Annotated in this window: 54 protein-coding genes (2 of these 54 running past the window's edge); 32 read left to right on the forward strand and 22 right to left on the reverse strand. The window is 34.5% G+C overall.

The features are described from left to right. Nucleotides 1-1,690: the 3' portion of a tetratricopeptide repeat-containing hybrid sensor histidine kinase/response regulator gene (locus B6A10_RS04690; protein WP_194431814.1), read on the forward strand. It extends 497 nt beyond the left edge of the window; only the last 1,690 of its 2,187 coding nucleotides appear in the window; its start codon lies off the left edge, out of view; its stop codon occupies nt 1,688-1,690. Here the strand turns inward: B6A10_RS04690 and B6A10_RS04695 are convergent. Together B6A10_RS04695 and lpxK are read right to left on the reverse strand one after the other, a co-directional pair. After that, a complete protein-coding gene (locus B6A10_RS04695) occupies nt 1,687-2,499 on the reverse strand; it encodes a purine-nucleoside phosphorylase (RefSeq protein WP_188219996.1) in 813 nt (270 codons plus the stop codon). The two genes, B6A10_RS04690 and B6A10_RS04695, sit on opposite strands and share 4 nt — an antisense overlap. Next, nucleotides 2,471-3,496 (reverse strand): tetraacyldisaccharide 4'-kinase, encoded by a 1,026-nt coding sequence (gene lpxK, locus B6A10_RS04700; RefSeq protein WP_188219905.1) that lies wholly within the window; start codon nt 3,494-3,496, stop codon nt 2,471-2,473. The genes B6A10_RS04695 and lpxK overlap by 29 nt, the downstream gene beginning before the upstream one ends. A 191-nt stretch (nt 3,497-3,687) precedes the next feature. Here lpxK and B6A10_RS04705 point away from each other — a divergent pair, with 191 nt between their 5' ends. The 4 genes from B6A10_RS04705 (at nt 3,688) to rluF (ending at nt 7,383) form a co-directional block, all read left to right on the forward strand. Beyond that, nucleotides 3,688-4,782 carry a Nif3-like dinuclear metal center hexameric protein gene (locus tag B6A10_RS04705; protein WP_188219906.1) on the forward strand — a complete coding sequence of 365 codons (1,095 nt, stop codon included), beginning with the start codon at nt 3,688-3,690 and terminating at the stop codon, nt 4,780-4,782. A 3-nt stretch (nt 4,783-4,785) separates the two neighbouring features. Then, nucleotides 4,786-5,565, forward strand: a complete 780-nt coding sequence (locus B6A10_RS04710; RefSeq protein ID WP_188219907.1) for a zinc ribbon domain-containing protein — start codon at nt 4,786-4,788, stop codon at nt 5,563-5,565. A 40-nt stretch (nt 5,566-5,605) separates the two neighbouring features. Further along, nucleotides 5,606-6,448, forward strand: coding sequence for an alpha/beta fold hydrolase (locus B6A10_RS04715; RefSeq protein WP_188219908.1), 843 nt, complete (start codon nt 5,606-5,608; stop codon nt 6,446-6,448). A 122-nt stretch (nt 6,449-6,570) separates the two neighbouring features. After that, nucleotides 6,571-7,383 (forward strand): 23S rRNA pseudouridine(2604) synthase RluF, encoded by an 813-nt coding sequence (rluF, locus tag B6A10_RS04720; protein ID WP_188219909.1) that lies wholly within the window; start codon nt 6,571-6,573, stop codon nt 7,381-7,383. Here the strand turns inward: rluF and B6A10_RS04725 are convergent. From B6A10_RS04725 to argS, 5 genes are all read right to left on the reverse strand, one after another. Next, the gene (locus B6A10_RS04725) at nt 7,380-8,726 is read right to left on the reverse strand and encodes a peroxiredoxin family protein (RefSeq protein WP_188219910.1); all 1,347 of its coding nucleotides are present in this window, start codon (nt 8,724-8,726) and stop codon (nt 7,380-7,382) included. The two genes, rluF and B6A10_RS04725, sit on opposite strands and share 4 nt — an antisense overlap. Nucleotides 8,727-8,786: 60 nt before the next feature. Beyond that, complete coding sequence (locus B6A10_RS04730; protein ID WP_188219911.1) at nt 8,787-11,330, reverse strand: TlpA family protein disulfide reductase; 2,544 nt, start codon at nt 11,328-11,330, stop codon at nt 8,787-8,789. Nucleotides 11,331-11,526: 196 nt separating this feature from the next. Further along, nucleotides 11,527-12,408, reverse strand: coding sequence for a bifunctional 5,10-methylenetetrahydrofolate dehydrogenase/5,10-methenyltetrahydrofolate cyclohydrolase (locus B6A10_RS04735; protein WP_055093388.1), 882 nt, complete (start codon nt 12,406-12,408; stop codon nt 11,527-11,529). Nucleotides 12,409-12,554: 146 nt separating this feature from the next. Then, nucleotides 12,555-13,910 carry a signal recognition particle protein gene (gene ffh / locus B6A10_RS04740; RefSeq protein WP_188219912.1) on the reverse strand — a complete coding sequence of 452 codons (1,356 nt, stop codon included), beginning with the start codon at nt 13,908-13,910 and terminating at the stop codon, nt 12,555-12,557. A gap of 138 nt (nt 13,911-14,048) precedes the next feature. After that, nucleotides 14,049-15,827, reverse strand: a complete 1,779-nt coding sequence (gene argS / locus B6A10_RS04745; protein WP_188219913.1) for an arginine--tRNA ligase — start codon at nt 15,825-15,827, stop codon at nt 14,049-14,051. A gap of 217 nt (nt 15,828-16,044) precedes the next feature. Between argS and B6A10_RS04750 the strand changes: the two genes are divergently transcribed. Beyond that, a complete protein-coding gene (locus tag B6A10_RS04750) occupies nt 16,045-18,411 on the forward strand; it encodes an outer membrane beta-barrel family protein (RefSeq protein ID WP_188219914.1) in 2,367 nt (788 codons plus the stop codon). Nucleotides 18,412-18,489: 78 nt separating this feature from the next. Here the strand turns inward: B6A10_RS04750 and B6A10_RS04755 are convergent, their stop codons facing one another. The 5 genes from B6A10_RS04755 to B6A10_RS04775 all read right to left on the reverse strand — a co-directional run bounded on the left by B6A10_RS04755 (nt 18,490) and on the right by B6A10_RS04775 (nt 22,405). After that, nucleotides 18,490-19,497, reverse strand: a complete 1,008-nt coding sequence (locus B6A10_RS04755; protein WP_188219915.1) for a 3-oxoacyl-ACP synthase III family protein — start codon at nt 19,495-19,497, stop codon at nt 18,490-18,492. An 85-nt stretch (nt 19,498-19,582) separates the two neighbouring features. After that, nucleotides 19,583-19,915: a YegP family protein gene (locus B6A10_RS04760; RefSeq protein WP_055093399.1), complete on the reverse strand. Its 333-nt coding sequence runs from the start codon at nt 19,913-19,915 to the stop codon at nt 19,583-19,585. A 100-nt stretch (nt 19,916-20,015) separates the two neighbouring features. Beyond that, entirely contained in the window at nt 20,016-20,963 is a 948-nt protein-coding gene (locus B6A10_RS04765) for an ABC transporter ATP-binding protein (RefSeq protein ID WP_188219916.1), read from the reverse strand. A gap of 233 nt (nt 20,964-21,196) precedes the next feature. After that, a complete protein-coding gene (locus B6A10_RS04770; protein WP_188219917.1) occupies nt 21,197-21,892 on the reverse strand; it encodes an OmpA family protein in 696 nt (231 codons plus the stop codon). Nucleotides 21,893-21,928: 36 nt separating this feature from the next. Beyond that, a complete protein-coding gene (locus B6A10_RS04775; RefSeq protein ID WP_188219918.1) occupies nt 21,929-22,405 on the reverse strand; it encodes a lipocalin family protein in 477 nt (158 codons plus the stop codon). Between the two features lie 180 nt (nt 22,406-22,585). Between B6A10_RS04775 and htpG the strand changes: the two genes are divergently transcribed. The 8 genes from htpG (at nt 22,586) to B6A10_RS04815 (ending at nt 30,012) form a co-directional block, all read left to right on the forward strand. Then, nucleotides 22,586-24,472, forward strand: a complete 1,887-nt coding sequence (gene htpG, locus B6A10_RS04780) for a molecular chaperone HtpG (protein WP_188219919.1) — start codon at nt 22,586-22,588, stop codon at nt 24,470-24,472. Between the two features lie 156 nt (nt 24,473-24,628). After that, nucleotides 24,629-25,492 (forward strand): hypothetical protein, encoded by an 864-nt coding sequence (locus B6A10_RS04785; protein ID WP_188219920.1) that lies wholly within the window; start codon nt 24,629-24,631, stop codon nt 25,490-25,492. 224 nt (nt 25,493-25,716) lie between these two features. Further along, complete coding sequence (locus B6A10_RS04790; RefSeq protein ID WP_188219921.1) at nt 25,717-26,007, forward strand: GIY-YIG nuclease family protein; 291 nt, start codon at nt 25,717-25,719, stop codon at nt 26,005-26,007. A 58-nt stretch (nt 26,008-26,065) separates the two neighbouring features. After that, nucleotides 26,066-26,590, forward strand: a complete 525-nt coding sequence (locus B6A10_RS04795) for a hypothetical protein (protein ID WP_194431815.1) — start codon at nt 26,066-26,068, stop codon at nt 26,588-26,590. Between the two features lie 119 nt (nt 26,591-26,709). After that, nucleotides 26,710-27,330, forward strand: a complete 621-nt coding sequence (locus B6A10_RS04800) for a hypothetical protein (protein WP_055093415.1) — start codon at nt 26,710-26,712, stop codon at nt 27,328-27,330. A 113-nt stretch (nt 27,331-27,443) separates the two neighbouring features. Continuing rightward, complete coding sequence (locus B6A10_RS04805) at nt 27,444-28,727, forward strand: MgtC/SapB family protein (RefSeq protein ID WP_188219922.1); 1,284 nt, start codon at nt 27,444-27,446, stop codon at nt 28,725-28,727. Between the two features lie 112 nt (nt 28,728-28,839). After that, a complete protein-coding gene (locus B6A10_RS04810; RefSeq protein WP_026713135.1) occupies nt 28,840-29,220 on the forward strand; it encodes a PH domain-containing protein in 381 nt (126 codons plus the stop codon). 513 nt (nt 29,221-29,733) lie between these two features. After that, entirely contained in the window at nt 29,734-30,012 is a 279-nt protein-coding gene (locus B6A10_RS04815; protein WP_238929363.1) for a DUF202 domain-containing protein, read from the forward strand. Between the two features lie 90 nt (nt 30,013-30,102). Here the strand turns inward: B6A10_RS04815 and guaB are convergent, their stop codons facing one another. The 5 genes from guaB to B6A10_RS04840 all read right to left on the reverse strand — a co-directional run bounded on the left by guaB (nt 30,103) and on the right by B6A10_RS04840 (nt 35,698). Further along, nucleotides 30,103-31,575 carry an IMP dehydrogenase gene (guaB, locus tag B6A10_RS04820; RefSeq protein WP_026713133.1) on the reverse strand — a complete coding sequence of 491 codons (1,473 nt, stop codon included), beginning with the start codon at nt 31,573-31,575 and terminating at the stop codon, nt 30,103-30,105. A 129-nt stretch (nt 31,576-31,704) separates the two neighbouring features. Continuing rightward, on the reverse strand, nt 31,705-33,105 hold the full coding sequence (locus B6A10_RS04825) for a DUF5723 family protein (RefSeq protein ID WP_188219923.1): 1,401 nt from the start codon (nt 33,103-33,105) through the stop codon (nt 31,705-31,707). Further along, nucleotides 33,102-33,656 carry a hypothetical protein gene (locus tag B6A10_RS04830; RefSeq protein WP_188219924.1) on the reverse strand — a complete coding sequence of 185 codons (555 nt, stop codon included), beginning with the start codon at nt 33,654-33,656 and terminating at the stop codon, nt 33,102-33,104. Before B6A10_RS04830 ends, B6A10_RS04825 begins: the two co-directional genes overlap by 4 nt. Before the next feature lie 49 nt (nt 33,657-33,705). Continuing rightward, nucleotides 33,706-34,569 carry a hydroxymethylglutaryl-CoA lyase gene (locus tag B6A10_RS04835; protein WP_188219925.1) on the reverse strand — a complete coding sequence of 288 codons (864 nt, stop codon included), beginning with the start codon at nt 34,567-34,569 and terminating at the stop codon, nt 33,706-33,708. A 109-nt stretch (nt 34,570-34,678) separates the two neighbouring features. Then, a complete protein-coding gene (locus tag B6A10_RS04840) occupies nt 34,679-35,698 on the reverse strand; it encodes a quinone-dependent dihydroorotate dehydrogenase (RefSeq protein WP_188219926.1) in 1,020 nt (339 codons plus the stop codon). 156 nt (nt 35,699-35,854) lie between these two features. Here B6A10_RS04840 and B6A10_RS04845 point away from each other — a divergent pair, with 156 nt between their 5' ends. Beyond that, nucleotides 35,855-36,268: a DUF1003 domain-containing protein gene (locus tag B6A10_RS04845; RefSeq protein WP_194431816.1), complete on the forward strand. Its 414-nt coding sequence runs from the start codon at nt 35,855-35,857 to the stop codon at nt 36,266-36,268. Between the two features lie 63 nt (nt 36,269-36,331). Next, nucleotides 36,332-37,615, forward strand: a complete 1,284-nt coding sequence (pepT, locus tag B6A10_RS04850) for a peptidase T (protein ID WP_188219927.1) — start codon at nt 36,332-36,334, stop codon at nt 37,613-37,615. Between the two features lie 75 nt (nt 37,616-37,690). Here pepT and yajC read toward each other — a convergent pair whose 3' ends face one another. Together yajC and nusB are read right to left on the reverse strand one after the other, a co-directional pair. After that, complete coding sequence (yajC, locus tag B6A10_RS04855; protein ID WP_188219928.1) at nt 37,691-37,969, reverse strand: preprotein translocase subunit YajC; 279 nt, start codon at nt 37,967-37,969, stop codon at nt 37,691-37,693. A 30-nt stretch (nt 37,970-37,999) separates the two neighbouring features. Next, nucleotides 38,000-38,911: a transcription antitermination factor NusB gene (gene nusB / locus B6A10_RS04860; protein ID WP_055093449.1), complete on the reverse strand. Its 912-nt coding sequence runs from the start codon at nt 38,909-38,911 to the stop codon at nt 38,000-38,002. 238 nt (nt 38,912-39,149) lie between these two features. Between nusB and B6A10_RS04865 the strand changes: the two genes are divergently transcribed. The 4 genes from B6A10_RS04865 to B6A10_RS04880 all read left to right on the forward strand — a co-directional run bounded on the left by B6A10_RS04865 (nt 39,150) and on the right by B6A10_RS04880 (nt 43,206). Beyond that, complete coding sequence (locus tag B6A10_RS04865) at nt 39,150-40,910, forward strand: ABC transporter ATP-binding protein (protein ID WP_188219929.1); 1,761 nt, start codon at nt 39,150-39,152, stop codon at nt 40,908-40,910. Nucleotides 40,911-40,982: 72 nt separating this feature from the next. After that, a complete protein-coding gene (locus tag B6A10_RS04870) occupies nt 40,983-41,366 on the forward strand; it encodes a PUR family DNA/RNA-binding protein (protein WP_026713123.1) in 384 nt (127 codons plus the stop codon). 89 nt (nt 41,367-41,455) lie between these two features. Next, nucleotides 41,456-42,361 (forward strand): mechanosensitive ion channel family protein, encoded by a 906-nt coding sequence (locus B6A10_RS04875; RefSeq protein WP_055093452.1) that lies wholly within the window; start codon nt 41,456-41,458, stop codon nt 42,359-42,361. A 44-nt stretch (nt 42,362-42,405) separates the two neighbouring features. Continuing rightward, nucleotides 42,406-43,206 (forward strand): sulfurtransferase, encoded by an 801-nt coding sequence (locus B6A10_RS04880; RefSeq protein ID WP_188219930.1) that lies wholly within the window; start codon nt 42,406-42,408, stop codon nt 43,204-43,206. A gap of 116 nt (nt 43,207-43,322) precedes the next feature. Here B6A10_RS04880 and B6A10_RS04885 read toward each other — a convergent pair whose 3' ends face one another. After that, the gene (locus B6A10_RS04885; protein WP_188219931.1) at nt 43,323-43,664 is read right to left on the reverse strand and encodes a tRNA-binding protein; all 342 of its coding nucleotides are present in this window, start codon (nt 43,662-43,664) and stop codon (nt 43,323-43,325) included. A 99-nt stretch (nt 43,665-43,763) separates the two neighbouring features. On the opposite strand from B6A10_RS04885, the gene B6A10_RS04890 reads away from it, so the two are divergent. Then, the gene (locus B6A10_RS04890) at nt 43,764-44,318 is read left to right on the forward strand and encodes a thioredoxin family protein (protein WP_055093459.1); all 555 of its coding nucleotides are present in this window, start codon (nt 43,764-43,766) and stop codon (nt 44,316-44,318) included. 155 nt (nt 44,319-44,473) lie between these two features. Here the strand turns inward: B6A10_RS04890 and B6A10_RS04895 are convergent, their stop codons facing one another. Together B6A10_RS04895 and B6A10_RS04900 are read right to left on the reverse strand one after the other, a co-directional pair. Beyond that, entirely contained in the window at nt 44,474-45,406 is a 933-nt protein-coding gene (locus tag B6A10_RS04895; protein WP_188219932.1) for a peptidylprolyl isomerase, read from the reverse strand. Between the two features lie 107 nt (nt 45,407-45,513). Then, nucleotides 45,514-46,128 carry a murein L,D-transpeptidase catalytic domain-containing protein gene (locus tag B6A10_RS04900; RefSeq protein WP_188219933.1) on the reverse strand — a complete coding sequence of 205 codons (615 nt, stop codon included), beginning with the start codon at nt 46,126-46,128 and terminating at the stop codon, nt 45,514-45,516. Between the two features lie 244 nt (nt 46,129-46,372). Here B6A10_RS04900 and trmD point away from each other — a divergent pair, with 244 nt between their 5' ends. From trmD to B6A10_RS04955, 11 genes are all read left to right on the forward strand, one after another. Further along, nucleotides 46,373-47,053 carry a tRNA (guanosine(37)-N1)-methyltransferase TrmD gene (trmD, locus tag B6A10_RS04905; protein ID WP_188219934.1) on the forward strand — a complete coding sequence of 227 codons (681 nt, stop codon included), beginning with the start codon at nt 46,373-46,375 and terminating at the stop codon, nt 47,051-47,053. A gap of 148 nt (nt 47,054-47,201) precedes the next feature. After that, nucleotides 47,202-47,552, forward strand: a complete 351-nt coding sequence (rplS, locus tag B6A10_RS04910) for a 50S ribosomal protein L19 (RefSeq protein ID WP_026713113.1) — start codon at nt 47,202-47,204, stop codon at nt 47,550-47,552. A gap of 283 nt (nt 47,553-47,835) precedes the next feature. Continuing rightward, complete coding sequence (locus tag B6A10_RS04915) at nt 47,836-50,073, forward strand: NADP-dependent isocitrate dehydrogenase (RefSeq protein WP_188219935.1); 2,238 nt, start codon at nt 47,836-47,838, stop codon at nt 50,071-50,073. A 137-nt stretch (nt 50,074-50,210) separates the two neighbouring features. After that, nucleotides 50,211-50,804 (forward strand): TetR/AcrR family transcriptional regulator, encoded by a 594-nt coding sequence (locus tag B6A10_RS04920; protein WP_188219936.1) that lies wholly within the window; start codon nt 50,211-50,213, stop codon nt 50,802-50,804. Nucleotides 50,805-50,814: 10 nt separating this feature from the next. Next, on the forward strand, nt 50,815-51,045 hold the full coding sequence (locus tag B6A10_RS04925) for a hypothetical protein (protein ID WP_055093467.1): 231 nt from the start codon (nt 50,815-50,817) through the stop codon (nt 51,043-51,045). Between the two features lie 2 nt (nt 51,046-51,047). Further along, entirely contained in the window at nt 51,048-52,316 is a 1,269-nt protein-coding gene (locus B6A10_RS04930; protein ID WP_188219937.1) for an MFS transporter, read from the forward strand. Between the two features lie 79 nt (nt 52,317-52,395). Next, complete coding sequence (locus B6A10_RS04935; RefSeq protein ID WP_188219938.1) at nt 52,396-54,777, forward strand: TonB-dependent receptor; 2,382 nt, start codon at nt 52,396-52,398, stop codon at nt 54,775-54,777. Between the two features lie 4 nt (nt 54,778-54,781). Then, the gene (locus tag B6A10_RS04940) at nt 54,782-55,603 is read left to right on the forward strand and encodes a DUF4249 domain-containing protein (RefSeq protein ID WP_188219939.1); all 822 of its coding nucleotides are present in this window, start codon (nt 54,782-54,784) and stop codon (nt 55,601-55,603) included. A 127-nt stretch (nt 55,604-55,730) separates the two neighbouring features. Next, nucleotides 55,731-56,393 (forward strand): thiamine diphosphokinase, encoded by a 663-nt coding sequence (locus B6A10_RS04945; RefSeq protein ID WP_188219940.1) that lies wholly within the window; start codon nt 55,731-55,733, stop codon nt 56,391-56,393. A gap of 10 nt (nt 56,394-56,403) precedes the next feature. After that, a complete protein-coding gene (locus B6A10_RS04950) occupies nt 56,404-56,799 on the forward strand; it encodes a helix-turn-helix domain-containing protein (RefSeq protein ID WP_188219941.1) in 396 nt (131 codons plus the stop codon). 111 nt (nt 56,800-56,910) lie between these two features. Further along, nucleotides 56,911-57,671, forward strand: partial view of an SDR family NAD(P)-dependent oxidoreductase gene (locus tag B6A10_RS04955; RefSeq protein WP_188219942.1) — the 5' portion only. 1 nt of this gene lie beyond the right edge of the window; 761 of the gene's 762 nt are visible here — the first part of the coding sequence; the start codon lies at nt 56,911-56,913; the stop codon is cut by the window's right edge — 2 of its three bases fall inside, at nt 57,670-57,671.

The raw sequence follows: 57,671 nt of genomic DNA on the forward strand, positions 1-57,671 counted from the left end.
ACTGGCTTCTGCACAGCTGAACACCATTATTTCTAAATCCGATACTCCTAATTTAATGGATACTAAAGCGGAAGCTTTATACCAAATGGGACTTATTGAACAACAAAACAATCGCTATAATTTAGCTTTAAGTTATTTTAACAAGGCGCTGAATTTAAACGCTAAAAATCAAAATTCAGAACAAAAATCCCATATTTTACTAGCCATCAGCCTTGTTTACGACAAAATGCTGGACAAAAGCAGCGCCTATTCCTATTTAAAATTGCATCTCAATTTAAAAGAAAGTCTTGCCATTGCCAACAATGAAAAGTTAGGTATCAACGATTACGAAGCATTTAAAGAAAGTCAGCGAAAAATCAATCAGGCTCGTATCAATAAAAAGAAAAAAGATCAGGAACGAACCGAAAAATTCTCCCGATTAATCAATTATCTGTCTGTTGCACTTATTGCGATTCTTTCGCTATTGAGTTTTTCACTTTACAAAATCAATATTATTCGAAAAAAATCCAATTTATTATTACAGGAAAAAAATAACGAATTGATAATTGCCAAAGAAAAAGCCGAAAAAGCTTCCAATGCCCGCGCCGATTTTCTTTCAACTGTAAGTCACGAATTGCGTACTCCGCTGAATGCCATTAATGGAATTACTCATCTTTTACTAGAAGAAAATCCTAAAAAATCGCAGTTACATTACCTTAGTTCTTTACAATATTCCGGAAATTACTTGACCGCCTTTATCAATGACATTTTAGAAATCAATAAAATTGATTCAAATAAAATTGAAATAGAACGTATCAATTTTGATTTAAAAAAATTATTAATTGACATTAAAAATTCATTAAACGAAGTTGCTACAAAAAACAAAAACGAATTTATTCTTGAGATTGACAATGCTATTCCAACACATTTAATTGGTGATCCAATCAAATTGTCACAAGTTTTCATGAATTTAATCAACAATGCACTTAAATTCACTAAAAACGGAAAAGTAAGTATTATAGCCAAATTAAAATCTCTTCAAAACCAAAAAGCAATCATCGCTTTTGAAATTATCGATACCGGAATAGGAATTCCGGAAGAAAAACTGGAAAGCGTTTTTGACAGTTTTTCTCAAGGTTCTACCGAAATTAATCGAAAATACGGCGGAACCGGTTTAGGTTTAACTATTGTAAAAAAAATACTAAACTTACTGGAGAGTGAAATACATCTTAAAAGTAATGTAGGCGAAGGCTCAACTTTTTCATTTGAATTAGCCTTAGCTTTTAACGAACAACAGCCTGATGAACAAGTACCTGTACAAGAGAACTCTTTTGATCTTTCTAAAATAAAAGGAAAAAATATTTTAGTGGTTGAGGATAACAAAATCAATCAGATGATTACCAAAAGAATGCTCGAAAACAGAGAAATTCTTTGCGAAGTAATCGACAACGGTGAAGAAGCCATTGAAGTAATGAAAAACAACAAATACGATTTGGTTTTAATGGATGTACATTTGCCAGGTATCAATGGAACAATTGCAACAAAAGAAATCCGAAAATTTGACACCACAACACCTATTATTGCGATGACGGCCATTTCGCTAAACGAAAACCGGGAAATGTTACTTTCTTACGGCATGAATGATGTGATTACCAAGCCATTTATTCCAAACGATTTTTACGTTATTTTATCCAAATATCTGGTAAACTAAGCGTTCAAAATCAATTCTCTGATTAACTTTCTGACCTTAGGTTCAGCATTTTTGGCGGCTTGTAACACTTCATCATGAGAAATCGTTTCAATACTTTCCTCGTCTCCCATATCTGTAATAACTGAAACCCCAAAAGTTTCTAAATCCATATGACGCGCCACAATTACTTCAGGAACAGTGGACATACCTACACAATCAGCACCCAAAATTTTGACCATTTTGTATTCGGCAAGGGTTTCAAAAGTAGGTCCTTGTAAACCTAAATAAATACCGTCTTTTACTTCGATAGATTCATTTTGAGCCAATTCCTTTGCAAGAGCAATCATTTTTTTCGAATACGGTTCGCTCATATTAACGAATCTCGGTCCAAAACGCTCTTCATTTTTTCCGCGTAACGGATGTTCCGGAACCAAATTAATATGATCGTTGATTAGAATAATATCTCCAACTTTATAATTAGAATTTACGCCACCGGAAGCATTGGAAACAACCAGTTTATCAATGCCTAAATATTTCATCACGCGTACCGGAAAAGTAACTTCCTGCATCGAATAACCTTCGTAATAATGAAAACGTCCCTGCATGGCCACTACTTTTTTAGTTCCAATAGTCCCAAAAACTAAAGCACCTTTATGTCCTTCGACAGTAGAAACCGGAAAATTAGGAATCTCAGCATAAGGCAATGAAAATTCAATTTGAATATCATCGGTAAAATTGCCTAAACCCGAACCTAAAATCACTCCAAATTCCGGTGTAAAATTGGTTTTATCCTTAATATAACTAACGGTTTCCTGAACTAAATCCCACATAATTTTTAATTTTTTCATCAAACTGATTGGCTGCTGAAAGTAACTTACTTTGTATTGGTAAATAAAAAAGTTGTTCTTCAGGCAATTTTCCTTTCAATCGCACATAATCTTTTTCGGTAGTAATAATGATATTGTCCTGAGCCTGAACTACAATATCCTGAATATCATTTTCCGAAAAATGATGATGGTCCGGATAAGTCAAGCAAATATCTTTTTCATTTTTCAAATAAGCATAAAAAGGTTCCGGCTTCGCTATTCCTGCCAAAAGCAATTTCGGCTCCTTTTTAGTTTCGCTGACATTTATTTTATTATCTGCCGAATAAACAAAATCGTCATAAGCAATACAACTAAAAAACAACTCCTGATTTTCGGCCAATTTTAATTTATTTTTTATCGAAAGTTGTTCCGTCTCTGAAAGATTTGGCGGACATTTAGTAACAACAACTAAATCGGCTCTTTGCGAACCACTACGGCTTTCACGCAAATTACCTGTAGGCAACATAAAATCATCGGCATAAATATCACCATAAGCGGTCAATAAAATATAAAATCCGGCTTTTACTTTTCGGTGCTGATAGGCATCATCCAGCAAAATTACTTCTGGCTTTTCTTTTTGCGAAAGCAATTGCTCTATACCATTTTTTCGGTTAGCATCAACAGCCACCAGAATTTCAGGGAATTTTTGAAAAAACTGAAAAGGTTCATCACCTAAGATTTCGGCATTCGCATTGGCATCAGCCAAAACAAAACCTTCTGATTTTCGTTTATAACCGCGACTTAAAGTAGCTACTTTATATTTTGCAGAAAGTAAACGAATTAAATATTCGATCTGAGGCGTTTTTCCGGTTCCTCCAACACTTAGGTTTCCCACAGCAATTATTGGTAAATCAAAACTGTAGGATTTTAAAATCTCTTTATCAAAAAGAAAATTTCGAATACTGGTTATCAAACCATATAAAATAGCAAACGGAAAAAGTATTTTTCGAAGTAAATTCATAAAACAAATATAAAAGATAAGCCACCAATACACGAATTAAATTCTTTGATTTTTTTTTAAAAACCTACTTTATCCCTATATTTGGTTGTATAAATCTTAAAGATAGCTATTGAATGTAATTCGTTTTTTAATAATTACACCCTACTTATTCTACTTAACATTCGTGCATTAGTGGCTAAAAAATAAAAATCATGAAAATAAAAGAAATTCTTTCTGTTCTCGAAGAAATGGCACCACAGGCCTATGCCGAAGATTTTGACAATGTGGGTTTACTGGTTGGGAATCAAAACACTGAAGCAAGCGGAGTTTTAGTTTGTCATGATGCATTGGAAAATGTAATTGACGAAGCTATTGCTAAAAATTGCAATCTGGTGGTTTGCTTTCACCCTATTTTATTTTCCGGAATCAAAAAAATAACCGGTAAAAATTATGTGGAACGCGCCATTTTGAAAGCCATAAAAAACGATATTGCTATTTATGCCGTTCACACCGCTTTGGATAATCATCAACAGGGAGTCAATAAAATTTTCTGCGAGGCTCTTGGTTTGAAAAAAACGAAAATATTAATTCCGAAGCAAAATTTCATTCGAAAATTAATCACCTATACGATTCCTGAAAATGCTGAAAAATTACGCAATGCTTTGTTTGATGCCGGAGCCGGAAAAATAGGAAATTACGAAGATTGCAGTTTTAATTCCAAGGGAATCGGGACTTATATGGGTAACGAAAACAGCAATCCTGAAATTGGAGAGCGTTTTGAATTTGTAGAAAGTGACGAAATCAAAATCGAAGTTACTTTTGAAAAATATTTAGAATCTAAAATTTTAAAAGCTCTGTTTAAAAACCATGTGTATGAAGAAGTGGCTTATGAAATTTATGATTTGCAAAATCAGCACCAAAATATCGGTTTGGGAATGATTGGCGAACTGGAAAATCCAATGGACGAAAAATCCTTTTTAGCATTGGTTAAAGATAAAATGCAGGCCGAGGGGATTCGCCATTCTCAATTTTTAGGAAAAAAAATCCAAAAAGTTGCGGTGCTTGGAGGTTCGGGAAGTTTTGCTATCAAAAATGCTATTCAGGCCGGAGCTGATGCATTTTTGACCGCCGATTTGAAGTATCACCAATTTTATGAAGCCGAAAATCAGCTGATTTTAGCTGATATTGGACATTTTGAAAGCGAACGCTATACAAAAAATTATATTGTTGATTTTCTTCGAAAAAAAATTCTTAATTTTGCCATCATTTTATCAGAAGAAAATACAAATCCAGTTAAGTACTTATAAAATATGACTAATACTAAAGAATTAAGTGTTGAGGACAAGTTGAGAGCCATCTACGATTTACAATTGATTGACTCGAGAATTGACGAAATTAGAAATGTAAGAGGCGAACTTCCTCTTGAAGTGGAAGATTTAGAAGATGAAGTTGCTGGTTTAAGCACTCGTTCTGAAAAATTGAAAGGGGAACTTGAAGTAATTGAAGAGCAAATTAAAGCTAAAAAAAATAGCATCGACGAGCACAAAGAAGCTATTAAAAAATATACAAAACAACAGGAAAGTGTACGTAACAACAGAGAATTCAACTCTTTAACTAAAGAGGTAGAATTTCAGGAGCTTGAAATCCAATTAGCTGAAAAGCAAATGAGAGAAATGAAAGCTTCTATTGAACACAAAAAAGAAGTTATTGCACAATCTAAAGAAAAATTAGAGTTAAAATCAAATCATTTAAAACACAAAAAATTAGAATTAAATGATATCATGGCAGAAACTGCCAAAGAAGAAGAATTCTTAACTCAAAAATCATTAGAATTCCAAGAGCAAATCGAAGAAAGATTGTTAGCTGCTTACAAAAGAATTCGTTCCAGCGTACGTAACGGATTAGCAGTAGTTTCGATTGAAAGAGGTGCTTCTGCTGGTTCATTCTTCACTATTCCGCCGCAAACTCAGGTGGAAATTGCTTCCAGAAAAAAAATCATCATCGATGAGCACTCCGGAAGAATTTTGGTTGACAGCAGCTTAGCCGAAGAAGAAAAACAAAAAATGGAAAACTTATTCGCTAGTATTTAATTATATTTAAGTCCCGATTTAACATCGGGACTTTTTTATTATGAAAAAAGCTGTTTATTTTCTTTTTACAAAATCCATTGGTTTATACCTTAATGCCCTAAGTTTTGTCTTTCCTGAAAAGGCAACCCAACTAGCCTATGCCCTTTTTAGCGAGCCCCGCGACGGCAAACTGGAAAAAGATAAACTTCCCGAAATCCTGAAAGAAACCGAAAAAGAAAGTTATCAATATCAGGGAAATCATTTCCAAACCTATACCTGGAAAGGCAATGAAAATATCGTTTTATTAGTTCACGGCTGGGAAAGCAATGCTTCCAGATGGGAAAAACTAATTGCTCATCTTAAAAAATCCGGCAGCACTATTATTGCTTTAGACGCTCCGGGACACGGATTATCCGGCGGAAAAGAATTTAACATCCCGCAATATGCCTCTTTTATTGATGTTTTGGTTCAAAAATTCCATCCTCAATATCTTATTGGTCATTCTTTAGGCGGAAAAACCTGTTTGTATTATCAGGCTACTTATCAAAACAACAGCATTGAAAAAATGGTCGTTTTAGGTTCGCCAAGTGATTTTAAAATCATTTTGGACAACTACATTCATTTATTAAGTTTGAATGCTAAAATTTCCAAAGGAATGGAAAATTATTACCTGCACCATTTTAATCTTAAAATCGAACAATTCACCGGAAAATTATTTGCTTCCAAAATAAAAGCCAAAGGGCTTATTGCCCATGATATTGAAGATGATATCGTCTTATTTGAAGAGGCTAAAAAAATTGCCGGCGCCTGGCAGGATTCTGTTTTTATTGAAACAAAAGGATTAGGACATAGTTTACACGACGACGAATTGTATCAAAAAGTATATCAATTTCTTTTTGAATAAAAAGTAAATTTCAATTTCAATCTCAATTTCAAAAATAGTACATCAAAATTCGCATTGAATATTATTATTGCTATTGTTATTGCCATTATCATTGATATTGTATTATTGCTTACTTTTGCAGCATGGAAGAAAATCTAAAACGTCTTAATAAATTCATAGCCGAAACCGGTTTTTGCTCGCGTCGTGAAGCCGACAAATTCATCGAAGAAGGTCGCGTAACCATCAATGGCACTGTGCCGGAATTAGGCACTAAAGTTGCCCCTGATGACGAAGTTCGTGTAGACGGCAAACTCATTCACGAAAAAAACGAAAAACCAATTTATTTAGCTTTCAACAAACCTGTGGGAATTGAATGTACTACGAATCTGGAAGTACGTAACAACATCGTGGATTACATCAATTATCCGAAACGAATTTTCCCTATCGGACGTTTAGACAAAGCTTCAGAAGGGTTGATTTTCATGACCAATGACGGAGATATTGTTAACAAAATTCTCCGCGCCAGAAATAATCACGAAAAAGAATATACCGTTACAGTTAACAAACCCATCACTGACCGATTTATCCAACGCATGGGAAATGGCGTTCCCATTCTGGACACCGTAACCCGAAAATGTAAGGTGGAGCAAATTAGCAAAAACACCTTTAAAATTATTCTGACTCAAGGTTTGAATCGCCAAATTCGTAGAATGTGCGAATATTTAGGCTATGATGTTACAGCCTTGAAACGCATCCGAATTATCAATATTTCACTGGACATTCCTGTAGGGCGCTACCGCGAATTAACCGATGCCGAAATTAAAGAACTCAATGAGCTAATTGCACCATCCAGTAAAACCGAAGAAGCCAGTTTACCTAAAACGGAAGCTCCCAAACGTAAAACCGAATTCATCAAAAAGAACGATCCGAGGTTTAGAAATAGAAAGAGGGATTAATTTAATAATCCCTCTAATAATTTATCTAATTCTTGAGCGCTTGGGTTTACGGCCACTATCACTCCTTTAGAATTAACAAGGAAGGTAGAGCCTCCTGAATTAGAAATATTGTATTTGTCCCAGATTCGGTTCTTATTATCCATTTCAATCAAATTCAACCAAGGATATCTGTCTTTTTCAATTGCCTTTTCAAAAGCGTTTGTATTTTTAAATTCATTAGCAACGCCTAAAATCACAAATCCTTTGTCCTTGTATTTTTCATAAATGGGAATATAACTTTTACTAGTAACCCTGCAAGGTCCACACCATGATGCCCACAAATCAATCAATGCGACTTTTCCGGCTACAATATCCGAAGCTGTAACAATAGTCCCTTCAATTGTTGGTGCCGAAAAATCTACAAACATCCCCCCTACTTTAACCGTTGTAATACCTTCCATAATATCGGATATTTGTTTCGTGTAAGGATGTAAAGGATACATTTTAGCATAAATGGATGTCAAATTACGCACTTCATTAAAATCCATATTCTTCTTAAATTGCTTATACCATCGTACTTCATCCAATAAAAGAGAATAAGAAACAATGTTCTTCTTTTTAGCTATATATTTTGCTTCCCAATCGTATTTTATTTTCTGAATGGAATCCATTTTATTATTTAAAAACAAAGCTCTGGATGTATAGGCTTTTCCGTTTTCCATTAATTCATCACGAGACTTATACCATTTATTCAGCTCCTCATCTTTGTCATTGCCTTTGGTTTTAATCTTTTCCGTAATTCTATTATATTCTTCACTAAAATAATTTCCAGAATCCCATAAAGAGTCTATTTCCTCACTGAAAATTTTCTCTATGGGTTTAAAAACTTTGTCTTTCTCTTTTTTAAAAGCAAGCATTTTATCGGTTAATAAGCCGCCAACAATACTATTTTTATCAAAATCTTTTGTTTCGTGCAACTTAAAATCGACCTCTCCATTCTCTACAAAAAAAGAAATGGGACGGAATGCTCCTTTCTCTAATTCTTCTCCAAGTATCAAAGTATATTTTTCAGCAAATGGAGTATGTAAATCATATTCAAAATATCCATTCACAATCGGAATTTTAATTCCACTCATAAAAGGATTATCTCTGTCTGTTACCAACTTTAGATAGGTCGACTTTCCACTGTTTAATTTCCCTTTTATTTTACAATTGATATCATCAATTAAATTTAAATACGAGGTTTTAGCAGGCAGCACTTTATTGACGAATTTGCTATTTGAATCAGTAGTTACTTTTGCATTTTGTGAATAAGCAAAAAAACAAACCAGTAAAACCGTAAAGGTTAAAAATGTATTTTTCATAATGGTAAATCAATAAACCTCCAACAAAAAAACATATTCTATCGGTGACTTTATTTATTATTACATCTGTTTCTCTAAAATTTTCTTCAAATCTTCGTTGGAATGTTGCCCTAACTTTGGATTGATAACTTCCCCATTTTTACCTACTAACACATAATGTGGAATCCCGGAAACATTAAATTTTTCGGCTAAGTAATTCCAATCGTCAGTTGATAATCGATAATATTCTCCTTTTATATCCGGAATCATTGCCGAATACGTTTTTTCCGGAGAACTTTGATTGGTTAGATACACAAAAACAATATCTTTCTCTTTCATTTCTTCTTTCAAAGGTTTGATTCTTTCAATTCCGGAACGACAAGGTCCACACCAGGTTGCCCAAAAATCAACATAAACTACTTTTCCTTTATATTTATTCATTATTTCGGCAAATAATTTATTTGCTTCCGTTTTTGGCGTTTCATTGAGTACATAACCCGTTTTTGATTTATTTGCTTCAATTTTAGCCTGTGTTTCATTATTACATTTTTTAATATAATCTGCAATAAAAGGGGTTTTTATGGATTGTTGTTCTCGGACCAATTCTTCTTCTGATAAAGGAGTAACCTGATCCACTACTTTATTACAAATCTCCTGAGACTTCATAATATCAGTTGCAAAACCAGCTTTTACATTAAACAATTCAGCTAGTTTTTTATTTCTGAAAGCAGCTCTTTTATCATTATAAATTTGACTCAAAAGAATTTGATGTTTTTTATAAAAAGAATTAAGTTCTTCATAAACAGAAACATTTTTCTTTATTTGTTCAGGAGATGTCCCTTTTGCAAGTCTTTTTTCTGCCTTTAAAAACTCTTTTTCCTCTTTTGAAATTGGTATATTATTTTTGATTAAATACGCTTCTAAATCTGAAGTATTATAAATACCATCTTTTCTTATTTCTTTGATTATTTTTTGGTGTTTGGCAAAAAAAGAAACACTTATTTTCCCATATTTTTTATCAAAATCTTTTTGAGCAGGTCGATTTTGAAAAGTTTCAACATCTTTAAAATCAATCAATAATTGTTGTTCTTCTTTTGTTAAAGAATAACCACTTTTTACGATTTCATCAGCGGTTTCTAAAAACGAATTTGAAATATTTCCTATACTTAATAAATCTAAAAACTGCAATCTATTAATAACATTTTGATAACTATGCGTAGAAATTACTGCTAATGGATTATTGATAATGCCATCTGTCAAAAATTGATAATAATCTGCCGTAAGAGTATCTTTTTTAAGGCTAATTTCCCTTTGATTATTAGGTATTTTATTTTTTAATCGAAAAGCAGTTTCTTTATCGCGTTGATAATTCATCATTTGAGCAATAACATTGTATTCTATTTCTAATTTCCCAATTTGATAAGCTTTAGCCTCAATTGCATTTGATTTTCTTAAAGACTCTAATGCTTCCTGCTTTTTATTTGCTACATTCTGACAATAAACTTTATAAGCTTCCGGATTCTTATCTAAAATAGTACGCATCATGCATTCATAATCCGTTCGTCTTATTTTCTGTGTTTTCAATAAATCAGCATTTAGCCTACCCGATTCTCCCATATAAATTGTTCGTTTATCTCCAAACAATTGAAAAACATCTTTTCCTGGTTCTAAATAAACGGAACCATTAAAAATAGGGGAACGCACCCAAACTTCATGCGGATAGTACAATGGAAGTTTTATAGAGAAAAAACCATTATCCTTAATTTTGGCAACAAAAGTATTTTGCGCTCCAGTGATAATATCGTCAACGTGAATGGCTATTGTTTTTACAGCAGTCTTAGGGCTATAATTCTTAATATATCCGCTATATGTTGCTGAATCACTTTTGAAAATAGGTAGTCCATAAGCAATATCAGCGCTGTTTAATTTTGCTATTTCATTTTGAGATTTGTTAGCAAAAGCAATTAGTGATTTTGGGTTTTCACCAATAAAATAATTTCCTTCTTTCCCTTTTTTAACAAACAAAGTCACTTTTTGATTTTCATGGGTCAGGTTTACAGAACCATTTCCTTTTTTCAAAGCTACTTTTTCATAATTCCAAACTTGGTTTTTAAAAACCAAATTGTTATCATAAAATCCAATTTCCCAATTACCGTTTTCTGCATTAAACCAGTTTCCTTCTAATTCTTTATTAATACCCGATGGGTTAGGTATATCCTGCAATGCAATATCATAAATAAACCAATTCCCTCCATCATTTGCCTCACCATATTCAATTTTAGAAACCTTTTTATCCAATTTTCCAAAAATCAATTTATAATTTAAAACACCTGATTCCGGAACAACATTTCCACTTTTCAACGAAATGCCTTCGGCGCTTTTTATAAATATTTTTTCTTCATTCGCTACATCTTTAATATAAGTTTGTTTAGGAATGGTAAATTTAAATCCTGAATACTGAGTAATTTCAAATGAAATGACTGTTGTAGAATCAGTTATTTCAATTTTTTTTATAGATAAATAAGGTGCGGCAGAAAACCCGGTTTTAGGATTTTCGATTGTTTTTTGTGCGAATATCGTACTGACAGATAAAAGCATTGCAAAGAGTAAAAAGATTTTTTTCATAATTTTTTGGTTGTTAATTGACAGACAATTTATAAAAAATTATCCTACACAGTATCCTGTACTGTAGGGTAATTTTTTATTTTATCCACAATCCAACCCTTAAAATAGAAATGAAGATATTTCATCTTTAAAAAAATCATAAAAAAAGCCTTAAACTTAGCGTTTAAGGCTTTCTATAGAACAATAATTCTTATTACTATTTTCTACTTCTGATTTTTCTTGCCAATAACGTATTTTTCAACAACATGGCAATGGTCATAGGCCCTACACCTCCCGGAACCGGAGTGATGAAAGATGATTTTTGGCTTACTCCGTCAAAATCAACGTCACCTTTAATTACATATCCTTTCGGATTTGAAGCATCTTCTACTCTGGTAATTCCTACGTCAATAATAACCACTCCGTCTTTTACCATATCTGCTTTTAAGAATTCTGGCACTCCTAAAGCGGTAATAATAATATCGGCATTTTTAGTATATTCTTCTAAATTTTTAGTTCTACTATGTGTTAAAGTCACAGTTGAATCACCAGGATTTCCTTTACGGCTCATCAAAATACTCATTGGACGTCCCACAATATGACTACGACCAATAACTACGGTATGTTTTCCTGAAGTTTCTACTTTGTAACGCTCTAACAATTCCATAATTCCAAATGGTGTCGCTGGCAAGAAAGTTTCCATTTCCAGAGCCATACGTCCAAAGTTTGTTGGATGAAAACCATCAACATCTTTTTCAGGATTAATTGCTAAAAGGATTTTTTCCTCGTCGATATGTTTTGGCAAAGGTAATTGAACGATGTAACCATCTAAATTATCATCTTCATTCAGGTCTTTTATTTTATTCAATAAAGCCTCTTCTGTAATGTCTTCTGGCAAAGCAACTAAAGTAGAATCGAAACCAATTTGCTCACAAGAGCGCACTTTGCTTCCTACATAAGTCAAACTTGCTCCATTATTCCCCACGATAACTGCAGCTAAGTGTGGTACTTTTTCGCCGTTAGCTTTCATTTGTTGCACTTCAGCGGCGATTTCTCTTTTAATATCTTCCGAAGTTTTTTTTCCGTCTAGTATTTGCATCTTTATTTTGAGTTATGAATTATGGGTTATGAGTTAAAAGTAAAATCCTCTTAAAACTAAAACCGAATAATTCTTTATTGTTATAATTGTGTTTTTAAAACTGGAAGTCTTTTGTAAACTGCTTTCTGCAAACTGAAATCTAAACCCTATTTCATTCCCGGCATACCAGGCATTCCTTTCATACCACCCATCATTTTCATCAAATTCTTTCCTCCTGGTCCCTGCATCATCTTCATCATTTTGCTCATTTGGTCAAATTGCTTCATCAGCTGATTTACCTGCTCCACCTTGGTTCCTGAACCTTTGGCAATACGATTTTTTCTTTTCACATCAATCAAAGCCGGTTTTTTTCTTTCTGCCGGAGTCATCGAATAGATAATGGCTTCGATATGTTTGAAAGCATCATCTTCAATTTGTACATCTTTCATAGCCTTTGAAGCACCTGGTATCATTCCTACCAAATCTTTCATATTACCCATTTTTTTCACCTGCTGAATTTGAGCTAAGAAATCGTCAAAACCAAATTCGTTCTTAGCAATTTTCTTTTGCAATTTACGGGCTTCTTCTTCGTTGAATTGCTCCTGAGCTCTTTCTACCAGGGAAACAACATCTCCCATCCCCAAAATACGCTCAGCCATACGGTCCGGATAGAAAACATCAATAGCGTCCATTTTTTCTCCGGTACCCACAAATTTAATTGGCTTATTAACTACTGATTTAATAGATAACGCTGCTCCACCACGGGTATCACCATCTAATTTGGTCAAAATAACCCCGTCAAAGTTCAAAATATCATTGAAAGCTTTTGCTGTATTTACTGCATCCTGACCCGTCATCGAATCCACAACGAATAAGGTTTCCTGTGGTTTGATAGCATTGTGTACACGAGCAATTTCGTCCATCATTTCCTGATCTACTGCCAAACGACCTGCCGTATCGACAATTACCACGTTCATTCCGTTAGCTTTTGCAAAAGCAATTGCATTTTCGGCAATAACAACAGGATTTTTATTATCCGGCTCCGAATAGACATCAACACCTATTTGTTGCCCCACTACGTGCAACTGATTGATAGCCGCAGGACGATAAATATCACAGGCAACCAAAAGTGGTTTTTTATTTTTCTTTGTTTTCAAATAATTAGCCAATTTTCCGGAGAAAGTAGTCTTACCGGAACCTTGTAAACCTGACATCAAAATCACTGTTGGTGAACCCTGCAAATTGATTCCTGCAACATCACCTCCCATTAATTCCGTCAACTCATCCTTTACTAACTTCACTAACAACTGACCTGGTTGCAAAGTAGTTAACACATCCTGACCGATTGCTTTGTCTTTTACTCGGGCCGTAAAATCTTTAGCAATTTTAAAATTTACGTCGGCATCCAGTAAGGCACGACGTACTTCTTTTAAAGTATCAGCAACGTTAACTTCGGTAATTTTACCGTGACCTTTTAGTATATGAAAAGCTTTGTCTAGTTTATCGCTTAAATTATCGAACATGTTTATTTAATTTTATTGAAGTGCAAAGATAAACTAATTAGATAATTAGGCAATTACATAATTAGAATATTGAGCCGCTTTTAAACTTTATTTTAACTCAAAAAACGACTCCTTTTCAAAGTCGTTTCCCACCTGTTTTTACATTCTTTCCGGAACATTAATTCCTAACAAACTAAAGGCATCCGCAATGGTATTAGCCACTCTTTTAGATAACTGCACACGGAATTTTTTAATTTCTAAATCGGCTTCACCCAGGATAGGCACTGCCTGATAGAACGAATTGTATTCTTTTACCAAATCATAAGTAAAATTAGCAATCAAAGCCGGGCTATGATTTTGAGCCGCATTTTGAATTACTTCCGGAAACAATTCTAATTGTTTGATTAATTCTTTTTCTTTTTCGTGCAAAGATTCCACTTTAGCATTGTTAGAAAAATCAAAATCCGCTTTTCTAATAATTGACTGAATACGGGCATAAGTATATTGAATAAAAGGCCCTGTATTTCCGGCAAAATCAACCGATTCTTCCGGGTTGAACAAAATACGTTTTTTAGGATCTACCTTCAAAATATAATATTTCAAAGCACCCATCCCGATGGTTTTGTATAATTTGGCTTTTTCTTCTTCTGAATAACCTTCCAATTTCCCTAATTCTTCTGAAATTTGTTGAGCCGTATCACTCATATCTTTCATTAAATCATCGGCATCAACGACAGTTCCTTCACGGGATTTCATTTTTCCGGAAGGCAAATCAACCATTCCATAGGAAAGATGAAATAAGTTATCAGCCCAGTCAAATCCTAATTTTTTAAGGATTAAAAACAACACTTTAAAGTGGTAATCCTGCTCATTCCCTACCGTGTAAACCATTCCTCCTACATCCGGCATATCTTTTACCCGTTGAATAGCCGTTCCGATATCCTGCGTCATATAAACGGCTGTTCCGTCAGAACGTAACACAATTTTACGGTCTAAACCTTCGTCAGTTAAATCAATCCAAACCGAACCATCAGGATCTTTTTCGAAGATTCCTTTTTCTAATCCTATTTGAACCACATCTTTTCCTAACAAATACGTATTGCTTTCGTAGTAATAACTATCAAAATCAACGCCCATATTTTTATAAGTTGTAGCAAAACCATCATAAACCCATTGGTTCATGGTTTTCCAAAGAGCCACTACTTCTGCATCACCAGCTTCCCATTTGCGAAGCATTTCCTGAGCTTCCAAAATCATTGGAGCCTGCTTTTTAGCTTCTTCTTCCGTTTTCCCTTCAGCCATTAATTGGTTGATTTCCTCTTTGTAGGCTTTATCAAAAGCCACATAAAAATTCCCAACCAATTTATCGCCTTTCAATCCGGTTGATTCCGGTGTTTGCTCTTTTCCAAATTTTTGCCAGGCTAACATCGACTTACAAATATGAATCCCTCGGTCGTTGATGATTTGGGTTTTATACACTTTTTTTCCCGAAGCCTTGATAATTTCAGCAACCGAATAACCTAATAAGTTATTACGAACATGCCCTAAATGCAAAGGTTTGTTGGTATTTGGCGAAGAATATTCTACCATTACCGCCTTGTCATCCGGATTTGGAGTTACAAAACCATATTTTACATTATCCTTAATTCCGTTGAAAAAATTCAAATAATAAGCATCCGAAATCACGATGTTTAAAAACCCCGAAACCACATTAAACTTGGCCACCTCAGCCGCATTTTCTACTAAATAGCTTCCAATTTTATTTCCTAATTCTACCGGATTGCTTTTTATGATTTTCAACAAAGGAAAAATTACCATCGTAATATCTCCCTCAAATTCCTTACGTGTAGTCTGAAATTCAACTTTATCGATGGTTACATCAAATAAATCCTGAATCGCTTTTTTTATAGATGGCGTAAGCGCTTGTGATAATGTCATTTTGTCTTTGAATTTATAAAGTGCGCAAAGATAGTCATTATGTAGCGATTTGAAAATTGGAAAACAAGATAAATTTCCATTACTCCAAAGCATTTCCTATAAAATTTTGTAAGATTATATTTTTTTACAAAAAACAGTACTATGTATTGCAAAGTATTATCCAAAAGATATATATTTGCATTGTCAACTAAAAACAAAATCAAATAAAAATACAATCATGAAACTAAAACTTATCTTAATCTGTTTCTTTGGTAATATGATTACTATGGGAGCACAAAATTCGATTCAGCCAAATGAACTCGATCTTCTAGGCAGTATTTCAGGAAAGGTGATCGATAAAAAAACGAACGAACCGCTTCCTTTTGTGAACATTGTTATCCAGGAAAATGGCAAAATGATTACAGGCGGTGTTACTTCTGAAAAAGGATTATTTTTAATCAAAAATTTAGAATTAACGAAATACGATGTGGAAATTCAGTTCATGGGGTACAAAACCATCAGTAAATCCATCACGCTTTCTTCCAACAACAAGAACATCAATCTGAACACAATTGCTTTAGAAGAAAATGCCATCGAACTAAAAAGTGTTGAAATTGTAAGCGAAAAATCGATTATTGAACAAAAAATTGACCGAAAAGTAATTAACGTCGGGAAAGATTTGATTTCTGCCGGTGCCACCGCATCTGAAATCATGAACAACATTCCTTCGGTGAGCGTTGATCCGCAAACTAACGCTATCAGTTTAAGAGGAAATTCGAATGTAAAAATTCTTATTGACGGAAAACCTACTAATATTGATGTGGCCCAGTTATTACAACAAATTCCTTCTTCTTCTATCAAGCAAATAGAGCTGATTACCAATCCTTCGGCTAAATACAATCCGGAAGGCATGAGCGGAATGATTAATATTGTGCTGAACAAAAACAGTAAAATCGGTTTTAACGGAAGCATCAACAACGGACTCACATTTGCGATAACTCCAAAAGTGAATTCTTCTTTTGATGTAAATTATAAAAAAGGAAAAATAAACTGGTTTGCTAATTACGGATTCAATCATGGCAAATACACTAATTATGGTTATATAAACACAACCGAAGCCGAACTGGAGGATTTTCAAGACTACCGTTTTATCGACCAAAACAGCTCTCATTTAGCCAAATTAGGTTTTGATTTTTATAGGAACGAAAAAAACACCATTTCTTTCTACACCAATCAAAATTTCAATCTGGCTCATGGAAATTCGGACACCAAAATTGATTTTGTTGACCCTAATAAAGCTGATATCCATCAATTATTCAACAATAAAGTAAACAACCATTGGCAAACTTATAATCTTGATTATAAAACTAACTTTATAAAAGAAGGCCACACACTTGAATTAGAAATTAATCAACACAACGGAAACAACAAAGAAGACGCCTTTTACAGCGATCCCAGAACGAATTACATCAGTATCAAAGGCAATAATACTTTGATTAATTTGGATTATGTTAATCCGCTTTCAGAAAACAGCAAACTGGAATTAGGTGCAGAAAGCAGAATAGAAAACACTAAAAATAAATTTCTATTAAATGATGCTTATAATTCTGCCTTTAGTTACGACCGAAATATTTATTCCGTCTATGCTACTTTTTCAAAACAATGGGGAAAATGGAATGCGCAGGTCGGAACACGATTAGAACATTTTGAAGCTGATGCGTTATTTAAAAAAGTAAACGAAAGTGATGTTACTTTCAACAATACCCTTTTCAATTTTTATCCGTCGGCTTTTTTAAATTACAATCCTTCCGAAAAAAACAGCTTTAATTTGAGCTTTTCAAAACGTGTAGATCGCCCGAGTATCAACCAGTTAAATCCAATACGGGAATGGAGTACTCCGCAAATTGATTCGGAAGGGAATCCGTCTTTACAACCACAATTTACTTATTCTTATGAATTAAATTACACCCGAAAACTCAAAATTGGTTCTCTGACAACGGGAGTTTTCTTCCGAAGTATCAATTCAGAAATCACCAGAACCTTATATCAAAATCCGGATGATGTTTCTAAACAAATTTTGTCCTACGCTAATCTGAATGATAATAACGCCTACGGTTTTGAAATTTCTTCCAATTTAGATTTCACCAAATGGTATAGCGCCAATATTAGTATGGATGCTTACCACAAAAAAATAAGAGGAGTAGTTTCAGACGAATCGGTTTCTGCCAATGTAACTGCTTTCAATGCCCGAATAAACAATACCTTTAAAGCATCTAAAAATTTGCGTTTCCAATTGTTCAGCATGTACAGAGGTCGCGATTTAGGCTTGCAATTACTGGGAAAACCGATGTGGAAAACCGATTTGGGTTCCAGCCTTAACATATTAAAAGGAAACGGAACAGTTTCTCTAAAATTCAGTGATATTTTTAAAACCATGCATTATCGTTTTACAGCCGAAATTCCGAAAGAACAAAACGGACAATTTAACTGGGAAAGCCGTTCGGTTTATGTAGGTTTCAATTACCGTTTTGGCAGTGGAAAAAATAAAGCGGCACAAAGAAAAACCAGAGATCAAAACGAAGTTCAGGGTGGTGGTATGTTATAATTGTAGTTTTAAATAATTCCCTAAAAAAAAGTCCGAAGCCTGCCAACTTCGGACTTTTGATTTATAATCATTCCGGTTCTACCACTTAATGATAGCGCTCGCCCAGGTAAATCCACTACCAAAAGCCGCCAAAACCACCGTATCGCCTGATTTTATTTTTCCCTGTTCCCAAGCTTCGGTTAAAGCAATAGGCACAGAGGCCGCTGTAGTATTGCCGTATTTTTGAATATTATTAAAAACCTGTTCGTCTGACAATTGAAACTTATTTTGAATATATTGCGAAATTCTCAGATTAGCCTGATGCGGAATCAGCATATCGATATCGGAAACCCTTAAATTATTAGCTTCTAATCCCTCATTGATTACTTCTGCAAAACGAACCACTGCATTTTTAAATACAAATTGCCCGTTCATGTGCGGAAAATAACTTTCATCCTCTGGGTTATTATCTGCCAAAATATCGTTTACCCAGCGACCTCCCATTCCCGGAGCGGTTAAAACCAATTCTTCGGCGTGGATTCCTTCCGAATGCAAATGCGTGGAAAGAATTCCTTTGGTCAAATCTTCTTCACGGCTTAGTACCGCTGCTCCTGCTCCATCACCAAAAATTACCGAAACCCCGCGTCCGCGTGTGGTCATGTCCAAACCGGAAGATTGCACCTCTGAACCAATTACTAAAATATTTTTATACATTCCCGTTTTAATATATTGATCAGCAACTGAAAGCGCATATACAAATCCCGAACATTGATTGCGCACATCTAAAGCACCAACGGTTCGCAGTCCTAAGTCTCTTTGCACTAAAACTCCCGGTCCCGGAAAATAATAATCCGGACTTAAGGTTGCAAAAACGATAAAATCAATCTCATTTTTATCAATTCCGGCGCGTTCAATGGCAATCTTGGCCGCTTTTACGCCCATTGTTGTGGTTGTATCTTCTCCTTTTATAATATGCCGACGTTCCTGAATTCCGGTGCGTTCCTGAATCCAAGCGTCATTGGTATCAATAATTTTTGACAAATCGTCATTAGTTACCACAGTAGAAGGGACATAAAATCCCAGACCTGAAATTTTTGAATGATACATTTTCCAATTTTTTATATTAAAAACTAAATATAATAAAAAAACCAGTCTGTAAACTGGTTTTCTAATACTATATTCTCTGTTTTAACTAAGCTGTTTGATTATCCACAGCGGCATCCGGCGCATTTTTCTTAACCGATTCAATACCATTTTCCCGAGCTGCAACCGACTCATACATTTCGCTATTTCCTATAATCTGGCCATTTCCGGCTTTCAAATTGAAATAATGCTTCCCGTTTGTTGATTCTTTGCGATCAAAACGACCGTCTTCCTGAGAATTTTTTCTAACCGATTCAATTCCGTTGTCACAAGCCGCCAAAGTTGTATACCCCTCACTTGCTAAAATTGTCTGACCATTACCTGCTTTCAGATTAAACTGAAACTCGCCATTTGTTCTTTTTGTAATTACAAATTTTCCCATATTTTTTTTTATTTATAATTGGATTAAAATTAGAATTAAAACTTATGTCAGCTAAAAATAATAAAAAAAACACAGAAAACTCAGAAAACTCAGAAAAAAATCAACAAATCTTCAGATTCACTTCCTGATTAAATTCTAAAGGAGCTTCATGTTCGAAGAAAATAACTTTTCTATCAAAAACCGCTTTAATCAAATAATAACCGCCTTTGAAATACGATTGTTTAACCAAAACATTCATAATTCCTTTTTCATCCACTTTTAACTGATGCGGATAAAGCAAAAGCAATTCGTCGTCTTCTTCGCTTACATTAATGAGTTGCGACAATTTCAATTCGTTTACTTCTCCAAAAAGCGAAGCGACATATTTATTAATTGGATTGTTGTACAAATTATACGAATCGGCTTTATCAACCATTTTTCCATTTTGCAACACAATGGTTTCATCGGCAAAAGAAAGCGCATCGGTACTGTCGTGCGTAGCCACAATACAGGTAATTCCCTGCGCTTTTAAATAAGCAAATAAATTACGACGCAGCGCATTTTTCCTGAAATTATCAATATGACTAAAAGGTTCGTCAAGCAGTAAAACTTCCGGTTCCAAAGCCAAAACTCTCGCCAAAGCCACACGTTGTTGCTGCCCTCCGCTCAAGTATTTAGCCTTCACATCCGCATAATCAGTCATTTCTACAATTTCCAGTAGTTCCCGAACGCGGGCTTTTTTCTTTTCAGGATGGATATTCGACAAATATTTACCTACATTCTCTGCCACGGTTATATAAGGCATCAGGTCAAAATCCTGCGAAAGATATTTCATAAAAGGCATTCCCGGTACCAAATTAAAACTGGTTCCTAAAACCTCTGTTTCATTCCAAAAAATCTGTCCCTGATCCAAATCATACAAACCGTAAATCAATTTTAGCAAAGTGCTTTTTCCACAGCCACTTTCGCCAATTACAGCAATGTTTTGTCCTTTTTGAACAGAAAATTCGATATTTTGAACTACTGGTTTTTCGGTATAACCAAAGGAGATATTTTGAACTTGAAGCATTATAAAATGAATGTTTTTTTTGAAAGTACAAAGATAGATTTCTTTGATATAAAAAAATATTGAAGATCATAAATATCTTTAAAAAAATCTCTTTGGTAAAGGTCTTGAAAAGAAATAAAAAGTTACCGCAGATTCGCAGATTAATATAAAAAAATCTGCGAATCTGCGGTTAAAAACAAAAAAGTCGCTCCTAAACGGAACGACTTTTCTATGTATTGGTAAAAAACTAATAACTAGTTTCCTGCTTCTTTTTCAGCGTCGGCTTTCATTTTAGCATTTGCTACGATAGCAAATTCTACACGACGGTTTTGCGCTCTTCCATCTACAGTTCCATTATCTGCAATTGGGTCCGCAATACCCATTCCCTGAATATTAAATCTGCTTGAAACAAGACCTTTAGCAACTAAGTAACTTTTTACCGAGTTAGCACGCTCACCAGACAATTTTAAATTATAATCAGCTGAACCAGTACTGTCAGTATAACCATAAATCGTAATATCAGTATCCGGATATTCGTTAAAAACAGTCACTAATTTGTCTAAATTATTTTTTGCTGTTGCAGTCAAAGTCGATTTGTTAGTATCAAAACGCACTGCATTTTCGTTTAAAACTAATTTAATTCCTTCCCCAACGCGTTCTACGTCAGCTCCCGGAATAGCCTGGTCAATTTGCCTGGCTTGTTTGTCCATTTTGTTACCAATAACACCACCGGCAACTCCACCAACAACTCCACCAATTACAGCTCCCATAGCTCCTTTTCCTCCTTTTCCAAGGTTATTTCCCAAAATTCCTCCTAAAATAGCTCCACCGGCAGCTCCGATAGCAGCTCCTCTTTGGGTTTTATTTGTATTTTTTAACGATTCACAACTTGTAAAAAGAGAACCTAAAACCATTACTAAAGCTAATGCAACTACTGATATATTCTTCATAACTTTCTGTTTTTTTTTATTATTTTTTAAAAAGGCTTAGTTAACACGTTGAAATTGATAAACCACATCAGTTAATTTTCCTCCAACATCAATTCGGTCAACCAATTGGAAAGAACTTTCGGTTAAATTAGCCACACGTAACACATAACCATCTCTTACTTTTTTAGCTTTTTCGCCAGCATCTAAAATTTTCATTACAAATTCCCCGTTGCTATTTACAAACCAGGTAATTGGCGAACTAAAAACAGGACAATCGTACTTTGTTAAAGCCATATTTCCTTTGTTGTTATTGGAAACAAATTTCCAAGTACTTCCTTCAAAACATTTTGAATCAGCTAATTGAAAAGAATTGACTTTAATGTAGTCAGAACCCGGATAAGAAACCGAACTAATTACCCAGTTTCCTTTAACTCCTGTTTGAATGTTTCGATCCAATTTAGTCGCTGTTACCGAAGATGTTTTACAAGAAAATAACGCCAGCGCAATTGCTGTAACCAAAATTATTTTTTTCATCGTTTATCGTTTTTATATTAAACTTAGGCAAAGATACAATCTAACTTACAAATTTTATTTCAAAATCCCCTTATTTTATTATAAAATTTAAGGATAAGACATTTTGTCACACTCAAGCAAATTGGTATTTTATTTGAATAAAAGCCTAACAAATTGTAAAACACTTTAAAAATTTTAAATATGACAACTGGAAAAATTAATGTGTCAGTGGAAAATATTTTCCCACTTATTAAAAAGTTCTTATACAACGATCACGAGATCTTTTTACGTGAATTAATTTCGAATGGAACAGATGCAACTTTAAAATTAAAACACCTGACCAACATTGGTGAAGCCAAAGTAGAATATGGCAATCCAATTCTTGAGGTAAAAGTTGACAAAGAAGGCAAAAAATTACACATTATCGACCAAGGTATTGGGATGACAGCCGAAGAGGTAGAAAAATACATCAACCAACTGGCTTTTTCTGGTGCTGAAGAATTCCTTGAAAAATACAAAGACACCGCTAAAGATTCCGGAATTATTGGACATTTTGGTTTAGGTTTCTACTCGGCTTTTATGGTGGCTTCAAAGGTAGAAATCATAACTAAATCATACAAAGACGAACCAGCTGCTCACTGGACTTGCGACGGAAGTCCGGAATTCTCCCTTGAACCGGCTGACAAAACCGAGCGCGGAACTGAAATTATCCTTCATATTGCGGATGATTCTTTAGAATTCTTAGAAGATTCAAAAATCAGCGGATTATTGAACAAATACAATAAGTTCATGCCTATTCCAATTAAATTTGGAACCAGAACGGAAACACTTCCTAAACCGGAAGATGCTCCTGAGGATTATGTAAATGAAACGGTTGAAACAGATAACATCATCAACAACCCAAATCCGGCATGGACTAAACAACCTTCTGATTTAAATGACGAAGATTACAAAACGTTCTACCACGAATTGTATCCAATGCAATTTGAAGAGCCTTTATTCAACATTCACCTGAATGTAGATTATCCGTTCAACCTAACGGGAATTTTGTATTTCCCAAAATTAGGTTCGGATATGCAAATTCAAAAAGACAAAATCCAATTGTACCAAAATCAGGTTTTTGTAACGGATAATGTAGAAGGAATCGTTCCTGAATTCTTAACAATGTTAAAAGGAGTAATTGATTCTCCGGACATTCCGTTGAACGTTTCCCGTTCCGGTTTACAGGCTGACGCTGCGGTGAAAAAAATCTCCAACTACATCACCCGTAAAGTTGCTGATAAGTTGAAATCTTTATTCAACGAAAACAGAGCCGATTTTGAAGCCAAATGGAACGACATCAAAATTGTTCTGGAATACGGAATGCTTTCTGAAGATAAATTCTACGAAAAAGCAGGCGCTTTTGTTTTGTACCCAACGGTTAATGACAAATATTACACCCTTGACGAATTAAAAGAAAACCTTAAAGACAAGCAAACCGACAAAGACGGAAAATTGGTTGTTTTGTACGCAGGAAACAAAGAAGCACAACATTCTTACATCCAAATTGCTGAAGAAAAAGGTTACGAAGTTTTGCTTTTAGATTCGCCAATTATTTCGCATCTAATTCAAAAATTAGAAAATGATAATAAAGATTTGACTTTCGTTCGTGTCGATTCAGATCATATTGATAATTTAATCAAAAAAGACGAAACACCAATTTCAAAATTGTCTGAAGACGAGCAAAACAACCTAAAAACAGCTGTAGAAGCGGTTGTTAACAAGCAAACTTATACCGTACAACTGGAAGCTTTAGACAGTCAGGCAGCGCCGTTCATGATTACCCAACCGGAATTCATGCGCAGAATGAAAGAAATGAGTCAAACCGGCGGTGGCGGAATGTTCGGAATGGGTAATATGCCGGAAATGTACAATTTGGTAATCAACACCAACTCGCCTTTGGCATCTACCATTTTAAATACGGAAGACAAAGCAAATCAGGAACACTTGGTAAAACAAGCTTTGGATTTGGCCAAATTGTCTCAAAACCTGTTAAAAGGAGAAGCCTTAACTACTTTCGTAAAACGTAGTTTTGATTTAATAAAATAGTTTATTCGGTTATTTGTTAATTCGTTTAACGGATAAATCACAAAACCTGCTGGTGCAAACCGGCAGGTTTTTTTGTTTTAGGAATAAATTAGAATTACATTTTGTAAGAATATTTTAATATATTTGAAATTATATAATAATTTAAATTGACTTTAAATGAAATATACTTTCCTTATTTTAATACTTTTTATTCCATTAATAGGGTTTTCTCAAATGCGTGAACGTTTAAATTCCACAGATTTAAAGAGATATGAGTTTAAAGGAAAAGTTAGAGAGGTAATACATAAAGAGTATGAACCTATATTTTCAAACGATTCAACTTATACCCTTGAATTATATGATTTTCTTGGTTTCCATAATTACAGGTTTGAATTTAATGAAAAAGGATATTTAAATATGAAAACTGAATTGAGAAAGAAAAAAGATTCAATAATTTCTTCTGCAGTTTGGAAATATAAGTATGACTTAAATAATCGAATTCAACATGAAAACAGAATATCTTTCGAATATTCAAAAGACACAATGACTTGGAACTACAAATATTTTGGAGATTCAATTGTCAACATTCAACAACTTGATAAAACGTACAAAACACTTTATTATACCTACAAACAAAAAGGAGACTTAGAATACTTAAATCATGCAAATTCTGATAGTTCTTACGTTACAAAAAGACTATTTGCATATGACAAACAAAATAGAATTGTCCGCTTTGAAGATTATGAAAATAAGAACTATATCCAAAATTTAATATTAACCACTTACAAAGACAGTACATCTAGAAACAAGTTTAAGGAAATAACAATTCGTACTAAATATAATAATAGTTATTACAATGAATTTGAATATGATAAAAATACAATCACAATAAAAACTGCTAATTTTTCCGGTTATGAATCTTATGTAAATAAGCATGAATATACATATGACAAAGAAGGAAATTGGATTGAGAAAAAAATTTTTAATCCTTCAGGAAAACTTGTAACAGTATTTAAACGAGAAATTAAGTATTATAAATAAACACCAGATAGAGGAAAACATTTCTGTAACCACAATGATTTTTTTACAGATTTACTGCTTGAGATTGCTTCGTTCCTCGCAATGACACACTTGGCGCAAAGTCATTGCGAGGAACGAAGCAATCTCACTAGAAAAAGCAAATCTAATAGCATGTCGTGAGTAATCTCACTAAAAAGAGTAAATCTGATCACTCAATAAAAACTAAAAAAACATGAAACCAGGATTTGTATACAATTACCAATAAATATCAAACGGTAGTTTATGTTGGTGTTACATCAAATCTTCCACAAAGAATTTTAGAACATAAAAACAAGAAATACCCAACATCATTTTCAGCCAGATACGATGTAAACCTATTAGTTTACTACGAGCAATTTCAATGGATCGAAGATGCTATAGCTCGGGAAAAACAAATAAAAGCAGGTTCCAGAGCTGCCAAAAACAAATTGATACAATCTATCAATCCAACATGGAAAGATTTATTTGACGAAATCAAAGACATAATGACTGAATAATGATTAGTTAAAAATTTAAAATCCAAATCAACATAACAAACCTTCAAACAAAACAACCATGAAAAAAACTTTTTACATTATTACCCTTTTACTAATCAACATTTGTTCAATCTCCTGTTCGAATGACGATGATTTAAACTATCAAAATGATTTTGAGAAAAGCAAAAGCGCCTGGCTGGATTTTAAAGCATCCTCTAACAATTCTTATCAGTATGTAGTATCTGGAAGCTCTTTTGTATTACCTTCTCATTGGGAAATAACCATTACTGTTTCAAACGGAATTGTAATTCGAAGAGATTTTACATATATAAATGCTCCCGAAAGCATATCTGAAGAAGAAAAAAATTGGACTGAAAATGAAAACGAAATTAATACTCATTCCTCTTTTATAGCTGCAAGTCCTATAACATTAGATGAAATCTATACTAAGGCAGAAAAGGATTGGCTTATAAAAAGGAAAAACACGAGTACTTATTTTGAAACCGAAAACAACGGACTCATTTCAACTTGCGGTTATACTGAAAAAAACTGCATGGATGATTGTTTTATTGGTATAAAAATAAAAAGCATTACAAGCTTATAAAGTTCAATCAAAAAATCAAATAGTACGAAATCCTAATCCATAAGCTTTTCATTAGCAAATATTTTCAACAATAAAATTTTAAAAATCACTAAATTAGTACTGAACAAATTCCAGTAACGATGAAAATTTGCTGCTTTTTTATTCTTCTGCTAAGTTTTCAGTCCTGTGCCACAAAAAAATACACTCACATCAGGCAATGGACAGAGGGAATACATTGGGCAACGGAAAAAAAATACCGAATCAGTCAAAACTCAAAAAAACTTTTATACACTAAGGAATACCTTTTTACCCGAAACGGACGTATCAAATATTCTAAAACAACCGACTCGCTTGGTAATCTTATCCAAGAAACCCAAAAACGTTTATGGTTTGTGGTAGAATCCTATCCGGACAAAGAAAATTATTATTGTAAAACCCGATGGAAACCGGGACAAAGGGAACGAATTAGCTGTTATACCCGTAAACAATTCAAACAAAACGAAGCCATTTACCAGTACAATCCTGATGGAACTATTGCCAAAATAACAGACCGCTTCCCTCCTTTTTTTACCCATTTTTTTGATTACAAACATAACTATCTTTCCAAAATTAGCATCAAAGCTGTAAATGACAGTTTGATTGATGAAATTCAAATCCATTGCATCAACAAAGATGAAAAGGGAAATTGTCTCAAAGAAATCCGCCAATATTCTAAAAGCAGCCTACAGGAAGAAATTGACTTTTACCCAAAATACCAATAACAAAATAACGCTCACTAAAGAAAAATTTTCAAATCTGTTAGAATTTTTAACAACATAAATCTAAAAAGGATGTAATTTTAAGATACTTTTTCGTCTTTATACCCAACACAACAATGAAAGAATCTAGTGAACTTATCGATATATTACCACCGGATTTAATCAAATTTATTCTGGTAGCCTTATTTTCTCTGCTCATCGGGCTGGAACAACGCCGCCAATTTATAAATTCCAGTTTAGGAAGTCGTTTTGGAACCGACAGAACTTTTACGCTTATCGGAATTTTAGGATTCATTCTTTACAAGCTTGACCCTGCTAATTTAATCCCTTTTCTGGGTGGCGGATTGATTTTAGGCTTATTTCTCTCCGTATTTTATTTCACCAAAAGTTTCCTTCAAAAGGAATTTAGTATCACTTCCATAGTAGTCGCTCTTATTACTTTTTGTTTAGCTCCGCTAATTTATACACAAGCCGACTGGTTAGTAATCCTCATTGTCGTTTCTGTTTTAATTTTAGTCGAAATCAAAGAAACTTTATTTAATTTTTCAAAAAAAATTGACGACAATGAATTCATCACACTGTCAAAATTCCTAGCCATAGCGGGAGTAATTCTTCCTTTGCTGCCTAACACACCTATATCAGAAACTATTTCTATTTCGCCCTATAAATTTTGGCTGGCTATCGTAGCGGTTTCAGGTATTTCCTATTTTAGTTATTTGTTGCAAAAATTTGTTTTCCCGCAATCCGGAATTATACTCACCGGAATTCTCGGCGGATTGTACAGCAGTACTGCCACGACTTTCATTTTGGCTAAAAAAAGTAAAGAATCCGACGAAAATTATAAAATAACAGCCGCAATTATTCTCGCCACAACAATGATGTTTATTCGTATTTTCATCCTGGCTTATCTCTTTAATAAATCAATAGCGATACAACTGGCACCGGGTTTAAGTTTGCTCGCTGTACTCTCGGCTGCCATTGGTTTGTATTTTATCTGGCTGGATCAAAAACAATCCAAAACTACGAAACAGCAGTCTGAAATTAAAGCAATGTCCAATCCTCTGGAATTTAGAACTTCATTGTTTTTTGGTGTTCTTTTTATTGTTTTTGCCTTACTTACCAGTTTTGTAAACAGCCAATACGGTACTTCGGGAATTCAAATTTTATCCTTTGTAGTCGGAGTTACCGATATTGATCCTTTTATTATTAATATTTTTCAAAGCAAATGGAACATCAGTGAAGGAATTTTAGCTACTGCTGTTCTCAATGCCGTTACAAGTAACAATGTTTTGAAAATGATTTACGGCATTAGTCTTTCGAAAAAAAACATCAGAAAGCCCATCCTGATTGGTTTCAGCATTTTAATTCTAACAGGATTGTTATGCTCTTTTATTTTTTAGAATTTAAAATTGACTCACGCTTTTCAGCTTAATAATTTTCTTACCAATATTATTTTTTCAATATCTTTGATAAAAGAAACACTAGTCATTAATTAACAACTACAATAAAATTATGGGATTATTTTCAGCATTACTTGGAAACGCAGGAACGGTTAGCCAGGAAGAATTACTAAAAGATTACAGCAAATTACTAATTGCCGGTGAGGAAATCGAAATGGGTTTTAAACTCATCAGAGATGTTTTTATTTTCACCAATAAAAGACTAATTTTAGTTGACAAACAGGGAGTAACCGGAAGCAAAATTGAGTACAAATCGATTTCATACAAAAGTATCAGCCGTTTTAGTATTGAAACTGCTGGAACTTTTGATTTGGATGCCGAATTGAAAATTTGGGTTTCCAGCGAACAAACTCCCAGTATCCGAAAACAATTTAACAAATCGGTTAATGTTTATGATGTACACAATGTTTTAGCCACTCATGTTTTAAAATAAACCGAATAAAAACAAAAAAGCTAGCTGTCTAAGTCAACACTCCGACAGCTTTTTTTTATCATTTAAGCAAAAAATTATCTGGAATAATATTCTATTCAGACAAGTAAACCTCCAATAAATCACAACATCCTTTCGTTTAATTTTCATTGCATCTACAGATTCTTATTAAACCGTTAGCATTTCTAAAATTTTTTATATCATAATTAAAAAAAGTTCACTTCAGAAGTACTTTAGTAAATACGTAAAAAATCAGTAACTTAGTAAACATTGTTAACTTGTAACAACTATAGCATTTACAATAGTAACTATAAAACGAACTATTAAAAATAGAATCGCTAAACAAAGTACTCATAAGAATTTCAATTTGTTTCAGTAAAAATTAATTCAAAATGTAGATTATGAGTTAAATCACTTTTTATCAAACTGTATCATTTTTTTCTTTATTCTATGAAAAAGATAATCAAACAACTCGTCAAATTCACAGGTGACTACGTAAATAAAGAAGAAATCATTTTGCGTGATCACTTAGCCATTGAACGCACAAAACTGGCAAATGAAAGAACCTTGCTCACTTATATCCGAACCTCTATTTATCTGGTTCTTGGGGGCATGGCCTTTTTAGGAATGCAGGATTTTGAAGAAATCAGATATATGGGACATTTGTCCCTGTCTTTAAGTTTTATACTCTTGGTTATAGGAATCGTTCGCTTTATTCAACTAAAAAGACATATTAAAGCGATGTACGAACCTATTTTGGCAAAAGAAATAAAAGAGGCGACCGAAAATAAATAACCTTTCTAAAATCCCTCTAATTCAGAAACAAAAAAAGCTGTCTAAGTCAAAAACTCAGACAGCTCTTTTTTTTATCATTTAAGCTAAAAATTATCTGGAATAATTTGGTGCTTCTTTAGTAATCGTTACGTTGTGAGGGTGACTTTCAGAAATTCCGCTTGAAGTCAAACGTACAAAACGCCCGGTTGCCTGCAAAGTAGCAATGTCTTTAGCTCCGCAATAGCCCATTCCGGCACGTAAACCACCGATGAATTGCAACATACTTTCGTTTAATTCTCCTTTGTAAGGCACACGACCTACAATTCCTTCCGGAACTAATTTCTTCACATCGTCTTCTACATCTTGGAAATAACGGTCTTTAGAACCTGTTTGCATCGCTTCCACAGACCCCATTCCTCTATATGATTTGAATTTTCTTCCTTCAAAAATGATTGTTTCACCCGGAGATTCTTTAGTACCTGCCAAAAGCGAACCTAACATCACACAGTCAGCTCCGGCAGCAATTGCCTTAGGAATATCTCCAGTATAACGAATACCACCATCAGCAATTACAGGAACTCCTGAACCTTTAATTGCAGCTGAAACTTCTAAAACAGCAGAAAACTGAGGAAAACCAACTCCGGCAACCACACGAGTTGTACAAATAGAACCTGGTCCGATTCCAACTTTAACCCCATCAGCTCCGTTATCCACTAAATATTGAGCCGCTTCCGGTGTAGCAATATTTCCAACTACAACATCTAAATCAGGGAATTGGGCTTTTACTGCTTTTAACACATCCACCACTCCTTTGGTATGACCGTGAGCTGTATCGATAATTACCGCATCCACACCAGCATTTACAAGTGCTGTTGCTCTTTCAACCGCATCAGCAGTAACTCCTAAAGCAGCAGCTACACGCAAACGTCCGTATTTATCTTTATTAGCGTTTGGTTTTTGATTCAATTTAGTAATATCTCTAAAAGTAATCAAACCTACTAATTTATTGTCTTTGTCAATTACAGGAAGTTTTTCGATTTTATGACCTTGCAAAACGACTTCTGCTTCCACTAATGAAGTTCCTTCAGCAACTGTTACCAGATTTTCGCTAGTCATTACCTCAACAATCGGACGAGAACTGTTTTTCTCAAAACGTAAATCACGGTTTGTAACAATTCCTTTCAAAGTTTGATTTTCATCAACAACAGGAATCCCTCCAATACCAAATTCTTTCATTGCAGCTTTTGCATCAGCAACAGTAGCCGAAAGAGGTAAAGTTACCGGATCGATAATCATCCCTGACTCTGCACGTTTTACTTTACGCACTTTAGCAGCTTGCTGCTCGATAGTCATGTTTTTATGTAAAACACCAATTCCTCCTTCCTGAGCCATAGCAATAGCCATAGAACTTTCGGTTACTGTATCCATAGCAGCAGATACAATAGGAACGTTAAGTGTTATGTTTCTTGAGAATTTTGTTTGGATACTCACTTCGCGAGGAAGCACTTGTGAGTAATTAGGAACTAATAATACATCATCGTAAGTTAAACCTTCACCGATAATCTTTGAATTGTGTGCTATCATGTTGCAATTTCTAGTTGAATTGCGTGCAAATATAGCAAATTATTTTAATTTATTAAAATTCAGAATCCAAATAAATTTCACAGCCTGAAATATCTCAAAACAATACCGCTTTAAAAATTCTCATCAAAATCAATAAGGAGGTTCGTTACTATCTGCAAAAATAAAATTAAAGCCAAACTGAAAAGAAAGACTCTTAGCCTTGGATACATCCCGATAACCCAATAAATTATCGCCCATAAAATACAGATTAAACTTCCCTAAAGTAGCTGACATTCCCAATCCAATATTCGTATAAGAATAAGAATCCAAAGTATAAGTTGCTTTCAACTGTAATTTGTCTGAAACATTTCTTTGATAAAAACCCGTAAGAGCTGTAATAGGCGTTCGTGGCGTACTCATCATAAAAAGCTGAGCTCCAACTGAATTTTTATATTTTTTCTCTCCGGCATAACAATTACAATCTTCCTCGCTGCTAATTCCATAAGAATATTTATAAGAAGCATTCAATTTTATTGGCCTCCAGGTGGTGTATTTATTATATAATGTGTCTAACTTAACTGCATCCTGAAAATCACTATACACACCATCCGGGTCATCTGAACCAGTAAATCCCGGATTGATTCCTTCATACTTATAATAACCTTTATAAGTAAAGTTTTCCACATCCTTTGAGTGACTCACAAAACCAACATCCAGAATACTGGCTGTAATTTGCGTATTTTTTTTAGGATAATAAGTAAACCCCAAATCAAAACCAAGTCCCATATCACTGCCAAACAAAAGCTGTTTACGAACATCAGTCGCAACATCTCCATTGTAATCTTCGTCAATATATTTTGAAATTCCCGAAGTATTCAAGGTTAAATTTGAATTAACTATTTGCTCATATATTGTCGTATTAGCATTTCTGGTTAAAATATATCCCGAATTGTGGGTAGAAGTTGCATTGAATCCGCTGAAGTAAATTTTCCCACGGGCGCCCACAATTAAATTATCAGCGATATTTTTATGATAACCAATATGTAATACCGAAACCGTTTCGGCTTTCACACTTAAATCAGACAAATCAAATGATTTTGCAATATAATTTTGATTACCGTCCAAAGCCAAAATAGCCAAATCCTTAGGCATATAGCTCCAAAAGTCGAATTCCTGATACAAACCAAAGGACAAATACCCCTTGTCTTCCAACCAATCCCCTAATTTCACACCGCCATTAAAAATTTCGATTTGCTCATTCAGCGCACCATGATCATTTCTATTGGTTGCATAAACTACCTTTCGCAACTTCTGATTGAAATCGACTCCGTCATTGGCAAACAAATCATACATTGAAAAACCAGTAGATCCAACTTTGAACGAAGTTCCCGAAAGCAACGGAACTCCAAAATAAAATTTATACTTAAAATCGGCTCCGGGATTTAACATTAAAGATTGCGGAACCGAAGTCATATTATACAATACTTGCTTATTTTGAGAAAAGCAATTTGCAACTACCACTAACAACAAGAATAAAAAAACTTTTCTCATTGTATTTCCATATAAACTGTGGCACTTGAACGCAAAATTAAATTCCCGGGACTATTTTCATCCAAAACCGGTCCAGGTTTCATTGCAACCATAAAACGCATTTTTCGGGTACTTTTAAGCAATTCTAATCTTGCGTTTTGAAAAATTTCTGTTTGCGAAATAGTATTGGCTGTTCCGGAATAAGCAGGAACATCCATCGTAATTGTGGTCAGCATATTATCATTGGCATCCAATAAAACAATATTTAATGAAAAGGCACGCGCAATAGTATTGGTAATTTCAAAATAAAAATCGGCTCTTTGCAGATAACTGTTGATGTATTTATCTCTAAAAACATCAAATTCCTCATCGTCATAAGCCCATTGATAATTAGTTCCATCACTAGCTACAAAAGCAGTTGCCGGAACATTAAAATAGCTAAAATTAAGCTCATAAACCGGTTCCAGCCTCAAATCGTTCAACTGATTAAAATCTAAATCACTCGAACAGGAAAAATGTACACCTACAAGAAGCAACAAACAAATAATTTTACTTAAAAAATACTTTTTCATTTCTGAACCTTATTTAGGTAATTCTAAAAATTTCATTTCAAAACGATTTCTAATAATAGGTTTGAAAAATTTTGGAAGCTTCGTTATACGCACTTTCAAAACTCAACGGATTTAAATTCAAAGTTTCCTTATTAGCCGTAAAATAAGACAGTAATTTTTCGGTAGGCATATTTCCGGTCAATTCGTCTTTTGCCATTGGGCAACCTCCAAATCCCTGAATGGCGCCGTCATATCTTCGGCAGCCGGATTCATAAGCCGCTTCAATTTTCTCAAACCATTTATCATAAGTTGTATGCAAATGCGCTCCAAACTCAATTTGAGGATATTTCGGAATTAAATTGGAAAACAGATAACGAATTACTTCAGGAGTCGAACTTCCAATGGTATCCGACAAAGAAAGAATTTTAACTCCCATTGCCGCTAATTTTTCCGTCCACTCTCCTACGATTTCCACATTCCATGGATCGCCGTAAGGATTTCCAAAACCCATTGACAAATAAGCCACCACTTCTTTTTGATGTTTATCAGCAATTTCCAGAATTTCCTGCATACTCACAATCGATTCTGCAATAGTTTTATGCGTATTACGCATCTGGAAATTTTCAGAAATAGAAAAAGGAAAACCCAAATATTGTATTGGTTCAAATTGAGCAGCCATCTCAGCTCCTTTGGTATTGGCAATGATAGCCAAAAGTTTGCTGCTGGTTTTAGACAAATCCAATTGCTCTAAAACTGCAGCAGTGTCCTGCATTTGCGGAACTGCTCTTGGCGAAACAAAACTACCAAAATCTATGGTATCAAACCCCACACGCAGCAAAGCCTGAATATAGGCGACTTTCTTTTCCGTAGGAATAAAACTTTTAATGCCTTGCATGGCATCACGCGGACATTCGATAATTTTTATTGGTTCCATAGTTTCCAAAGATACTAAAACTTGCAAAGCAGCAAAATGTTGAACAAACTAAAAAAGCGTAATTCATGTTAAGAATTACGCTTTTCATTTTATACTATTTAGAATTAGTTTACAACTTACCTAAAATCTTTTTATTGATAGCTTTTACTAATGCCGGACCTTCATAAATAAAACCGGTGTACAGTTGTACCAAACTCGCTCCGGCTTCTAATTTTTCGATAGCATCATCGGCAGAATGAATTCCTCCTACTCCAATAATCGGAAAAGCGTTATTGCTTTTTTGGGACAGAAAACGAATCACTTCAGTAGAACGTTTTGTCAACGGCTTTCCGGACAAACCTCCCATTTCAGTCTTATTTTCCGATTGCAAACCTTCGCGGGAAATTGTTGTATTAGTAGCAATTACACCTGCAATTTGAGTTTCTTTTACAATATCAATAATGTCTAATAATTGCTCATCGGTCAAATCCGGAGCAATTTTTAATAAAATTGGTTTTTGTTTTGGCTTAGCCAAATTTTTATTTTGCAAAGTCTGCAACAGCTGTGTCAACGGTTCTTTGTCCTGCAATTCGCGAAGATTGGGTGTATTTGGCGAACTCACATTCACCACAAAATAATCCACATAATCGTATAACGCATCAAAACAAATTTCGTAATCCGAAGTTGCTTCTTCATTAGGAGTTACCTTGTTTTTTCCAATGTTTCCTCCAATTAAAACACCCGGATTGGATTTTAATCGCTCCACTGCTTCCATCACTCCGCCGTTGTTAAAGCCCATTCGGTTGATAATCGCCGAATCTTCTTTTAAGCGAAACAAACGTTTTTTAGGATTTCCGTCCTGTCCTTTCGGGGTCAAAGTTCCGATTTCGATAAAACCAAAACCAAAATTAGACAGCTCTTTATACAACTTGGCATCTTTATCAAAACCTGCCGCAAGTCCTACCGGATTTTTAAATTTTAATCCAAAAACTTCTCTTTCTAATCGTTTATCATCTACTAAATAAAGTGATTTATAAATTGCCGAAAAACCGGGAATTTTAGAAGTAAAACGAACTAAAGAAAAAGTAAAATGATGTATTTTTTCAGGATCAAAACAAAAAAATAACGGTCGGATAAACTGTTTGTACATAGGTTTTTAATTTGAGTGCAAAAATAGAATTATCTAAACGAATAAGAAACAATTAAACACATTTTTTAGCACTGCTTTTCTCAGAAATAATTGGATGCTATTTAACTTCCTACGCTATTTTTAAACAAACTTTCGTTACTTTTAAATAAAAAAACTATGGAAATAAACTTCAATAAAAACTGGCATCAAAGACATTATGAAAGTCTTGAATTAGGAAGTCGCATTGCCGACTGGGTTGCTAAAGGAATGGGATCCTGGCGTTTTATCATCCTTCAGACTGTTTTTGTAATCGTCTGGATGGGTTTAAACCTCATCGGATACATTAAACACTGGGATGCTTACCCTTTTATCCTTCTCAATCTTTTATTTTCTACTCAGGCTGCTTATGCTGCCCCGATAATTATGATGGCACAAAATCGTCAAAATGAAAGAGACCGCATTCAGGCTCAGGACGACTACGCCACTAATAAAGAAGCCAAATTGGAAATCGAAGCTTTGGCTGCCAAACTGAATGCTATTGAAATTGAAAAGCTGGACAAAATCCTGAAGATTTTAGAAAACATGCAATAAAGCATTTGGTTTTATACTCTAAATTAGCACTATCTTTGCATTCCAATAAAAAAACATCATTTTATGCAAAATATTATTGATCGCTTTATCAGCTATGTAACTATCGATACCGAATCAGATCCAAATTCAAATACAACACCAAGTACTGAAAAACAATGGGATTTGGCTAACAAACTGGTTGAAGAACTCAAAACAATCGGGATGCAGGACGTTAGCATAGATGACAAGGCGTACATCATGGCAACTTTACCAAGCAATATTAAAGAAGAAGTTCCTACGATTGGATTTATATCTCATTTTGACACTACTCCTGATTTTACCGGCGCCAATGTAAAACCACAAATCGTAGCAAATTACGACGGAAAAGATATTGTACTTAATGCCGAACAAAATATTATTTTATCACCTTCTTATTTTAAAGATTTATTACAATACAAAGGACAAACCTTAATCACTACCGACGGGACAACACTTCTTGGTGCCGATGACAAAGCCGGAATTACCGAAATTGTGACCGCAATGGAGTATTTAATCCAACATCCGGAAATCAAACACGGAAAAATCAGAGTTGGTTTTACCCCAGACGAAGAAATTGGTCGTGGCGCACATTTTTTTGATGTGGAAAAATTTGGCGCGCAATGGGCTTATACCATGGACGGAAGTCAAATTGGCGAATTAGAATACGAAAATTTTAATGCCGCCGGAGCAAAAATTATTTTCAAAGGAAAAAGCGTTCATCCGGGTTATGCCAAAGGAAAAATGATTAATTCCATGTTAATTGCCAATGATTTTATTAACGAATTACCCGCTGATGAAGTTCCGGAAAAGACAAAAGGATATCAAGGATTCTATCACATACACCATTTAACTGGTAGCATCGAAGAAAGTGTTGTCGAATTAATCATCAGAGACCACAACAGAAAAAAATTCGAAAAGAGAAAAGAGAAAATTCAAAAAATCGCCAAAAAAATCAACAAGAAATTCGCAAAACAATTTGGTGAAGACATTGTTATAGTTGAAATCAAAGACCAGTATTTCAACATGAAAGAAAAAGTAGTTCCTGTAAAACACATTGTTAACATTGCCGAAAAAGCAATGAAAAACTTAAACATCAAACCTATTATCAAACCTATTCGTGGCGGAACAGACGGTTCTCAGTTGTCTTATATGGGATTACCTTGCCCGAATATTTTTGCCGGAGGACATAATTTTCATGGGAAATACGAATATGTTCCGGTGGAAAGCATGCAAAAAGCCGTAGAAGTTATTATCAAAATTGCCGAATTGACCGCCTTACCTAACTTTGGTTTAGACGAAGCGAAATCTAAAAAAAGCAAAAAAAAGTAACAAAATACAATCTATAAAAAAAGTCCCATTCCGATGCTATCAGGATGAGACTTTTTTTTACGCTAAGATTAAATCTTATGCTTGTTTTTTGGCTAAAGAAGCACTTAATTCCATTGAAATTGCAGTACGCTCCATTTTTAATTTTCCTGCCATCGTTTCAATCACTACTGTTGTATCGGCAAGCTCTACTACTTTTCCGTGAAGTCCGCTTTTAGTAATAATTTTATCTCCTACTTTTAAACTGTTTTCAAATTCTTTTTCCTGTTTCATTTTCTTTTGTTGTGGTCTGATCATGAAGAAATAAATAACAACAAACATTAACAGAAACGGTGCAAACTGACTTAATTGTCCCATAATTTTTAATTTTCTTTAAATTGATTAATATTACATTAAACCGCGACCGGTTTTAAGCATTTTTTTACTGGTTTCTAATTCTTTCACCAAATTATCTAAAATTCCGTTGATAAAAATACTACTCTTTGGTGTAGAATATTCTTTGGCTAATTCTAAATATTCATTCAAAGTTACTTTTACCGGAATGGACGGGAATTTCAACAATTCGCAAATGGCCATTTTCAAAATAATGGTATCTACTTCGGCAATACGGTCACTATCCCAGTTTGGTGTTTTATCCACAAATTCTTTTGCCAGCTCTTTTTCATTCAAAACTGTTTTGCGGAACAAATCTTTCACGAAATCTTTATCATCAATATCTTTATATAATTTTGGCACTTTAAAATTATCATTTTCAATTGGCTTCATCGCTTTCAATTGCTTGATAATTTGCGTGTTTACCATTGGAATATCATCAATCCAGGTTAACTTATCATCTTCCAAAAATTCATATAATTTCTCATTTGGAACAATAATTTCAGTAAACAAATCCACGATTAATTGTCGGTCTTCTTCAAAAGAACGCTCCGGATTGCTCATGTATTTTTGGTAATACGAACTCTCTTTGATTGCATTTAACAACAAGGAAATATAATCTTCGTGCAAATGCCAGGCATTGATTTTTCTTGTTTCTAATGCAATACTCAACGAATTGTTTTCGGCAAGAATTTCAAAAATACTGTTTTTAATGAATTTTTCATTCGGGTTACGCTCTGCAGCAGTTGCCAAATGTTTTTGACTGGATAAATGCAAAAACTCTCGCTCTTTTTTGCATATTTCCAATAAGGAAGAAATCATTGTAAGGTATAAATCCTGAATGTTATCGATACTGTAAAAAAGAAATTTTTCTTCCTTTTCTAAGTTATCTGAGCCGTTTTGATGCATCGCATAAATGGTTTGCATAACTTTAACGCGAATGTGTCGTCTATTTACCACCTTATAAGAACTTTTAAAAAATTAGGCTGCAAAAATAAGTATTTCCTTTGTCAAAATAAAATTTAAATCTCTAAAAAGGGGCTTCGTCCAGCATAAAAAACCAGAAGCTTATTTCTAAAATATTCTTTAATGAATCATAAACTCAAAAGCCTGATAGCTATTATTGCTTATATTTGTATTTCTTTTAAAATAGCACTTCCTAATAATGAAAGAATTACTTTATTTAAACAAATACTTCATCAAATATAAATACCATTTTTTGCTTGGTATTTTATTCACCATTATAGCACAGATTTTTATGTTGTTTACTCCAAAACTGATTAGCAAATCATTTTTGGCTATTGAAACTTCATTTAAAAATGAAAAAATCTTAAAGTCAGTTATAAAAAACGAACTGGTTGAAAACATTTTACTAATTATTGCAACCACAATTATTGCCGGTTTTTTGACTTTTTTGATGCGTCAAACACTAATTGTAATGTCGCGACGCATAGAATTTGACCTGAAAAATGAAGTTTTTAGACAATACGAAAACCTTTCTCAGAATTTCTATAAAAGAAACCGCACCGGGGATTTAATGAACCGTATTAGCGAAGATGTTTCAAAAGTAAGAATGTATGTTGGTCCTGCCGTCATGTACACCATCAACACCATTATTCGTTTTGCAATAGTCATTTTATTTATGTACAAAGTTTCGCCCTTACTGACTTTTTACACTCTTTTACCGCTACCGTTATTATCCTATGCGATATTTAAACTAAGTACCGAAATCAATAAACGAAGTACTACTTTTCAGCAATTCCTTTCCAAAGTTTCCAGCTTTACTCAGGAAACTTTTTCCGGAATAAGAGTCATCAAAGCCTACTCACTCGAAAACCAACAGCAGGACAACATGACCGCTCTGGCTTTAGAAAGCAAAAGCAAAAGTTTGGATTTAGCCAAAGTTCAGTCTTTATTCGGGCCATTAATGCTGGCGCTTATTGGAATCAGCAACCTCGTGGTCATTTATGTTGGCGGCATGATGTACATCAATGGAACCTTAAAAAGTATCGGAACCATTGCCGAATTCATCCTTTACATCAACATGCTTACCTGGCCAGTTGCGTCATTAGGTTGGGTTTCTTCAATGGTTCAGGAAGCCGAAGCTTCACAAAAAAGACTCAATGAATTCTTAAAAATAGAGCCGGAAATCAAAAATAACAATCCGGAAAAATCAATTATTGAAGGAGCTATTAATTTTGAAAATGTAAGTTTTACTTATCAGGACACTAATATAACTGCCCTGAAAAATATTTCTTTTACAGTAAAAAAAGGAGAAACACTGGCTATTTTAGGAAAAACCGGCTCCGGAAAATCCACGATTCTTTCACTCATTTCCAGAATGTACGATGTTAACGAAGGAACGATTAAAATAGACAATAAAGAAATCAGCAGTTTGAACTTGTTCGATTTACGAAACAATATCGGAATGGTTCCTCAGGATGCCTTTTTATTTTCGGATTCCATCAAGAACAATATCAAATTTGGTAAAGAAAATGCCGAAATGGACGAAGTTATTTCAGCCGCTAAAAACGCCGTGGTTCATGATAATATTATGGGATTCAACAAACAATATGATACTATTTTAGGTGAAAGAGGTATCACGCTTTCCGGTGGACAAAAACAGCGTGTTTCCATCGCCAGGGCTATCATTAAGAACCCTCCAATTTTATTGTTTGACGACTGTTTATCAGCAGTTGACACCGAAACTGAAGAAGCTATCCTAAACAACCTAAACGCCATTTGCAAGGACAAAACAACTATTATAGTGAGCCACAGAGTATCTTCTGCCAAAAATGCCGATAAAATAATAATTTTGGAAAACGGAAAAATAATCCAACAAGGTTCTCATAACCAGTTAATAAATCAGGAAGGCTATTACGCCTCTCTTTATTTAAAACAACTTTCTGAAAAAGAATTACTATAAATCTTGCTTAATCCATATATTTTTATCATTTTTGGTTTCAATTAACAACCATATTATTGTACAGAACGGATTATGAGAGAAAATGACATGTTAGAAAAAGAAGAAATCTTTTCTAAAGTTTTACGTGCAGGAAGAAGAACTTATTTCTTTGATGTGAGAGCTACTAAAGCTGATGATTACTATATTACCATTACCGAAAGTAAAAAATTCACGGAAGAAGACGGTTCGTTTCATTTCAAAAAACACAAAATATATTTGTACAAAGAGGACTTCACAGCTTTTACAGAAATCCTTGGAGAAATGACTTCTTACGTTTTAAACCATAAAGGAGAAGAAGTAATTTCAGAAAGACATCAAAAAGATTTTAAAAAGGAATATGCTTCAGAAAAAGCAATAGCCGGAGAGGAAGTACCGGAAATATCAAATTTCACCGATATTGATTTTGACGATATTTAATATCCTTCAAAATATTAAAATTTAAACATTTATAAAGTCCAAAAATCATCGGTTTTTGGACTTTTTTTATTAATTAAAATGGCAACACAATGAATTTAACCACAATCAACTGGCAGGAAATCACTACCAAATACATCAACGAATACGGCGAACGTATCATTCCCTGGCTACTAACCAGTGGTATCAAAATTATTTTTATAATCGCAATCGCTTTTTTCCTGAACAAAGTTTTAAGACGGTTCATAGAAAAAGCCGTTAGAATAGCCGTTAGACCGGACAAATATTCTTCCAAAGAAGCCGAAGAAAAAAGAGAAAACACGCTGATTCAAATTTTTACGACAACCTCTAAAATTTGTATTTTATGTATTGCTTGTCTGATTGTTTTAGAAGAATTCGGCATCGAAATTGGCCCCATCCTTGCCGCAGCCGGAATTGTAGGTTTAGCATTTGGTTTTGGAGGACAATACCTTATTCGAGATATTATTTCCGGACTTTTTATCATTCTCGAAAACCAATACCGTGTGGGTGATGTTGTCGATTTAGATTTAGCCAGCGGAAAAGTAGAACAAATCAGTTTACGAAAAACAACTTTAAGAGACATTGACGGAACGGTACACCATATTCCTCACGGAGAAATTAAAAGAGTTTCTAACCTTTCAAATGAATTTTCCCGAATCAACATCAATATCGGCGTAGGATACAGCAGTGACATCGAAAGAGTAATTACTATCATTAACCAAATTGGGAATGACCTGGCTGCTGATTCACAATGGAAAGATTACATCATTCAGGCACCACAATTTTTACGCATTGATGAGTTTGCCGATTCTTCCATCGTTTTAAAAATTCTTGGTGAATCTTTACCGGATAAAAAATGGGATATTACCGGTGAACTCAGAAAACGAATCAAAATTACTTTTGACAAAGAAGGCATTGAAATTCCTTTTCCGCAATTAGTCATTCATAAAGCTCCGGAAGCGGTACAATCAAAATGATTTTGTAACTTAGTACAACTCATTCAACTCTAAAAATAAGCGCTATGAAAAATCCTATTGTATCCGTAAGTTGGCTCAAAGAAAACCTTGACAATCCGGAATTAATCATTTTAGATGCGGTTTTAGACACTCCGCCACACGACTTACAAATTAGTGGCGCTCGTACTTTTGATATTAAAAATAAATTCAGTGATACTTCTATTCCTTTGCCTAACACCCTCCCAAAACCGGAAGCTTTTGCTGCCGAAGCACGAAAATTAGGCATTCATAAACACAGTAAAATTGTAGTTTATGACACGAAAGGAATCTACTCCAGCCCAAGAGTCTGGTATTTATTCAAAAGTATGGGACACGAAAATGTGTGGGTTCTTGATGGCGGATTTCCGGCCTGGGAAAAAGAAAACTTCCCTACCGAAAAAGTAGCGCCTAAATCCTTCAAAGAAGGAGATTTTGATGCTAATTTTCACCCGGAAAAATTTAAAACCAAATTTCAGATTTTAAACAACCTCACTTCAAAAGAAGCGATTGTTATTGACGCCCGTTCTTCTGACCGTTTTCATGCCGAAATCGAAGAACCCCGTGAAGGATTACGCAGCGGACATATTCCGAATGCCGTAAACCTTCCTTTTTCCAAAGTTTTAAAAGACGGTTATTTTTTATCCAAAGAAGAACTCAAACAAATATTACCACATCAGGACAAAAACCTTTATTTTTCCTGTGGTTCCGGAATTACCGCCTGCATTGATTTAATTGCTTACGAATTAGTTTCCGGCAATCCAAAAGCTGTTTACGATGGTTCCTGGACCGAATGGGGTCTCGATCATAACTTGCCCGTAGAAAAATAAAAACAGATCGAAAGCCATTATTTTTTTAGCCATCAATTAAAAGATTCACATAAATTAATTTGCGAGAATTTTTTAATTGATGGCTAACTTTTTTTTGTGGATAAAAAAATTAGCTATTAACCTATTCGTAAACCGTTTTCAATTTTAAAATCGGGAGCAAGCAAAATAACATCTCCTTCTTTACCAACTGCGCCCAAAACCAAACATTCACTCATAAATTTGCCAATTTGCTTCTTTGGAAAATTGACTACCGCCACAATCTGACGATTCAAAAGCTCTTCTTTAGTATATCGCTTTGTAATTTGAGCCGAAGTTTTTCTGATTCCAATAGCTGCTCCAAAATCTATGCTTAGCTGAAAAGCCGGTTTTCTGGCTTCAGGAAATTCATTAACCCCGATAATTGTCCCCACATGCATAGCTACTTTTTCAAATTCGGCCCAACTTAAATTATTTTCCATATTTTTTTATAATTTTTTTCAGAATACCAAAATTAGTTTTTACAATTCAAAACGTTTTCAATTTTATTAACTTTATACCTTAAAATAAAAAGAAACCAAATGGCACGAACTCCATCCAACATGCTCGCACTGGGAACCACCGCTCCTGAATTTTATTTAAAAGATACTCAATCTCAAAAAGATTATTCTTTTGCCGATTTAAAAGGATCCAAAGGGACACTAGTGTTTTTTATATGCAACCACTGCCCTTTTGTGCATCATGTAATCGAAGAAATTGTTCGGATAGCCAATGATTACCGGGTTCAGGGAATAGGAATGATTGCTATTTCCAGCAATGATGTCACCAATTATCCGCAGGATGCACCCCAATTAATGACGGAATTTGCATTTGAAAATAAATTTGAGTTTCCTTATTTATACGACGAAACACAGGAAGTTGCCAAAGCATACGATGCCGCCTGCACTCCTGATTTCTACCTGTTTGACAAACAGGACAAATTAGTCTATCGCGGTCAACTCGACGACAGTCGTCCCGGAAACGGAATTCCGTTAAGCGGAAGCGATTTGCGCAGCGCAATAGACGGTGTTTTATACAACCGAATCATCAATCCCGATCAAAAACCAAGTATTGGCTGTAATATTAAATGGAAATAACAAATTGCAGTATTCAGAAAGCAGAAATTAGAGGGCAGAAGGCAGAAGGCAGAAAATAAAACATAAAAAAACCAGTTCAAATTGAACTGGTTTTTTATGTTTTATGTACAATCTTAATTACAGTCAGAAATCTGCAATCTATCTTAAATCAAAAATTATTTAACGTCCATTAATTCAACGTCAAAAATCAACGTAGCATTTGGCGGAATAACTCCTCCTGCTCCACGAGAACCATATCCTAAGTGAGCAGGAATTACAAAACGAGCTTTATCACCTACTTGCAACAAAGCAATTCCTTCGTCCCATCCTTCAATCACATTTCCTTGCCCTAATGGAAACTCAATTGGTTTTTTACGTGGGTAAGAGCTATCAAAAACTTTTCCGTCAGGTAATTGTCCTGTGTAGTGAACAGAAACTGTTTTTCCATTTTCTGCTTTTTTACCTTCACCTCTTTGGATAAATTGGTAACGCAATCCGCTATCTGTTTTTTGGAAACCGGCAGCTAATTTTTCTAAAGCCTCTTCAGCAGCTGCTTTTTCAGCTTCTAAACGTTTTTTTCTGTTTCCTTCAAAAACTCTAAACGCTTCTACAGCATTCCATTTTTCAGCTTCTTCACCCACACGGATAATTTCCAAAGTTTCCAAAACATCACCCTGAGCAACAGCATCAACCACTTCCTGTCCTTCAACAACATGACCAAAAACAGTGTGTTTTCCGTCTAACCATGAAGTTGGAACGTGCGTAATAAAGAATTGAGAACCATTTGTTCCAGGTCCTGCATTAGCCATAGACAAAACTCCTGGTTTATCGTGTTTTAAACTTGGGTGGAATTCATCATCAAATTTATAACCAGGATCTCCGGTACCTGAACCTAATGGACACCCACCTTGGATCATAAAATCAGGAATAACTCTGTGAAAAGTTAATCCGTCATAATATTTTACTCCCTGAGGTTTTTTATTGTTTTCTAAATTACCTTCAGCTAAAGCGACAAAGTTACCTACTGTTCCCGGTGTTAAATCGTGCGTTAATTTTACTAAAACCGAACCTTTAGCGGTATTGAATTTAGCGTATATTCCGTTTTCCATTTTTTTTTAAATTTTATTGAAGCGCAAATTTACAAATTAAATTAGAGATTGCGTCAATCTAAAAAACAGAAAATTTGAAGGCGAAGTTTATTTAATGAAAAGTAAAATCAATAATAAATGTCCAAAATAATGTTAGACTTAGAATTATCAATCAACTTTTGAATTCTACTATAATAAACTTCATTTACCATCGGACAACCTAAACTATTACAGATATAAGTATTCTGCTCTTCATAAGGCACTTTATCATATTGATGCAAAACAATATTTCGTGAAAAAGCATTACTATTTGTCGATTCTAAACCATATAACTTATAGGCTTTCCCAAATTCACCAGAATAACTTTTACCAATATAATATTTACCCAATGAAGTACAATAAGAGTTGTTTTCGTTACTAAATTTCAAATCACTAAACATTCCCGAACCTAAACCATGCGCTACCAGCCCCTGATCGATAATCTTATCATGAATTAAATCATATACAAAAAAGCGATTTTTACCCGACATTATTTTCATATCCAGCAAAAAAGCAATCTCATTATTAAACTTTGGATTGGATTTCAACATCGATTTGATTGCAACTATTTGTTCCGAAATTCTTTCTTCTTTAGTTACAATCTCTAATCGACTTTCATTTTGATTTTTTTTCAAAGATTTGGAATTCACTCCAAAACCACAAAGTATTCCTATTGTAAATACTCCTATAAGTATATTTCTCATTAGCAGGTTAAAATTATACGCAGCGCAAAATCAAACTCTTAATTCAATATTTCATTTGCACTTTAATCATAAATTTGGGACGCCCAAAAATATAACTTTTTTAAATTCAAAACACACATAAAAAAACTTTAACATATTAATATTCAAAAATTTAATCTCCAAAAAAGCTTTAATCTACATCAATTCATATGCTCCTGAAAAAACTTTGTACCTTTGCCCCATTCAAAAACCTAGATATAGAATCATGCGAATTGACATTATTACTGTTTTACCTGAATTACTACGCAGTCCATTTGAGGCTTCGATTATGAAACGCGCCATCGACAAAGGTCTCGTAGAAGTTCACATCCATAATTTAAGAGATTACACTACAAACAGACAAAAAAGTGTAGACGATTATCCTTATGGCGGCGGAGCAGGAATGGTCATGACGGTACAGCCTATTGACGACTGCATTACACATTTAAAAAGTCAACGAGAGTATGACGAAGTTATCTACATGTCGCCGGACGGAGAAACTTTGAATCAAAAAATGGCTAATACGATGTCAATGTATGAGAATATCATCATTTTGTGCGGACATTATAAAGGCGTGGATCAAAGAGTGCGCGATCATTTTATTACCAAAGAAATTTCCATTGGAGATTACGTTTTAAGCGGAGGCGAATTAGGCGCTTTGGTATTATCTGATACTTTAATCCGTTTGATTCCGGGAGTTTTAAGTGACGAAACCTCAGCATTAACAGATAGCTTTCAGGATAATTTATTATCAGGTCCAATCTATACAAGACCAGCCGATTACAAAGGATGGAAAGTCCCTGAAGTTTTATTAAGTGGCCATTCGTCTAAAATTGATAAATGGCGTGAAGATATGGCGTATGAACACACCAAAAACCGTCGCCCTGACTTGCTTGACCATGAATAACTTAAGCCTAATAATAAGTCTCTAAAAAATTATTAATTATTAATTGTTAGTTTAGGAATTAAATTTTACTTTTGCACCCACATTTAATTAACCTCTGGCGATAATCGTGAATGTTGATTAGATTTTTAAATTAAAATGAGCAATTAAAATGGCAAATTTAGTAGATTTCGTTAACAGCGAATTTGTAACAAAAAAAGATTTTCCTGATTTCGGAGCTGGAGATACTATCACAGTTTACTACGAAATTAAAGAGGGTGAAAAAACAAGAACTCAGTTCTTTAAAGGAGTTGTAATCCAAAGAAGAGGTACAGGAAGTACTGAAACTTTTACAATTCGTAAAATGTCTGGTTCAGTAGGTGTTGAACGTATCTTCCCTATCAACTTACCAGCTCTACAAAAAATTGAAATCAACAAGAAAGGTGCTGTACGTAGAGCAAGAATCTTCTACTTCAGAGAACTTACTGGTAAAAAAGCAAAAATCAAAGACAAAAGAAGATAATCACTTATCTCTTTATCATAAAAAGTCCTGTTCCGAACCATCGGAGTCAGGACTTTTTTTTATAAAATCACAATTCGAAAAAAAATCAGGCTAAATCCAACAGATTCACTTAAAAAAAATAACATTTTAAAGCCTTGTCGTTAGTTATCCCATAATTCGCTTAATTCTATAACAAACGGGACAATATTTTGGTCTGATTTACATATATTTGCACCGCTTTATTCAAAGCAAACAATACATTTCACATTCTTCTTCGAAGAATTACGATTATAAAACAAAAAAAATGACACAAAATTCAAAGATTGTTTACACATTAACTGACGAAGCACCTTTGTTAGCTACTTATTCGTTTTTACCTATTGTTAAAGCTTTTACCGCAACTGCCGGAATCGAAATTGAAACAGAAGATATATCTGTTGCTGCCCGTATTCTTGCTAACTTCCCGGAATCTTTAACAGAAGAACAAAGAGTAAAAGATTCTTTGACAGAATTAGGAAAATTAGCTACTGCTCCGGAAGCAAACATCATTAAATTACCAAACGTTTCTGCATCAGTTCCTCAATTAAAAGGAGCTATTGCCGAATTACAAGCACACGGATACAACGTACCTAATTACCCGGAAGATCCACAAAACGAAGCAGAAACTGCCATCAAAGCTAAATATGCTAAAGTATTAGGTTCTGCCGTAAACCCGGTTTTACGTGAAGGAAACTCTGACCGTAGAGCTCCTAAAGCAGTAAAAAATTATGCAAAAGCAAATCCTCATTCAATGGGAGCCTGGTCTGCTGATTCTAAAACAGCAGTTGCTTCTATGGAAAGCGGTGATTTCTACGGAAGCGAAAAATCAGTTACTGTAGCTGAAGCAACTGATGTAAAAATCGAATTTGTTGGACAAGACGGAACAACTAAAGTTCTTAAAGCAAGTACTCCGTTAAAAGCTGGTGAAATTATTGACAGCTCAGTAATGCACTTAAACGCTTTGAAATCTTTTGTTGCTAAAACAATTGAAGAAGCTAAAGCTCAAGGCGTTCTACTTTCTGTTCACTTAAAAGCTACTATGATGAAGGTTTCTGACCCAATCATCTTTGGAGCTATCGTTGAAGTATATTTCAAAAACGTTTTCGAAAAATACGCTGCTTTATTTGCTGAATTGGGTGTAAACACTAAAAACGGTTTAGGTGATGTTTATGCTAAAATTGCAGGAAACGCACAAGAAGCTGAAGTAAAAGCTGCTATCGATCAGGCTATCGCAAATGGTCCGGCTTTAGCTATGGTAAATTCAGACAAAGGAATTACTAACCTTCACGTTCCTTCAGACGTAATTGTTGACGCTTCTATGCCGGCAATGATTCGCACTTCTGGTCAAATGTGGAACAAAGAAGGAAAACAACAAGATACTATTGCAATTATCCCGGACCGTTGTTATGCAGGTGTTTATACTGCAACTATTGATTTTTGTAAAAAACACGGTGCTTTTGACCCAACTACAATGGGATCTGTTCCAAACGTAGGTTTGATGGCTCAAAAAGCTGAAGAGTACGGTTCTCATGACAAAACTTTCCAAATGACTGCTAACGGAGTAGTTCGTGTAGTAGATGTTAACGGAAACGTTTTAATGGAACAAGCTGTTGAAGCTAATGATATTTTCAGAATGTGTCAAGCAAAAGATGCTCCTATCCAAGACTGGGTAAAACTAGCTGTAAACAGAGCACGTTTATCTAACACTCCTGCTGTTTTCTGGTTAGACGAAAACAGAGCACACGACAGACAATTAATCGAAAAAGTAAACTTATACTTAAAAGACCACGATACAACCGGATTAGATATTCGTATCTTAAGTCCTATCGCTGCAACTGAATTTACTTTAGAAAGAATCATCAAAGGACAAGATACTATTTCAGTAACAGGAAACGTATTACGTGACTACTTAACTGACTTATTCCCTATTTTAGAAGTTGGAACTTCTGCAAAAATGCTTTCTATCGTTCCTTTAATGAACGGAGGAGGATTGTTTGAAACGGGTGCAGGTGGATCTGCTCCTAAACACGTAGAACAATTCATCACTGAAGGTTATTTACGTTGGGATTCCTTAGGAGAATTTTTGGCTTTAGGTGCTTCATTAGAACATTTAGGACAAACATTAAACAATGAAAAAGCAATCGTTTTATCTGAAACTTTAGATCAGGCTAATGATGCTTTCTTGCAAAATGACAAATCTCCGGCTAGAAAAGTAGGTCAAATTGACAACCGTGGTTCTCACTTCTACTTAGCTTTATACTGGGCTCAGGCTTTAGCTGCTCAGGATAAAGATGCGGAATTAAAAGCTATCTTTGCTCCAATTGCAAAAGAACTTACTGAAAACGAAGCTAAAATTGACGCTGAATTAATTGGTGCTCAAGGCAAAGCTCAGGAAATTGGCGGTTACTACCAACCAAATCCTGCATTAGTAAGTAAAGCTATGCGTCCAAGCACAACTTTAAATACTATTTTAGATAAAATTGCTGCTTTAAAAACAGCTTAATTTTTTCTTAATCCTATATTAAAGACAACTCGAAAGGGTTGTCTTTTTTTTTACTTTTTAAATCAGAAAATATTTTTTTATAAATAAACGAACATTCATTTATAATTAATACTTTTGCTCCGTTACATCAAAAAACAATGAGAACAAGAGATACAAACAAAGAAGAAATCGTCAAACTAAATGCAATCAGACTATTAGTTGAAAAAGGGATTGAAGGTTTTAGCATGAACCGACTGGCAAAAGAAAGTAAAATTTCAGTTGCTACGCTTTATATCTATTATTCTGACAAAGAAGAGTTAATCAAAAAAATTGGAATTGAAATAGGAAAACGTTTTTTTGATGAAATGGCAAAAGACTTCTCACCTACAATGTCTTTCAAAGAAGGCTTATACAAACAATGGGAAAACAGAAGCCGTCATACTCAGGAAAATCCGCTTGATGTAAGTTGTTGGGAAGTTTTAACGCATTCCAGTTATGCAGAAGAAATTTTAGAAGAAAGTCTTCAGAACTTCAAAATCATTATGGGACAATTCTTTAAAAATGCTGTTGAACGTAAAGAATTAATTCCAACAATCTCTAAAGAGGTTTTTTGGAGTATAGCCTATGGTCCATTATACTCCTTATTACGCTTTGAAAGAGATGGAAAGAACTTTGGAGGAGGGCCATTTAAACTTAATAAAGAAATCACTAACGAAGCTTTTGAACTGGTTTTAAAAGCACTAACACCTTAAAACCTTGATTATGGAAAATGAAATCAACAATATTTTAATTTTCGGGACAAATATCAAAACGGAAAAGGATAAAAAAAGTATAAGTCCCATTTTAGATGCACATCCGGAAATCAACCAATGGAATATTGATCTGGAAGATATCGATTCCGTTTTACGAATAGAAAGTCAAAATCTAAGTGCTGAACAAATAATCAAACTCATCACAGAACAGGATTACAAATGTTCTGAACTAAGCGAATAAAAATGAAAAAAAATCCCCAAGCGATTCCTTTTACTTCCTATCAGAAGTTTGCCATATTCATTCTGGCAATAACACAATTTACCGTAATTCTTGATTTTATGGTCATGTCTCCATTAGGTGATATTTTAATGAAAAGCATGCAAATAAAACCATCCCATTTTGGATTAGTCGTTTCGGCTTACGCCTTTAGCGCCGGAATATCCGGATTGCTGACAGCCGGTTTTGCGGATAAATTTGACCGAAAAAAATTGCTCCTTTTCTTTTACACCGGATTTATATTAGGAACCATTTTGTGCGGACTCGTTAATTCTTACCCCCTATTGGTTGCCGCCAGAATCATTACCGGATTATTTGGCGGTGTTATCGGATCGATTTCCATGGCTATTGTTACCGATTTATTTTCGATGCAACAACGCGGACGTGTTATGGGATTTATTCAAATGGCTTTTGGAGCCAGTCAAATTTTCGGAATTCCCTTAGGGCTTTATATCGCAACTGCCTGGGATTGGCACGCTCCCTTTCTATGGGTCGCAGCAATGGCTGTCGTAATTGCGGTATTAATCGCGCTCAAATTAAAACCATTAACCGAACATCTTGCAATACAAAAAGAAAATTCACCCGCACAACATCTTTTGCATACAATTAGCAAAAAAGAATACCGCATAGGATTTGCCGCAACGGCAATTCTGTCTCTTGGAGGGTTTATGCTAATGCCTTTCGGAAGTGCTTTTGCCATCAACAACTTAAAAATAACCGAGGAACAACTTCCTTTAATTTTTATGATTGCCGGTTTATCAACACTTATCATTATGCCTGTTATTGGAAAACTAAGTGATAAAATTGATAAATTCAAAATTTTCACTGCGGCTACCATTTGGACCATTATTACGGTTGCCATTTATACCAATCTTTCTGAAACCCCTTTCTTATTAGTTGCTTTAATCAACGTCATTATGATGATGGGAGTTATGAGCCGAATGGTTCCTTCAACGGCTTTAGTAACTTCTGTTCCTGCGAAAGAAGACCGAGGTGCTTTTATGAGTATTAACTCTTCATTACAGCAAATTTCAGGAGGAATCGCTGCCGCCTTTGCCGGAACTATTGTGATACAAAAAGACAATTTCAGTCCGCTGGAACATTACAACACTTTAGGTTATATCATCATCGGAATTTCTTTTATTTCCATTATTCTGCTCAGTCGTGTAAACCAACATTTGAAGAAAAATCCGGAACAAGACACCGATACTGTTATTAGCGTTTCGGAAACTTAAAAAAATCACTTTAAATTAACAATTGTTCAATTGGTTTTACCTTACAAATAACAGACATTTGTACTACAAAAAACTCAAAATGATTCTAAAAAAAATAAATCTTCTTTTAACCATATTACTGGTCAGTTTTTCTGCTTTTGCACAGCAAAAAATCACATTAAGCGGTATCATTACTGATGGTAAAAACAACGAAACCTTGATTGGTGTCAACGTCTATTTTCCGGAATTAAAAACCGGAACCACCACTAACGAATACGGTTTTTATTCGATAAGTATCCCTAAAGGAAATCAGAAAATAGTCATCAGTTATATTGGTTATCAAAATATCGAAAAAAATGTTTCGATTAACCAAAGCACCAAAATGAATTGGGAGCTTAAAGAAAATGGCGAAATGTTGAACGAAGTAGTTATCAAAGATAATTCCGGGCGCAGCAATACCCGAACGCCCGAAATGAGTGTCAACAAACTTTCGATTGCTTCCATCAAAAAAATGCCGGTTGTTTTAGGCGAAGTCGATGTAATCAAATCCATTTTACTGTTACCGGGAGTTACTAATGCCGGCGAAGGCGCATCCGGATTTAATGTCCGCGGTGGTGGAGCCGACCAAAATCTGATTCTTTTAGACGAAGCTACTATTTATAACTCTTCACACGTTTTTGGATTTTTCTCGGTTTTTAACCCTGATGCTATCAAAGATTTAAAATTATACAAAGGCGGAATTCCGGCTCGTTTTGGAGGACGGGCTTCTTCGGTTTTAGATATTTATCAAAAAGACGGAAACAGCAATGATTTTCACGTAAATGGTGGCATCGGTTTAATTTCCAGCCGATTGCTTGCCGAAGGTCCGATTGTAAAAGACAAAGCTTCGTTTTTAATTGGTGGCCGGGCTTCTTATGCACATTTGTTCCTAAAACTTTCTGAAGAACAAAAAAATAACTCTGCCTATTTTTATGATTTGAATACCAAATTGAGTTATAAAATCAACGACAACAACAGTCTTTATTTATCGGGATATTTTGGTCGCGATGTTTTTGCCATAGACAAAAGTTTCAGCAATACTTACGGAAACACAACGCTCAATTTACGTTGGAATCATCTTTTTTCAGATAAATTATTTTCGAATTTGTCATTGATTTACAGCGATTATTATTACGGGTTGGATTTGGATTTTATAGGTTTTAATTGGGAATCAGGCATTAAAAATTACAATATCAAATACGATTTTAAAAATTATATTTCCGATAATTTCAAATTAAATTATGGTTTCAATGGAATTTATTACAATTTCAATCCCGGAACCATCGTCCCTTCTTCCGAAGATTCCGGAATAAATCCGGATCAATTGGACCGAAAATACGCTTTTGAACCGGCTGCTTATATAGAAGCCGAAAACAAAATCAGTAAAAAATTCACTGTTGCTTATGGTTTGCGATACAGTTTATTCTACCGTTTAGGAAATTCGACCATTAATTTATACGAAAATAACAATCCGGTTGTTTTCAATTCGGACTTCCAGATTTATGAAAAAGCAACTCCCATTGGAACAAAATATTATGGTAAAAACAAAACTATAAAAAGCTTCAACAACTTCGAACCACGTTTTGCTGTTTCTTACCAACTTAACGAGGATCAAGCCGTAAAAGCCAGTTACAACCGAATGATACAGTATTTACAATTGGTTTCCAACACCTCCTCTCCAACTCCTTTAGACGTTTGGATGCCAAGTGACACCTACATCAAACCCCAAATTGCTGACCAAATTGCCGTTGGTTATTTCAAAAACATTCGCAACGGCGATTATTCGATTGAAATTGAAAGTTTTTACAAAAAAATCCAGAATCGCATGGATTATATTGATGGTGCCGAATTGATTGCCAATGAAGCCATCGAACAGGTGGTTTTAAATGGAAGAATGCGCTCTTACGGACTTGAAATGATGTTCAAGAAAAACGAAGGTCGCTTAAACGGTTGGATTTCTTATACCTTATCCAAATCGGAACAACAAACTCCGGGCAGAACTCCCGAAGAAATCGGAATTAATTACGGAAAATGGTACAATTCCGCTTATGATAAAACCCATAATCTGGCCATTACCTCAGCTTACAAACTGAATGAAAAATGGGATTTTGGAGCTAATTTTATCCTGCAATCCGGACAACCGGTCACCTATCCTGATGGAAAATACAATTATTTGGGGGTTGATGTTCCCAATTACGGTTTGCGTAACAGAAACCGTTTGCCTCTTTATCATCATTTAGATGTTTCTGCAACTCTCACGCCTACTAAAAACAAAGATAGAAACTGGAAAGGCGAATGGGTTTTTAGCATTTACAATTTGTACAACAGGCAAAATGCCGCTTCGATGAATTTTAGACAAAATACCGATACAGCAGCCAATGAAGCTGTAAAAACATCCATTTTTGGGATTGTTCCTGCGGTGAGTTATAATTTTAAATTTTAATACTATGAAAAAGATATTTTTCCCTTTTATAATTCTTCTTATCGGTTTATGCTCCAGTTGTGAAGAAGTGGTTGATTTAAAATTAAACACAGCCGCTCCCCGACTCGTTGTCGAAGCTTCTATTTATTGGATAAAAGAAAGTAGTGGCAATGCACAAAAAATAAAATTAACTACCACAACCGGCTATTACGATACTGAAATTCCTATTGTCACCGGAGCAAATGTCAAGATTACGAACAGCGAAAACACCATTTTTAATTTCGAAGAAATTCCGAATTCCGGCGAATATGCCTGCACGGAATTTGTTCCTAAAATTGGAGAGACTTACACTCTTACTATTATTTACAACGATGAAACCTACGTTGCCACAGAAGTTTTTCAATCATTGGCACCAATAACCAGAGTGGAGCAAAATAATGAAGGTGGTTTTACCGGAAAAGATATCGAGGTAAAAGCGTACTATAACGATCCTGCTAACGAAGATAATTTCTACCTGTACCGCTACCAATATACTAACGAAGCCACAATAAGTTACAGCATTGATGATGACCGATTTTTTCAGGGAAACGAATTCTTTAGTAATTCAAGCAATGACGATTTAAAAGCCGGAGATGTGGTAGAATTAATGCACATGGGAATTTCTCAACAATATTACAATTACATGAACATTTTAATTGACAATACCGGATCTAATTCCGGAGGTCCGTTCCAAACTCCACCTGCAACCGTAAGAGGAAATATCAAAAACATCACAAATCCGCAGAATTATGCTTTGGGCTATTTTGCCCTGGGCGAAACAGACATGCGTCGTTACGTGATTCAATAATTTATTGTAACCCGCAAAGTTCACAAAGAAACAATCCTAAAAACCCGTATAATCTGTGGCTAAAAAAAACAAAAAACTATTAGCTATCTTTGTTAGCAAAATTCTCTAATTTAAAATTGTAATTCTTTTGTCATCACATCATATTGTTCGCGACGATCAGGAACCTGCTTTAATTATTGCCAATGGCGCTGCCTGCACCCCTGAATTATTAGGTCAGTTACTCGAATGGTCTCCTTTTGTAATTGTACTGGATTCAGCTATTGAACGTGTTTTGGAATTAGACATTAAAATCGATGTTTTATTAGGGGATTTCGACCGTGGTTTTGATGCCAATTATTACAAAGAAAAACAATATCCACTGGAAATTGTTCACACACCGGATCAGGATAAAACCGATTTAGAAAAAGCTTTTGATTATTTGTGCGAAAGAAATTTTTCGGCAGTCAATGTTGTTTGGGCCACCGGAAAAAGAGCCGATCATACAATTACCAATTTAACGAATATCGTTCGGTATCGGGACAAACTAAAAATTGTCATTCTCGACGATCATTCTAAAGTTTTTTTATTGCCCAGAAAATTTGAAAAATGGTACACCGCTAACACTCCAATTTCCCTGATTCCGATTGGGCATGTTACGGGAATTCATTCCGAAAATCTTTTTTATCCGTTACAAAATGACAGCCTGACAATCGGTTATCGTACCGGAAGCAGCAATCATGTTGTTCAGGACGGAATGGTTATCATCGAGCATCAGCAAGGCGATTTATTATTAATGGAATGCATGGATTAATTTTTAAAATATGGAAACTCAAAAAGCGCCATTAGAACGTCAGCACGAAATAACTACAGCTTATCTAAATGCTTTGGACACACATTTAGCTGATATTATAGAAGGACGAACTATGGAAATGCTCGAAATTAAAGATATTGCCGGAATTTTGCATTTGCATCCCACCTATTTGAGCAATACTATAAAAGAAACAACCGGAAATTCTGCTTGTTATTATTTCGAAAATAAAATTTTGGCTCTTGCCAAAGGAATGCTCGAAGAAAATAAAATGTCAATTGCAGCTACTGCTGAATTACTAACTTACGATCCGTCTAACTTTACGAAGTTTTTCAAAAAATTTGCGCATTGCACTCCAAAGCATTATCGGGACGAATTCTTAAAACAACAACGTTTATCTAATTCGTAAATTAATTATCATAATCTGTGTGTATCACCATTAAAACTGTGTGTATCACCATAATCAATAAGTAACGCCGTTTTACTTTTGTAGTAGTATTTAAACGAAACAATTGTAACAATGAGCGAAAACAAAATTGCATTAGTAACCGGTGGAAGCCGCGGATTAGGAAAAGATATGGCATTAAGTCTTGCCAAAAAAGGACTGAACGTTGTACTAACTTATAAAAGCAAAAAAGAAGAGGCTGAAAGTGTAGTCTCTGAAATTGAAAACTTAGGCCAAAAAGCTCTTGCACTACAACTCAATACTGCCGAAGTAAAAAGTTTTGATTCTTTTATCCAAAATTTAGATCAAGAACTAAGCACAAAATTCAGTTCTGACAAAATTGATTTTTTAGTCAACAATGCCGGTTTTGGAATCCATACTTCTTTTTTAGAAACCACCGAAGAAAATTTTGACGATTTGATGAACGTTCATTTCAAAGGAGTCTTTTTTCTAACACAAAAATTGGTTCCAATTATCAATAACGGTGGCGGAATTGTAAATATTTCAACTGGTTTAGCTCGTTTTAGCCTTCCGGGTTATAGTGCTTATTCGGCAATGAAAGGTGCTATAGAAACTTTAACAAAATATCAGGCAAAAGAACTGGGTTCGCATCAAATAAGAGTAAATGTAGTTGCTCCAGGAGCAATAGAAACGGACTTTGGTGGTGGCGCCGTAAGAGATAATGAACAATTGAATAAATACGTCGCTTCAGTTACGGCTTTAGGTCGTGTAGGACAAGCAAATGATATTGGAACTGTTGTTGCATTTTTATGTACGGATGATGCGAAATGGGTGAATGCCCAGCGTATAGAAGTTTCAGGAGGAATGAATTTGTA

The organism is Flavobacterium pokkalii, from assembly GCF_014596575.1.
Taxonomy (GTDB): domain Bacteria; phylum Bacteroidota; class Bacteroidia; order Flavobacteriales; family Flavobacteriaceae; genus Flavobacterium; species Flavobacterium pokkalii.

What these genes read in the sequence shown, in the direction of transcription:
- B6A10_RS04695 (WP_188219996.1), bottom strand. Translation starts at nt 2,499, where the DNA reads ATGTGGGATTTAGTTCAGGAAACCGTTAGTTATATTAAGGATAAAACC.
- lpxK (WP_188219905.1), bottom strand. Translation starts at nt 3,496, where the DNA reads ATGAATTTACTTCGAAAAATACTTTTTCCGTTTGCTATTTTATATGGT.
- B6A10_RS04705 (WP_188219906.1), top strand. Translation starts at nt 3,688, where the DNA reads ATGAAAATAAAAGAAATTCTTTCTGTTCTCGAAGAAATGGCACCACAG.
- B6A10_RS04710 (WP_188219907.1), top strand. Translation starts at nt 4,786, where the DNA reads ATGACTAATACTAAAGAATTAAGTGTTGAGGACAAGTTGAGAGCCATC.
- B6A10_RS04715 (WP_188219908.1), top strand. Translation starts at nt 5,606, where the DNA reads ATGAAAAAAGCTGTTTATTTTCTTTTTACAAAATCCATTGGTTTATAC.
- rluF (WP_188219909.1), top strand. Translation starts at nt 6,571, where the DNA reads ATGGAAGAAAATCTAAAACGTCTTAATAAATTCATAGCCGAAACCGGT.
- B6A10_RS04725 (WP_188219910.1), bottom strand. Translation starts at nt 8,726, where the DNA reads ATGAAAAATACATTTTTAACCTTTACGGTTTTACTGGTTTGTTTTTTT.
- B6A10_RS04730 (WP_188219911.1), bottom strand. Translation starts at nt 11,330, where the DNA reads ATGAAAAAAATCTTTTTACTCTTTGCAATGCTTTTATCTGTCAGTACG.
- B6A10_RS04735 (WP_055093388.1), bottom strand. Translation starts at nt 12,408, where the DNA reads ATGCAAATACTAGACGGAAAAAAAACTTCGGAAGATATTAAAAGAGAA.
- ffh (WP_188219912.1), bottom strand. Translation starts at nt 13,910, where the DNA reads ATGTTCGATAATTTAAGCGATAAACTAGACAAAGCTTTTCATATACTA.
- argS (WP_188219913.1), bottom strand. Translation starts at nt 15,827, where the DNA reads ATGACATTATCACAAGCGCTTACGCCATCTATAAAAAAAGCGATTCAG.
- B6A10_RS04750 (WP_188219914.1), top strand. Translation starts at nt 16,045, where the DNA reads ATGAAACTAAAACTTATCTTAATCTGTTTCTTTGGTAATATGATTACT.
- B6A10_RS04755 (WP_188219915.1), bottom strand. Translation starts at nt 19,497, where the DNA reads ATGTATCATTCAAAAATTTCAGGTCTGGGATTTTATGTCCCTTCTACT.
- B6A10_RS04760 (WP_055093399.1), bottom strand. Translation starts at nt 19,915, where the DNA reads ATGGGAAAATTTGTAATTACAAAAAGAACAAATGGCGAGTTTCAGTTT.
- B6A10_RS04765 (WP_188219916.1), bottom strand. Translation starts at nt 20,963, where the DNA reads ATGCTTCAAGTTCAAAATATCTCCTTTGGTTATACCGAAAAACCAGTA.
- B6A10_RS04770 (WP_188219917.1), bottom strand. Translation starts at nt 21,892, where the DNA reads ATGAAGAATATATCAGTAGTTGCATTAGCTTTAGTAATGGTTTTAGGT.
- B6A10_RS04775 (WP_188219918.1), bottom strand. Translation starts at nt 22,405, where the DNA reads ATGAAAAAAATAATTTTGGTTACAGCAATTGCGCTGGCGTTATTTTCT.
- htpG (WP_188219919.1), top strand. Translation starts at nt 22,586, where the DNA reads ATGACAACTGGAAAAATTAATGTGTCAGTGGAAAATATTTTCCCACTT.
- B6A10_RS04785 (WP_188219920.1), top strand. Translation starts at nt 24,629, where the DNA reads ATGAAATATACTTTCCTTATTTTAATACTTTTTATTCCATTAATAGGG.
- B6A10_RS04795 (WP_194431815.1), top strand. Translation starts at nt 26,066, where the DNA reads ATGAAAAAAACTTTTTACATTATTACCCTTTTACTAATCAACATTTGT.
- B6A10_RS04800 (WP_055093415.1), top strand. Translation starts at nt 26,710, where the DNA reads ATGAAAATTTGCTGCTTTTTTATTCTTCTGCTAAGTTTTCAGTCCTGT.
- B6A10_RS04805 (WP_188219922.1), top strand. Translation starts at nt 27,444, where the DNA reads ATGAAAGAATCTAGTGAACTTATCGATATATTACCACCGGATTTAATC.
- B6A10_RS04810 (WP_026713135.1), top strand. Translation starts at nt 28,840, where the DNA reads ATGGGATTATTTTCAGCATTACTTGGAAACGCAGGAACGGTTAGCCAG.
- guaB (WP_026713133.1), bottom strand. Translation starts at nt 31,575, where the DNA reads ATGATAGCACACAATTCAAAGATTATCGGTGAAGGTTTAACTTACGAT.
- B6A10_RS04825 (WP_188219923.1), bottom strand. Translation starts at nt 33,105, where the DNA reads ATGAGAAAAGTTTTTTTATTCTTGTTGTTAGTGGTAGTTGCAAATTGC.
- B6A10_RS04830 (WP_188219924.1), bottom strand. Translation starts at nt 33,656, where the DNA reads ATGAAAAAGTATTTTTTAAGTAAAATTATTTGTTTGTTGCTTCTTGTA.
- B6A10_RS04835 (WP_188219925.1), bottom strand. Translation starts at nt 34,569, where the DNA reads ATGGAACCAATAAAAATTATCGAATGTCCGCGTGATGCCATGCAAGGC.
- B6A10_RS04840 (WP_188219926.1), bottom strand. Translation starts at nt 35,698, where the DNA reads ATGTACAAACAGTTTATCCGACCGTTATTTTTTTGTTTTGATCCTGAA.
- B6A10_RS04845 (WP_194431816.1), top strand. Translation starts at nt 35,855, where the DNA reads ATGGAAATAAACTTCAATAAAAACTGGCATCAAAGACATTATGAAAGT.
- pepT (WP_188219927.1), top strand. Translation starts at nt 36,332, where the DNA reads ATGCAAAATATTATTGATCGCTTTATCAGCTATGTAACTATCGATACC.
- yajC (WP_188219928.1), bottom strand. Translation starts at nt 37,969, where the DNA reads ATGGGACAATTAAGTCAGTTTGCACCGTTTCTGTTAATGTTTGTTGTT.
- nusB (WP_055093449.1), bottom strand. Translation starts at nt 38,911, where the DNA reads ATGCAAACCATTTATGCGATGCATCAAAACGGCTCAGATAACTTAGAA.
- B6A10_RS04865 (WP_188219929.1), top strand. Translation starts at nt 39,150, where the DNA reads ATGAAAGAATTACTTTATTTAAACAAATACTTCATCAAATATAAATAC.
- B6A10_RS04870 (WP_026713123.1), top strand. Translation starts at nt 40,983, where the DNA reads ATGAGAGAAAATGACATGTTAGAAAAAGAAGAAATCTTTTCTAAAGTT.
- B6A10_RS04875 (WP_055093452.1), top strand. Translation starts at nt 41,456, where the DNA reads ATGAATTTAACCACAATCAACTGGCAGGAAATCACTACCAAATACATC.
- B6A10_RS04880 (WP_188219930.1), top strand. Translation starts at nt 42,406, where the DNA reads ATGAAAAATCCTATTGTATCCGTAAGTTGGCTCAAAGAAAACCTTGAC.
- B6A10_RS04885 (WP_188219931.1), bottom strand. Translation starts at nt 43,664, where the DNA reads ATGGAAAATAATTTAAGTTGGGCCGAATTTGAAAAAGTAGCTATGCAT.
- B6A10_RS04890 (WP_055093459.1), top strand. Translation starts at nt 43,764, where the DNA reads ATGGCACGAACTCCATCCAACATGCTCGCACTGGGAACCACCGCTCCT.
- B6A10_RS04895 (WP_188219932.1), bottom strand. Translation starts at nt 45,406, where the DNA reads ATGGAAAACGGAATATACGCTAAATTCAATACCGCTAAAGGTTCGGTT.
- B6A10_RS04900 (WP_188219933.1), bottom strand. Translation starts at nt 46,128, where the DNA reads ATGAGAAATATACTTATAGGAGTATTTACAATAGGAATACTTTGTGGT.
- trmD (WP_188219934.1), top strand. Translation starts at nt 46,373, where the DNA reads ATGCGAATTGACATTATTACTGTTTTACCTGAATTACTACGCAGTCCA.
- rplS (WP_026713113.1), top strand. Translation starts at nt 47,202, where the DNA reads ATGGCAAATTTAGTAGATTTCGTTAACAGCGAATTTGTAACAAAAAAA.
- B6A10_RS04915 (WP_188219935.1), top strand. Translation starts at nt 47,836, where the DNA reads ATGACACAAAATTCAAAGATTGTTTACACATTAACTGACGAAGCACCT.
- B6A10_RS04920 (WP_188219936.1), top strand. Translation starts at nt 50,211, where the DNA reads ATGAGAACAAGAGATACAAACAAAGAAGAAATCGTCAAACTAAATGCA.
- B6A10_RS04925 (WP_055093467.1), top strand. Translation starts at nt 50,815, where the DNA reads ATGGAAAATGAAATCAACAATATTTTAATTTTCGGGACAAATATCAAA.
- B6A10_RS04930 (WP_188219937.1), top strand. Translation starts at nt 51,048, where the DNA reads ATGAAAAAAAATCCCCAAGCGATTCCTTTTACTTCCTATCAGAAGTTT.
- B6A10_RS04935 (WP_188219938.1), top strand. Translation starts at nt 52,396, where the DNA reads ATGATTCTAAAAAAAATAAATCTTCTTTTAACCATATTACTGGTCAGT.
- B6A10_RS04940 (WP_188219939.1), top strand. Translation starts at nt 54,782, where the DNA reads ATGAAAAAGATATTTTTCCCTTTTATAATTCTTCTTATCGGTTTATGC.
- B6A10_RS04950 (WP_188219941.1), top strand. Translation starts at nt 56,404, where the DNA reads ATGGAAACTCAAAAAGCGCCATTAGAACGTCAGCACGAAATAACTACA.